The organism is Mesorhizobium sp. M0601, assembly GCF_040320845.1.
GTDB lineage: Bacteria > Pseudomonadota > Alphaproteobacteria > Rhizobiales > Rhizobiaceae > Mesorhizobium.
The window spans coordinates 56499-111092 of sequence record NZ_JAMYQK010000001.1 but is presented as its reverse complement, the minus strand read 5'-3'; the positions used below and the strand labels follow the sequence as shown (position 1 = coordinate 111092).

The following is a 54594-nucleotide window of genomic DNA, read 5'->3' as shown; positions in this document are numbered from 1 at the left end:
GCCGGTTCGCCGGCGTCGCGGCGGCCTTGCTGCTCGTCGAGCAAGATCGAGACCACCGAGACCATGTCGACATCGCCGCTCAGATGCTCGGATTCCATGAACGAGCCGTCCGGGTCCTTGCTGACGTTGCGCAGATGCACGAAGTTGATCTTGTGCGCAAAGCGCCTGACGATGGCGGGCACGTCATTGGCCGGGTTGGCGCCCAGCGACCCCGTGCACAAGGTAAGGCCGCTATTAGCCGATGGCACTGCGTCCAGGATAAAGGCGATGTCGTCCGCGTTCTTGACGATCCGGCACAGGCCGACGAGATCGCGCGGCGGATCGTCCGGGTGGATCGCCAACGTGACGCCCGCCTCTTCGGCCGCCGGCAGAACGTTTTCGAGAAAACGGACGACGTTCTCACGCAGTCGGTCGTGCGACAGGCTCGACTGCTCGGCCACCACTTCGCGCAATTCCGCTATGTCATAGCGCTTGAAGGCGCCTGGCAGGCCGGCCATGATGTTGGCAAGCAGACGCTCTTTTGACGCACCCGGCGTCGTCTCGAACCATTCGCTCGCCCGCTGGAGAACATCGGACGCATAGTCGCGCTCCGATCCCTTGCGCTGCAGCATGTAGCAATCGAACGCGGCAAGCTCGTGCATGTTCATGCGGAGCGCCCGTCCGCCGCCCGGCAGCGGCGCAGCCAGGTCGGTCCGGGTCCAGTCGAGGATCAGCATGAAGTTATAGCAGACCGTGCGCACACCGCAGGCGCCGAGATTCCGTAAGGTCTGCCTGAAATTGTCGTAGAGCCGGTCGAGATCGCCGCGGCCGAGCTTGATGTCTTCGTGCACGGGCACACTCTCGACGACGCTCCATTTCAGGCCCATCGCCGGATCCGCCTCGATAAGCGCCTGGCGCTGCCTGATGGCGTCAATCGGCCAGACTTCGCCGTAAGGGATGTCGTGCAGTGCCGTCACGATGCCGGTCGCGCCGGCCTGCCTGGCATGGGCAAGCGTTGCCGCGTCGCTCGGCCCAAACCATCGCCACGTCTGCTCCATTCGACCTCCAGCCATGGAATTTTCGATGAGACCCCGGTGTATTGGATGCTACCATGGCAGTCAATTGCCGCAGTCCAGTGCCTGTGTCCGCGTTCGGGCGGCCGCCCTATGAGAGATTACAACGATACGTGGCGTTCAGATTGAACGGCTATTCAAGGTCCGAGTTTCGGCTGGCCCAAATCGCGCCGCGTTCGAACATCGTGCGCATTTGCGGCACGGCGAACTCGTCGGCGGTGTGCCCGAGCGCGCTGTAGAAGACGCGGCCCTTGCCGTAGCGGCGCTTCCAGACAACCGGCATGACGACGCCGGCGATGAAATCGAGATGCTCGCCGGTGAAAGTAGTCGTCGCCAGCACCTCGTTGGTCGGATCGACATGCATGTAATACTGCTCTGAACGGTAGGCGAAGCCGTCGATGCCTTGCACGACCGGATCGTCTGGACTGGTGATGTCGACGTGATAGTCGATGATGTTGCCGGGATGGGCGATCCACTGGCCGCCGGTCATGAACTGATATTCCGGTTCGTTGCGGAAGCTGTCGCACATGGTGCCGTGAAAGCCCGCAAGGCCGGTGCCGGCCCTGACGGCGCTGGTCAGGTTTTGCAGCTCCGGCTTTTCGATTGTCGACATGGTGATCACCGGGACAATGAGATCGAGCTTGCCCAGCTGCGGATCGGCAAGTGCCGAAGTCCCCTGCTCCAGCTGCACGTCGAAGCCGTTGCCGGCCAGCATCTCCTTGACGATTTCGGCGCTTCGGGCCGGGGTGTGACCTTCCCAGCCGCCCCAGAAAATCAGTGCCGTCTTGCTCATCGCATTGTTCCCTATTCCAGAATTCCAAAAGGCAGATCGGCGCGCATCGGCGCCGGCCGGGCGCAGCCATATCTGAGATCGATACGCCGCCCTGTCTCAGATGAAGAGATGATCGATTCCATGATTTCCAGGACATGGAGGGAAAGGTCGAGACTGGCGCGGTGTTGTCTGCCCGAGACGATCGCCTGCGCCATGTCGGCAAGGCCGAGGCCCCGGTAATTGCCGTCGCCATAGGAATTGATCTGATCGGCCACCGTCCAGTCGCCCTTGCGCTGGCTGGTCCTGATGTCGCCCTGGAACTGGTTGGGATCGGAGACGATCATCGAGCCCGTGGTTCCGTAAAGTTCGATGTGATTGTGTTCATGCTTCCAGACGTCGAAGCTGGTGGTGATCGAGACCGCGGCGCCATTCTCGAATGCGAGCAGCCCGGAAATATGGGTCGGCACCTCGACCCGGATGGTTTCGCCCTGGCGCGGTCCAGAACCGATGGTGCGGGTGGCGTAGGAAGACTTCGCCTGCCCGGTCACGGATTTTACCGGACCCAGGAGATTGACCAGGCAGGTCAGATAGTACGGTCCCATGTCGAGCATTGGCCCACCGCCGGGCTGATAGTAGAAATCCGGATTGGGATGCCAGAGCTCGTGGCCGGGCACCTGCATGAAGGCAGAGCCGGCGACAATGGTCCCGACCGTATCCTTATCGACCAGGCGCCGCGCCGTCTGGTGGGAGCCGCCAAGAAAGGTGTCGGGTGCGCAGCCGACGCGCACGCCCTTTTCGCGCGCGGCCGCGACCAGCCGCTCGGCGTCGCTGAGCGTCGTTGCCAGCGGCTTCTCGGAATAGACGTGCTTGCCTTGCCCGACAGCCTGCAGGCCGACCGGCACATGATGCTGCGGCGTCGTCAGATTGAGCACGATCTCGACGCGCGGATCGGCCAACAGCGCGTCGACCGGCATGGCAGCCAGGCCGTGGGCCGCTGCTTTCGCCTCGGCTGCCGCCCGGTTGATGTCGGCGACGCCGACAATGTCGAGCACCGGGAATTGTGGCGATGCCTTCAGATAGGCATCCGAAATGTTGCCGCAGCCGATAATGCCGACGCCGATGCTGCGCATGGGCTTCTCCTCAAAAGGCGGCATTGATGAAACAGCAGAACTCGTTTGTCACCCCCCTTTCGGCCGGACGACGTTATCCCGTGACAAGTATATACCTAGAGAGCCTCAGAACCGCTGCCCGATCACAATCGCGCGCCTATGCGCGAGCCGCTTGCTTTCGAGGTCGAACGGCCGGTACTCAGCAACACTGCTTCATGTAGCTTGCTCGACATTTCTGATGCCGGCTTTGAGCACAGCACAGATTTTCACCCGTAGAAGGACGCACATGATCCGCCCACAAGGAACCGTCGCACCGATTCTGACGCCGTTCGAAAACGACGGCCGCATTGCCCGCGACCTCTGGATATCACACGCCAAATGGGTGCTGGATCAGGGAGCGCATTTCCTGTCGCCGTTCGGCACCACGGGCGAGGCGTTGTCCGTCTCGTTGCGCGAGCGCATGCAAGCGCTGGAGTGGCTGGTCGAGGCCGGCATTTCGCCAGGCCATCTGATGCCCGGCACCGGTGTCACAGCACTTGCCGAGACCGTCGAGCTGACGGCGCATGCCGTCGGGCTCGGCTGTGCCGGGGTGATGGTGCTGCCGTCGTTCTTCTATACGGCCGCCGGCGACAACGGACAGGCCCGCTACTATGGCGAGCTGATCGAACGGGTGGCGAACCCGGCGATGAGGATGATCCTCTACCACATCCCGCAGAATTCCGGCGTACCGGTGAGCCCGGCGTTGACCGCCCGCTTGAGCGAAGCGTTTCCGGATGTCGTGGTGGCTTACAAGGACAGCGCCGGCGATTGGAACAACACCGCGGCGGTCATTGCGGCAGCTCCAGGGGTCGCGGTGTTCCCTAGTTCGGAAGCACAGCTGACGAAAGGCCTCGCCAACGGTGCTGCGGGCTGCATCTCGGCGACGATCAATCTGAATGCCGCAGCGATCCGGGCCGTCTACGACGCTGCGCTGGCGGGAGAGGACATTACTGACGCGGATGCCGCCATCAAGGCGTTCCGCAAAATCATCCAGGACGCCGGCCTCATCTCCGCGATGAAGGCAGTGCTGGCGGTACGGTCCGGCGACAGACGCTGGCTGAACCTGCGCGCGCCGCATGAGAACGCGACGCAAGCCACCGGCGAAGCTTTGCTCGCCGCTCTCGGCCCGCTAGCCGACCATATCGGCCGGAGCTGACTATCGAGCCGTGTTCAGGGCGGCAGCAGCGCGTATCAGCGCCTTGAACGCATTCTCATCTATGTCTTCGCCCTCACGGATATCGATGGCGCGCCTGGTGTTGCCTTCGAGACTGGAGTTGAACAGGCCTGCAGGATCCGGCAGGGAGGCGCCCTTTGCGAAGGTCACCTTCACGACGTTCTTGTAGGTCTCGCCGGTGCAGATTATTCCGGCGTGCGACCACACCGGAACGCCTCGCCACTTCCACTCCTCGACCACTTCCGGGTCAGCCTGCTTGACGAGAGCGCGGACATGGGAAAGCGTCTTGCCTCGCCAATCGCCCAGCTCACTGATCCTCGCATCTATCAGCTGCGAGGGGGAGCTCTCTGCATTTCCTTCCATAGAGCCACTCTTCATCACCATTGTCGCTTTCCCCAGGGTTGTTGCCGCTCGCCCGTCACATGAATACCGCTAGTCGGCACCGGGTTTGCGGGAATGACTGGCATTCCACTCACATTCGCTCGCCAGGCAACTGGCTGGCTTGCTTTACCCAGTCGGTGAGTTGAGCTTCGTCGAGCTGGTCGTCCTCGCGGATGTCGAGGTAGCGCACGTCCTTGTGCTTGGACTCGCCTGGAGGGAAAGGATGCAGCGACGTGCCGCGGAAGAAAGCCAGCTTGATGTACTTTGTGAAGCAATGGAAGTTGAGGAACCAGCCTTGACCCTCTACGCCATAGAAGGGCGAGTTCCATTTGACGGCCTTGCGCAGGTTGGGAACGTTGCGCTCGATGAGTGCGTCGAGGCGGCGGCCGACGTCGCGTTTCCAGCCCGGCATGGCCGCGATGTAGGCCTGCACAGGAGCGTCACCATCACCCTTCGGGATCTGCGGGTTGCCGCCTGCGAGGAGGACCGGCTTGGCGGCTGCAGGCTTGGCGGCCGGCTTCTTCGCGACCGCCGCTGACTTGATGGACGTCTTGTTGGCCATGCGGTCACTCCAATGCGCCGGTGCCCCCTGCGTTGCGCCACTTGGGAGCGTAAGGCAGCACGAACATGTACAGTCCGGTAAGCAGGAGCAAGCAGAGTGGAAACAGCGGCAAGAGGTATACCCAGTAGGCGGGTTCCTTGCCTACTCCCAGGCTGATGAAGATGGCGGCGACGACCGCCGCAAAGATGATCGACAGCCAGCGGTGGATCTGCCGAACCCATTTGTTCCAATCCATTGAGACCTCCTCTGAAGACGAACCGAAGCGGATCGGGCAGCCCGTTTGGCGACTCCCGCCGGGCAGCCACGCCACTGAACGCATGCTTTACCAGCGCGCCAGTTGGGTGATTTGAACGAGATTGCCGCAGTTGTCGTTCAGCTGGGCGATGGTCGAGCCGGTTACTTCGGTCGGCGGCATCGTGAACTTGGCGCCGCGCGCTTTGATGCGCTCGTAGTCGCCCTTGACGTTATCGGTGAAGAACATGACCGCGGGCTGGCCCTGCTGGAAAATGGCTTGCTGGTAGGTCTTTGCAGCGGGGTTGTCATTGAGCGCGAGTTGCAGCTCGGCACTGTCCGGCTCGTCGCGTGATGCGACGGTCAGCCAGCGAAACGGCCCATTGCTGAAATCGGCCTTCTTGGTAAAGCCGAGCGTTTCGGTGTAAAAGCCCAGTGCCTTTTCCTGGTCGTCCACGTATACTTTGGCCAACTTGATCTTCATTGGCTTGCCTCCATTATCGCCTCGTGATGTCGCTCTGTAACAGAGCCCTTGCCTGGATAGCCCAGCGGATCTCAGTCCGTCCGCGCCAGAACCTGCTCCAGATCGTCAAAGAACCTCGGCCAGCCGACTTTGGCACCCCGGAAGTAAGGCTGCTGATCCGGCCGGAAGCCCGACTGTTCCATGCGCAAGCGGGCTCCGGTGCTCGTGGGGGTGAGGGTCCAGGAGACGACACTCTTGAGATCCTTGGTATCCCACGTGTAAGTCAGTGTTCTGTTCGGCTCGACCGTCTGCACCTGACATTCGACAGCGCCCCAGTCTGCGTGAAGATTGAAACGGTGGTCCGCGACAGGTTTGAAGTCATTTTTCATGAGCCACTCCTCGATCAAGTGTGGTTGCGTGAGCGCGCGCCAGATCTTCTCGGGCGGATAAGCGATTTCCCGTTCGACAACGACGGAGAGCGTTTCGGTCGCCATTTCGTTCACTGGTCCATCCTTTTGAGCAGGTCTTCGAGGTCGTCGAACCGGCTCTGCCAGAACCCGGTCATCTGGCTTGTCCAGTCAATCAGGGGGGCAAGCGCAGCAAGCTGCGCGCTATAATGGGTCTGTCGCCCTGCATGGCGGTCGCGCACGAGCCCGGCCTGCCTCAAAACGCCGAGATGTTTTGACACGGCCGGTTGCGAAATTCCGGCCTGAGCCGTCAGAGCCCCGACCGTCTGCTCTCCTTCGCGACACAGCCGCTCAAAAATAGCGCGCCGAGTCGGATCGGCAAGCGTTCTGAAGAGTACATCGTGAGCGTTTGGCATTGGGATCGATAACTCTTCGGCTATTGATCGATGTATAACCGCCGGGATATGTGTGAGTCAAGCGGGAAGCGGCATAATTCTCGTTGCAGGTCACCTGCTTCGCTCACGCAGCCAGTTGCTTATTCGCCGTGCTCTGCACTGGAATTGTCACGCGTTATGCGCTACATGACCATCTACATGGTCAGGAGCGTGACATGGATGCAGTCAATCTGGCGGACGCCAAGGCACATCTGAGTGAGCTCGTCGACCGGGTTGAAGCTGGAGACTCGATCGACATAACCCGGCGTGGCAAGCCGGTCGCCAGGCTCACGGCCGTGGCCCGCCCTCGCAAACGGATCGACGCCGTCCTGCTCCAATCCCTGACCGCAACCATGTCTCTGCAGGCTCAGGCTGCCGCCGATCTGGTGCGATCGATGCGAGATGGCGATCGCTATTGACGTCCTATCTCGATACTTCGCTGATCATCGCGGCGCTATCCAACGAAGCCGTGACCGCGCGCGTTCAGGGCTGGCTGGCGGAGCAGGACCCAGCGCAACTTGTGATCAGCGGCTGGACCATCACCGAGATGTCCTCCGCCATGGCGATCAAGCTTCGGACCGGACAGATCGACCTGGAGCAACGCGCGGCAGCGCTCGCGATGTTCAATAGGCTTGTCGCTGAGAGCTTCACCGTGCTGCCGGTGACGGGCGGGCATTTTCGGGTCGCCGCGAAATTCGCCGATCAGCATATGCTCGGGCTTCGTGCTGGCGACGCCCTGCACCTCGCGACGGCATCGGAGCATGGCGCCACGGTGTGGACCCTCGACCAGCGGCTCGCCGAGGCAGGACCGATTCTCGGCGTGCCGACGCAGTTGCTGGCATGATCGAGGCCCTCTCCTCCAAAATGAATAAACCGATTGAGGCTCGCCGAGCGGTACGGCCTTTCCACCTATGACGCGATGATCGTCTCCGCGGCGGTTCACGCTGGCTGCGATACACTCTGGTCAGAGGACATGCAGCACGGAATGGCGCTCGACGAAGGCTTGCGCATCGTTAATCCCTTTCGCGTTGCGAGCTGATCACGCTCATTGAAGGGAGCTGGCCGGGAGCGAACTGGCGGCTTTCGATGTTGCCGAGCGGCGCGTCGGGCACGGAGAGCGATGCTGTCAACCACAAGCGTCTGCGCGGGCGAGGAGAAAGGCCGCCTCGCGCACGTTGCGGGTGAGCTTGGCCGCAGCCTCGAATTCGGCGCGGGCCTCGGCCAGCCGGCCGGCCCGAAACAGAAAATCGCCCCTCGCCGCCGGCAATGGCGCATAATTGCGCAAGGCGGCGGCGTCGGCAATCTCGTCTACCAGCCGCAGGCCCGCTTCGGGCCCGAAGGCCATGCTGTGGGCGACCGCTCGATTGAGATCGACCACCGGCGAGGGCATCACTGCACGCAGCCGGTCGTAGAGCGCTGCGATGCGGGGCCAGTCGGTGTCGGCCGGACTGCGCGCCCGCGCGTGACAGGCTGCAAGCGCGGCCTGCAACACATAGGGGCCATCGCCCCCGAGGGCTTCGGCACGGGCCAGCGCGTCAAGGCCTCGGCGGATCAGCAGCTGGTCCCAGCGCGCGCGGTTTTGCTCGGTCAGGGTCAAGAGGGCGCCGTCCGGCCCGATGCGTGCCGGCAGGCGCGATGCCTGGATTTCCATCAGAGCCAGCAGGCCGAACACCTCGGCATCCTCGGCCATCAACCCCGCCAGCATGCGGCCGAGCCGTTGTGCCTCCAGGCACAGGCTCGGCCGGACAAGGTCGTCGCCTGCCGTGGCGGCATAGCCTTCATTGAAGATGAGATAGATGACCTCCAGCACCGAGGACAGACGCGCCGCACGCTCGGCGCCGCGCGGCACCTCGAAGCTGAGCCTGGCCTTTCCGATCGTCCGCTTTGCGCGGACGATGCGCTGGGCGATCGTCACCTCGCTCGACAGGAAAGCACGGGCGATCTCGTCCGTCGTCAGGCCGCCGATGACACGCAGCGTGAGGGCCGCGCGGGCGTCGGCCGAAAGTATGGGGTGGCAGGCTGTGAAGATGAGGCCCAGCAGTTCGTCGCCAAGATCGTTGTTCATGGCCATTTCGTTTCCCTCGGCCGTACCGTCGCACTCGCCGTCCAGCTCCCGCGCGATCTCCTCATGCTTGCGCTCGCGCATCTTGTCGCGACGGATCGCATCGATGGCGCGGTGTTTGGCGACTGTCATCAGCCAAGCGCCAGGATTGGCCGGAACGCCGGTCCTGGACCATTCGGATAGGGCTATGACGAGGGCGTCCTGCACCAGTTCCTCTGCAAGATCGACATTGCGCACGAGGCGGGCCAGGCCCGCGATGAGCCGGGCCCGTTCAATGCGAAAAATCGCCTCGATCGCCTGCTGCGTCTCGCCTGCCGTCATGCTGCCTTATCGGCCAAAGCCATAACGAAGGCAAAGCAGGTTGCGGCCGACAGGTTCAGTTGCCGCTGAGCTTCTCGCGCGTCCGGTCATGGATTTCCGTGACCTCCGGCGTCAGATTCCCATTGCCAATCAGCCATCTCGTACAGCGGCCGGATTTCAATCTCGCTCGGTCCCGGCATGGGATTGGGGCAGCGCTTCACCCAGGCGACCGCCTCGTCCATGTCCTTGACTTCCCAGAGCCAAAAGCCGGCGACCAGTTCGCGGGTCTCGGCGAAAGGCCCGTCGATGACCGTCCGGCGGGGGCCATCGAAGGCAACGCGCTTGCCCTGCGAGGAGGGCTTGAGGCCATCGGCGTCGAGCAAGATGCCGGCATTGCGCAGCTCGTCGTTAAACCTGCCCATCGCCTCCATCGCCTCCTTCGCCTCGGGCGTGGGGACAAAGCCCTTTTCGCTGTCCTCGGTAGCCTTCACGAGCACCATCACACGCATCGTCTGTCTCCTTGTTGAGCCGGACTCACCGGCCCGGCATCGAAACGACGAACGGAGTTTAGGAAATCGACATTGTCCTGCAAATTTTTTTCAAGGTTGAGGAGAAGCCGCCGATCGCGGCTCCCCTGGTCAGGAATCGCGATGGCGCGATATCGAGATTGGGCGCAACGCTGGTCGCCGATTGTAAGTAATTGAGTGGCCCGCCTAAACCATTTCGGGACGTTTTGAGGCCTCGCGGATCGCCTTGTGCACGCTGCGCTGCAAATCCATGAAGGCCGGGGTTTCCATGACCTCTTCCCGGCGCGGGCGCTCGATGTCGACATTGAAGGTCTGCATGATGCGTCCTGGGCCGATCCCCATCACGACGATGCGGTCCGACAGGTAGACGGCTTCTTCCACATCATGGGTGACGAAGAGCACGGTGAGCCTGTGCTCCTCCCAGATCTGCGTCAGGAGTTCCTGCATCTGATGCCTGGTCAAAGCATCGAGCGCGCCAAAGGGCTCGTCCATCAGAAGCATTTTGGGTCGATAGGAAAGAGCACGCGCTATGGCCACCCGTTGCTTCATGCCGCCCGAAAGCTCAGACGGATAACGATTGGCGCTGTGAGGGAGCTTGACCAGATCGAGATGCTCGCGTGCTATCCTGCGGCAGGTCGCGCGATCATGACCCGCGGCCTTGAGGGCGAACTCGATGTTCTGCTGCGCCGTCAGCCAGGGAAGCAGGGTGTAGGACTGGAAGACGACGCCGCGGTCGAGGCCCGGCTGCAGGATCGGCGCGCCATCGATGGCAAGATCTCCCGCGTCGAAATCCTGCAGTCCGGCAACGATCGACAGCAGCGTGCTCTTGCCGCAACCCGACGTGCCCACCAGCGAGACGAACTCGTTGTCGGCAAGATCGAGATTGATATCGCGCAGCACTTCCGTGCGCCGCGCGCCCGTGCCGAAGCTCTTGTGGAGACCCTCGATCCGCAATTTGGGCAAACTCATCGGCCCGGCCTCATTGCACGTGGCCCTCCTGCCGGAACAGCACTTTTCCCAGTGCCTTCATGACCTGGTCGGTGATGAGGCCAAGCACGCCCAGCAGCAAGATGTAGCCGATGATGGTGTTTGTCTGGAAATAACGCTGGGACACGGTGATGCGGTAGCCGAGCCCTGATGTCGCCGCGACAAGTTCCGCCAACACCAGCCAGGTCCATGCCCAGCCGAGACTGATGCGCAACGTATCCCAGATGCCTGGCAAGGCGCTGGGAACCACGATGCGCGTCAGGATCCTGCGATCCGGCAGGCCGAGCGTCCTGCCAAGGCCGATGAAATCAGCGGGAACCCGCTTCACATTGTCCATGATCATCAGCACCTGCTGGAAGAAGGTGCCGATGAAGATGATCAGGAACTTCTGGGCATCGCCGGTCCCCGACCACAGGATGGAGAGGGGCACGAAAGCGACCACCGGCATGTAGCGGATGAAATCCACAAGCGGCTCGATCGCCGCTTCCCAAGTCCTGAAGCTGCCGATCAGCACGCCAATCGGAATCGCCAATGCCGAGGCGATGAGGAAGCCAACAGAAATACGGTATATCGAGGTCCTGAGATCCAGCCACAGCGTGCCGTCACCCGAGAGCTTGCCGAGCTGGGTCACCACGCTCCCCGGCGAGGGCAGGAAAATCGGCTTTACCAGCCCCAACCCCGTTGCCGCCCACCAGGCGAGGCCGAGGCCGGCAAAAACCGCCACTGCTATCATCAGGAAGCGCGAGCGTGCGATGGGTGCGCCGATCCCGGAGGATCGGCGACGGCGCATCGGCTGTTTGATCACCTGCCCCGGCGCTGCGTGAGACGGGCTTGGCTTGGTCGCACGCTGCTCGGACATTTGCGTCACCACCGCGAGCCGGCCCTCGTCATTTCGCGGCCTTGACGAATGACGGGTCGATCATCTGCTCCGGCGTCACGTCCGCCTGAAGCAGCCCGGCGTTCTTGGCGGCTGCCTCGACATCGGCGAATGTCTTGGTGGAAAATTCGCCCGTCAGCGCATCCTTGTTTTCAGCGAGAGTATAGTAACGCACGCCATCAAAGGCGGTGTTGAGGTCTTCGACGCTCGAACCAACCGCCTTGGAGATGATCGCCCGGCCGTCGGGCGTGTCGGCATTGTAAGCCTTCAGGGCCGCATCCCAGGTTTTGATCATGGCAAGCACCTGGCCGGGACGCGACTTGATCACCTCATCGCGCACCACCAACACGTCACTGATCAGGCCGGGATCTTCGCCTGCGGTGAAGAGCAGCTTGACGTCCTTGTTCTGTGCCCTGGCCGCGGTGAGATAGGGCTCATAGGTAACCGCGACCGGGACCTGGCCGGCGATCAACGCACTGCCGGCATCCGCCGCCGGCATTGGAACCGGCTGGACATCGGCGATGGACATGCCGTTCTTGGCGAGCGCGTATTTGAGCAGGATGTCGCTCGTCGTGCCTTCCTCGAAAGCCACCTGTTTGCCCTTGAGGTCGGCGACGGAGGCGATGTCCTTGCCGGCGATCATGGCGTCCGCCGTCATGCTGACGTCGAGCAGAAGCACGATCTTCACCGGCAGGCCGGCCGCAACCATGCCCATAGCCGTGTGGGTCGCGATGTTGGCGGCATCGAGCTGGCCGCTCGCCAGGGCGGCGTTGATGTCCTTGTCCTCGGCGAAGTTCACGATCTGCACGTCGGACAGCCCGTTTGCCTTGAACAGACCCTTGGCTTCGGCGACGTGCCACTGGCCGTAGCCAAGCCATGGCTCGATGCCTATCTTGAATGTTCCTGCCTCAGGCGTCGCCGGAATTGTCGTGTCGGCCGCGTAGACCGCCGGGGCAAACCCGACGGCAGCAGCCATAACGAGTGCCCGAAATTGTCCTGCTAGGTTACGCATCATCTTGTTCCCCTTGATGATCAGGCCGCTTTTTTGAACCAAACATCCGGCCTGGTGAGAATGCGGGCTTCTGCTCTTGCGGCACCGTGCCTCGGCATCTTAGCTGTCCGTTCAACGAAAGTGCGACGACACTTCAACGTCAGCAACAGCGGATGTCAAGGCTAAATACATACATGCATATACAAGTTAGCCCCCCTCCTTCCGACTCTGATTCGCTTCACTGCGATCAGGTTTTTTTGGATGGAGAATATCGACTGCCAAGCGAGTAGCGGCTGCCAACGTAAGTCAGCTTGCTGATCGTGGCAACGACGGCGCCCGTCCATGTCCGGCGATGCAGAAACAGGCAGCAGCTGCCGACGTCGATGCCCAGATACCGCGCCGTCTCGGCATCGGCAGGGGTCGCCGAGATGATGTGCTCGACCTCCGTCACGGGGGTTTTCTGCATGAGGTAGTCGTAGGTCGCTGTCTTGGAAAAATCCTGCTTGTCATAGTCGGGTATCAGGCCCGGGTTGACGAAGCGCTCTTCCAGTTGCACAGGCAGGTCGTTCTCGAAGTTGACGACGATGGAATGATAGACCGACACGCGCTTTGCAAACTCAAACGAAAGCGCGAGCTCCTTTGTCGGCGTGATCTTTTCGAGGACGATAACCTCGGAGCGATGCCTGTTTCCCCGCGCGACAATTTCCGCCGCGATGTTGTTGATCTCGATCAGTGCGGATTGCGGTCGAGGCGGCGCGATGAATGTGCCGACGCCCTGGAGCCGGATCAGAAAACCCGCAGAGGTCAACTCCCGCAAGGCACGATGGACCGTCATCCGAGACACGCCGAGTGTCGCCACGAATTCATTTTCGGACGGCAGCTTGCGGTCCTTGCTCCATCGCCCCGTTCCGATATTCGTCAGGATGTAGTCCTTGACCTTCTCGTAAAGAGGGCTGGCGGTGTCGGGCAAAGTGATCATTACAAAAATCCTTTCCGGCAAGGTTCGGAAATCACACGCGCCCGGCAGACCGCATCCGGATGATTGTTTTCAAGCCATCGCCCTGTCCCGCCAACAACCGCTTATAGGCTGCGGGAACATCATCCAGGCCGATCTCCCGGTCGATCAGTTCGACCATGGGCTCGGTCAATTCGCCGAGCATCCGGATGGCGTCGGGAAGCTCATCGGCAAAGGCGTGGCATCCCAGCAATGCGATTTCGCGTTCAACCAGGATGTTGGGATCGATATCGAGGCGGCCGTGGAATATGCCGACCATCGCAACGGTGCCGCCGGCGTCGAGAACGCCGAGCAACTGGCCGAGTGCTGCGATGCTGCCGGTCGCTTCGACGGCAGCGAGCAAGGGGGCATCCGCGGTGGCGGCGGCGATGGCGTTCCGGCTCAAATCGACGATGCTGGCGCCGGTGACCCGCGCCACGCGGGCGCAGCGGCCCTGATTGCGGTCGGCGACGAGCACGGTACCTGCGAATGTCCGGGAAAGCAGCAGTGCGGCAAGCCCGCCAATGGTCCCGCAGCCGACGACAAGAACGGAACCGGCCGTTTTCGGCAGACGCCGCACTGCGTGCAACGCTACAGCCAGCGGCTCGGCCATCGCCGCGACCCGTTCGTCAAGCACGGCATCGACGATGTGCAGGAGGCGTGCGGGCAGGACCGCCTGTTCGGCAAATCCGCCGTCGCATATCTCGCCGACAAAGCCCAGCGACGTGCAAAGATGCCGCTTGCCTGCATGGCATTGCGCGCATTCTCCGCACCAGAAACGGGAATCGGCGACCACTCGGTCGCCAACACCGACGGTATCCACGCCCTCGCCGATGGCAATCACCGTGCCTGTCAGCTCATGGCCGGCCGTGGACGGCGATCGGCTTATCCATTGGCCCGTGCGGAAGTTGTGGAGATCGGAACCGCAAATGCCTGCGGCATCGACCCTCAGCTTCACCCAGCCTGGCTCGGGAGCGCCTGGCGCGGCGATATCCTCGACGCGCAGGTCGCCGGGTCCATGGAGCCGCGCCGCCCTCATCGTCATCGTTTCCGCTCAGCCGGCGAGATAGCGATCGCGGATCTCCGAAACCGCGTTCTCATGCGAGCTGAATCCTTCGTAGCGGGCGAGCCTGCGGGCATGCAGGGCGAGTTCCGGATAGGCCGCCGAGGTCACATAGCCGACCGACGATCTCTTGACGAAATCCGTCACGGAAAGCGGTCCAAAGGTTCGCGCCCACCGGCTGGTCGGCAGCACCGCATTGGGTCCCAGGACGAAGTTGGCGAGGGTCACCGGCGTATGCGGACCCATGAGGATCTCGGCAGCTTCCGTGATACGTCCGAGATGCGCAAATGGCTCCGCTGACAGAATCTCGAGGTGCTCCGGCGCATAGTCGTTGATGAACCGGTAGCTGTCCTCCAGCGACTCGGTCAGCACGATGCCGCCGCGCTTCCCAGTCAGCACCGCGCGTGAGAACTCCACACGCTGTTCGCTCATCCTGGACCAGTGTTCCGGTATCGCAATCAACGCGGCTTCGGCGACCTTGCGGCTGTGCGTCACTAGGTAGGCCGAGGAATCCGGCCCGTGCTCGGCCTCGATCAACAGGTCAAGAGCGGCCAAGCCGCCGTCGACGCTGTGATCGGCAAAAATGATCGCTTCGGAAGGACCGGCGGGGAGACCTGTGTTGATGATCGGGGACAACACGCTCTTTGCCGCCACCACCCAGGGGCTCCCCGGCCCGACGATCTTGACGGCAGGCTTCACGGTCTCGGTCCCATAGGCGACGGCGGCGACCGCATGGGCGCCGCCGCACTTGTACACGATCTCCACGCCGGCGATGCGGGCAGCAACCAGCGTCGCGGCGTCGACGGAACCATCCGAAGTCGCAGGCGTCACAATCGCGATCTGGGGAACCCCGGCAATCACCGCCGGAACCGAGGTCATCATCGTCACCGAGGGAAAGGCGCCTTTGCCGCGCGGCACATAAAGCGCAACGGAAGCAATCGGTGTGTATCGGTCACCCGCATAGGCGCCCGGCCGAACTTCCTTGAGCCACATCGTTTCCGGGCGCTGCTCCTCGTGGAAATGCCGGATGTTCTCAATGCCGAACCGGATACTCTCCACGACATCCTTTTCGACCTTGTCGAATGCCGCGTCGAACTCCGCTTCCGAAACTTTCAGTCCACCGTCGGCAACATCGGCTTTGTCGAGTTCGCGTGCAAACCGGAGCAGTGCCGCGTCACCTTCATCCTTGACGGCCTGAATGATTGGACGGACCTTTTCGATGAAGGAAGACAGATCTCCTTCGGCGCGTTTCAGTAAACTGGCCCGCTGATCGACGCTGAGGGATGACAGGCGGTGGAAGCTGACGTCAGACATGGCGGCTCCTTTTGTTAGAACGCAATTACGATTAGCGCTTGTCGATCACTTCTGGGACACGTCTCCGGCCCCTGAAGCCTTCAAATCGATGCGAGAAAGCCTCCATCCACGGGAATGGACTGGCCGGTTATGTAGGCTGCCGCATCCGAAGCGAGGAACACCGCGATTCCGTGCAGGTCCGAGAGATCACCAAAACGGCGCTGCGGAATCTTGGCGAGCATCGATTGCTGCCATGCCTCGTTGCTGTAGAACACGTCTGTCATCGCTGTTCTGAAATAGCCAGGCGCAATGGCGTTGACCCGGATTCCGAGATCGGCCCACTCTGCAGCAAGCGCCCGCGTCATGCCGAGGAGGCCTGATTTCGACGAGCCGTACGGCACCGCCGTGGGAACCCCAACCTCGGAGGTCAGCGAGCAGAGATTGATAATGACGCCGGGCCGTCCGGCGTCTCTCATCTGCCGCGCGGCGGCTTGGGCGCAGAAGAAGGCGCCTTTGAGATTCGTATCGACAATCCGGTCCCACAAGGCCTCGTCGACATCGAGTGAAGGCCGGACCTCTTCCACCCCCGCATTGTTGACGAGAATATCGAGACCTCCGAGCAGGCTGCCGGCCTCGGCTGTCGCCGCCCGGCAGCGGTCGACATCGGTGACATCCAGGGCGATGGCATGCGCGACCCCGCCGGCGGTGCGGATGGCGGCCATCGTCTTCTCGAGCGAGGCCACGCTGCGCGCTGTGACCGCGACGTCGGCGCCGGCCGCGCTGAGCGCCTCGGCGATGCTGCGCCCGATGCCACGGCTTGCGCCGGTTACAAGCGCCTTCCTGCCTGACAGATCGAAGAGAGATGCGTTGCGCATGTCATCGTCCTTGGTAATGTCGCGCTTGGACCGATCGCGTCGAGACTATCCGAATGCAGCTTATCTATACAAGCATGTACATCATGGCCGTAGTGCGCCATGCGGAACTCTGCTTGTCAGAGCGGCAGCGCATTGGCCGACATCGGACCGGTCTACGCGGTTCGCCCCAGCCCATCTGGAGTTCATCGGGAGGGATAGATGAAGCGCGCAGTAAACCACGACGCGATGAGCGTGGTCGGCTATACAACCCCCTGGAGTGCCAAAGCAGGCCAGCGGATCAACCTCAGCCTGTCATGCGACCGGCCGATAAAGGCCACACGAATTTGCCGGCTCGACAAGCCGGTTCCGGAATTTCTCGCCTGGCCCATCGAAACGGTAGGTGAAGCACGGCGTCGGCATTTCGACCAAGGGTCGTTCCTGTTCGTGCGAGCCGGCGAACTGGCCAAAGTACAAGCCGTCCACGACATACGTTTCGAGCTGTTCCTCACGCGCAACGAAGGTGCGCGCACGATCCTGGAAGCAGGCGCCCTCGGGCTACGCCTCCGCGACGGCGCATTTGTCGTGGAAATCGGCGGCGAAACCCTTGTCGAGAAGAAGGCGCCAACTGGTGTGTGGCTCACCGTCGAGTTGGATCTGCGGCAGGATCAATCGCGTCTGCGCATCAAATCCCATGACCGTCTCGCGCCTTACGAACTCCATGAAGGTTTTGGCGGCCCGGCGCGGAACCTCCAGGCGCAAGGCATCCATTTCGGCGCAAGCGCCACCAACCACGAACCTACCCTCAACGCGAAATGTTGCTGCGATCCGGCTCGACACCCCACAGGGGACTGTTGCCTGGGATTTCCCGACGCTGTTACCAACGCAGGCGATCCTGACGTCGGGCGGAGCAGATCCGTTGCTCCTCGACGTGATCAATCAGCCAGCCTTCTGCGTGACTTCGGCACGCTGGGACGGATCGAGCTTCGAGCCTCGCTTGGTGCCGTCGCACTACGACGCTATCCATTGCCACGACGACGACATCGGCCCGCTTGAGTGGCCGGTCTCGCACCGCGTGACGATCCCCGAAAACGCACACCCAGGCGTCTACGCGTTCCAGGCCGAATGGGAGGGTGGCTACGAACGCGTGGTGTTCTTCGTCACCTCTTCACAGGTTTCGTCGCCGCTGTTGTATCTCGTGCCGACGGCCACCTATCTCGCTTATGCGGACGAATATCTCCCGGATCATCTTTATGAATGGAAAGGCGACGACCGGGGACATCGCTTCGCGATCGCCAACAATCTGAAATCCCTTTACGACTACCATTCCGACCTTAGCGGTGTTTCCATCTGCTCCTACAAAAAGCCGAAAGTGACGCTCAGGGACGATTACGATTATCCGCTCTGCGGCTGCCCACACAATTTGCCGGTCGATCTGCATTTCCTCCGATTCTGCCACGACAATGGAATCGTGTTTGACGTCATGACCGATCACGATTTGCACGAATGCGGCATAGACGGTTTGCGTCGACATCAAGCCGTCGTCACCGGCAGTCATCCCGAATATATGTCGATCGAGATGGAGCAGGCGCTGCGGCAGTTTGTAGCCGAAGGCGGCAGCATCGCCTATCTCGGCGGAAACGGCTTTGCTGCCACTGTGGCTTTCAAGGACGACCTGATGGAGTTGCGGCGCTCGCCGCTGGAGGCCGGCCGCACCTGGGACGGCCCTGTCGCCGAACAGGCGCTGTCGATCACCAACGAACCAGGCGGCTATCTCCGCTGCCGCGGCCGAGGCGAATTCTCGCTGATCGGCGGTGCAATCTCATTGATGGGTTTCGATGGCGCACGCCCCTTCACGCGCACTGAGGAAAGCCATGAAGCAGGATGCGCATGGCTGTTCGAAGGCGTTGAAAATGCGACCTTCGGCACCGACGGCATGGTGCTGGGCGGTGCCGCGGGCTACGAAGTGGATGCGACGTATCCAGCCCTCGGCACTTCCGCTGACACCGTCGTGATCGCGCGGGCGACGGGATTTCCCGACAGCTTCTTCCAGGATCCGACGCGCTGGTATGAGGGCGGGGATAAGCAACGCATCGCCCGCCGCTGCGCCGAAATGACCCTGCGAAAGCTCGCAGCAGGCGGCTTGATCTTTTCCGCAAGCTCGGTTGCCTGGTGCGGCGCGCTGCCAGCCGCAGGCGCCATGAACGATGTCGGCAGGATCACGCTCAATCTGCTTACCCGCCTCGGTGCGACGAAAGGAGAACCAGGCCGAGAAAAATCGATAAGCTGATGGGCGCCGTTACGGAAAGACCCGTATCCGGTCTTGGGAAATCAAATCAGTCGGCGTGCACCGGCTGTTGCCTCAGCCGCAACCAGCCGGCGAAATTGCAGCCCGGTGGTGAAAGTTGGGCGGAGGCCTATGTGGCGAGCGGTGACTTGGCGGAGGAAGTCGCGAAGTTGAAAGCCCAAGAGGGCAAGCCGATCATCGCCCACGGCGGAGTGAGCTTCGCCCGCAGTCTCGTCGCCCAAGGACTGGTCGACCAGCTCGCCCTGATGGTGGCCCCGTGGCGCTGGGCAAAGGCCTGCCGCTGTTCTCCGAACTCGCCGCGCCGATGTCTCTCAAGCTGGTGAGCTCGAAAGCCTTTCCGGGGGGCGCGGTGGCGCAGATTTACCGGCCAACGTGAACAGGTCAGAGAATGTGTGCAGCCAACGAACCGACGAAGTAAGGGCGAGGTATAAATGAATGCGATCCCTTCGGATCGTCGTCGATCGATAGGAGCCTGTGCATGGCGAAGCTTGTGTTCGGAATGATGCAGTCGCTCGACGGCTATGTCGCTGGCGCCGAGGGCGGGCCCGGGCTGCCGATGCCGGGCGTGGCGCTCCATCGCCACTTCAACGCTGCGTCTCGTGGCCAGCGACCGGGTTGGCGAGGACGCGATCAGAGTGACGTACGTTCCCCGCCTGATCACAACCCACCCGACACCCTAACGTCCGTCGGACCGAATTTGAGCTCATTCCCACTCGATTGTTCTAAATCTAGTTAGGCCATTGATATAGCTAGGTTTTTTATTCGTTGCCGCGCAAGAAGCCGACCCATGGGCCGTCAAAACGTTACAGTCTTGATTTCAAATGGAAAAATAGCACGAAAATTTTTTGTGCGGTTTTGGCATCTATCGAAGTCGATCGCCTTTCCCGACCCACTTTGGGCAACTCAGGTGGGTTTCACAGCGAACCAAGAAAGTACCGTCACTAACTTTCATAGCACAGCGCGCCACAACGCGACCCGCCGCGGCAGCGTCATCCAAGCGCCATCCCTCTCCGTTTGTAGGTGAACTGGATACCGCTGGCAGTGCAAACTGGACACTCCCGGCAGCATAAACTGGACACCTCAAGACCCACCCGCTCCGAGAGTTGTGTGCGTCAAGTTCTGCAAAATGGCGTGGCATTGCGTTGACGTTGGCGTGTCCGCCGCGCAGCCCCCGTGTTTAGCGGAGCGGCGGACACATGACGGTGCTCAGGCGGCCAAGGCCCTCAGGGGAGAGGGGCCCCGCGTTCCGTGGCACCGGCCCGCAACCTTCAGAATATGATAGCCCGCGGCAACCGGAGAAGGGAATCTGTGCTCTCAAACCAGCATCGACTGCTGGGCGAAGATGCCCGCCATCGCGCCGTGCGATGATGCCGTGGTGACCGAGGCCATGAGGGGGTTGGCGAGGTCGCCGGCGGCGTAGATGCCGGGCATGCTGGTTTCGCGGCGCTCGTCGACCTTGAGGGCGATGCCGAGGGGCGTATCGACCGTGGCGAGGCCCAGTGATTCATGCAGGCTTGCGGACGGCTTGTTGCGCGGATGGGCGAACAGGATGTCGACCGCGACATTGCGGCCGGTATCGAGATTGACGGTGGCGATATGGCCCCCGTGATGGGCGATCTCGGTGATCCGGCCATCGACGACAGGTATGTTGCGGCGCGCCAGATCGGCCCGGATATCGGGTGGAATGTCGTGACCATCGGCGAAGAGCGTCAACGTGTCGGTCCAATCGTGGTACAGCCTGACATAATTGTGCGACTGCGGGCCGGACCAGACGAGGCCCCAATGCTGGCCGGCGGCCTCAAAGCCGTCGCAATAGGGGCAGGGTACGATGGACGTGCCCCAGCTTTCGGCAAAGCCCGGAACATCAGGCATCTGGTCGGCGACGCCATAGCTCAGGATCAGGCGCCGCGCCCCAAGGCTTTCGCCATCGCCAGTGAGGACGGAGAAATCGTCGATGGCGCCGGAGACGCTGTCGGCCCGGGCACTGACCAGCCTGATCGTGGGATAACGCGCCAGCTGCTGCCGCGCCTCGGCCAGGATGTCCAGCGGTGGCTTGTGATCGTGACCGAGCAGGCCATGCGAGTGGCCGGCGAAGCGATTGCGCGGCAGGCCGGTATCGAGAACTGTGACCTTGCGGCGGGCACGGCCGAGCTGCAGGGCGCCGGCGAGACCGGCAAAGCTGCCGCCGATGATGATGACGTCATCCATGGTGATGGGCTCCGTGTTGTTGATGGAGGGGAGTGGGCTGGGCCTGGCGCGAAATATCGTCCAGCGATACGCGCTCGAGACGGGCAGCGAGCAGGGCTTCGGCATCGGCGAGAAAGTCGCCCATCACTGTGTTGGCCGGCCGGACAATGCCGCATTCGATATCGCCGGGCGGCCCGGGGAAACTTGATTTGGAGGACAGGTTGAAATCCACCCGCTAGCTTGCACATTTCGGAAACTACATGGTATCGTAATTCAAGAATTAGGATACTGTCAAGGACTGGAATTGCCGTGACCGAAAACAGCCAGGGCCGGCGCGGCCGGCCCGCCAACGAGGCGCTTGGCCAAACGATACTCGACGCCGCTTGCGAACTCTTTGTGGAATTGGGTTTTCAAGCGACGACATTGGACAAGGTCGCCCAGCGGGCGAAGATATCCAAGCTCAGCATCTATCGGCACTTCGAGAACAAGGAGGCGCTGTACAGCGCGGCCATCGCGGCCGGCTGCCATCAGTTGTTTGCACCACAGGCCCTTCTTGAAGGCGTCGACGGTTCGGTCGACGATCAGCTCATGGCGGTGGGATCATCACTGCTTCGCACGCTGTTGAGATCAGACGTCCGCAGTGTCGAAGCCATGGTCATGGCCGACAAGACGAATCAAAAGTCGTTAAGCAAGCTCCATTACGAAGCCGGCCCCGCCCATGTCATCGCCCAAATCGAGGCCCTGTTGCGCCAGCTGCACGCGAAGGCGGTTCTGAACGTGCCCGATCCTCTCCGGTCCGCCCGCTTGTTTGCCGCGCTTTTCAAAGGATCCGATCTCCTGATTATCGCACGCTTCGATCAGGCGAGAGCAGAAGACGACAACGAAATCGAATCCTATTGCCGGTCGGCCGTCGCCATGTTCATCGCCGCGCACGGTGGCAACGACCACGCGGGCGGATAAGCATTTGATTGCTCCGGGCAGCTTGGCCGGGACCGTATCCAGGCGCTTCGTCATATTGGGCCGGCGCGCGGCCGAGCTTGCACAGATCGCGGCACCTCATCTTTCTCCCAACGATAAAAAGACGCTCGCATCTATCGCGGTCCAAGCTCCCGCCTGGATGCGGTCGACGCTTCTCTCCATCGCAGATCCGGCAGCAGTCGGGACAACATTTGATAGGTGATGCGACGGTGCCATCCGACCATATGCTATCGGGTCCGGAACATCGATCGGTACCGCAGCCAAAGCTGAAACTATGTATGTCGATAACTAAGTACCGTCAGCGCAGAAATGTCATGTTACGGGCAATTTTCGTTATATTTCAAAGCGTTGACGCACAGAAAAGTACCGTCAAATCCCAAAAACGAATGACGGTACTTTTTAGAATGCTCTGTCGGATACGAAAAGTACCGTCAAAAGTACCGTCAGAGTGATCTGCTACAAGCTGCGAGCCGCGCCAGGCGCTCCGATAAAACTTAACGATCGACTTGATAGGTTTGTCAATTCCATTGATAAGGTGCCCTGGCTAGCAGTCTGCCCTGCCCGCAAATCATTGTATTTTCTGCGAAATTCTACGCTAGAGCCGCCTATCATCGCCGTTTCCCTCACTCCCACTCGATTATGCCTGGCGGTTTGCTCGTCACGTCATAGACGACGCGGTTGATGCCGCGCACCTCGTTGATGATGCCGGTGGCGGCTGCGCCCAGGAATGCCATGTCGTGACGGTAGATATCCGCAGTGCTGCCATCTACCGATGGTGATGCGCGTACATACCGATAAGGGCAGCGGTCACGAGCCGCGCTGTCCCCACGGGCATTGCTCTACGTGCGCCCTTCAAGGAAAAGGAGCATTGTGACGGGGCTTAGCTATAGACGCTGTAGCATTGATCTAATGCGATTTATCGCAGCATCGACGCCTTGCCTAGGCAGACTTTCAACCTTGTAAAATGAAAGGAACGTAAGCGAGGCTTGAGGAGCACAGGTATTCAGAATAGCTGTCTTGAGAACACGCCGCATTGGCCGCCTGAGGATCAGCCAATCGACCCACCAAGGTGAGCCCAAAGTTGTTATTGCAACCACCTTCCTTAACTGGTGAAGTCGCGGTTGTATGGCACCAAGATCGGCTGCGTGATCGTATGCAATACCAGGCACCCATACCCTGTCGAACCAGCCCTTCAATATAGCTGGAGGTCCGAACCACCACGTGGGAAAAATCAAGACGATAGTCTCGGCCCAGAGAAGATCCTCAATCTCTTTAGCTACCTCTGTGGTCTCGAATCCGGAATAGTAGCTCGCACGCTCCGCCGGTGTAAGAGCCGGGAAGAAGCCAGATCGATACAGATCAACATGTCGGCACTGGTGCTTCGCATCCACCAGGGTGTCGATAGCTGCGTTCGAAAGCGTTTGGCAAAGGCTTGGATTGAGTGGATGAGCCGTGACAATCAGACATCGCATACTAATATTTTGAATCCTCCCCAATTTGGTTGCGCTGCGCGTCATCATTCGTGCGGCGCGGTGCTCGGGCAAAGCTTCTCATACCAATCATGGGATTTCGAAATAGCTGTACGCGCCACAGTCTTCAAAGAGCAATTGTTTTTCAACGCCGAGAATGGCCCTTCTCGTCGCCTTGAGGGACTAGGGCCACCATGCAAGGACAATCGCCTACATCTGCCGGGGTATTATCGCTTCCGCCACTCTGCTCTCGGCAGCTCGCTAAGACTCCCCCCCATTCCCACTCGATGGTTCATAGCTATGGTAACTCGCTGATTTGGCTATCGCAAATCCTTTGCGCATGACGAAGAACCCTCTTGCGATCCGTCAGAAATTTGCGCTCTTGATTTCAAACACCAATTTCGACGGTCCACGATTTGCTCGTTTTGGCGACTATCGGTATCAATCGGTCGATTTCTTTCTGACGGCCGCCGACCGCTCGAGACAGCGCCATCGGCGACCTGCCAGGCGTCAGTCGCGCGATATGGACAGCCCCGCGAGAAGCGGCGCGTACGCGGCGAGCCTGCGGGATACGAACTCCGTGAAGAGCCGTACGCGCTTCGTCTTGCGTGTCTCCCCCTGTGTGAGAAGCCAGAGCGTTCCGTACATGTGCAGGTCGGTGCCCGGCACCCTCGCCAGCAGGGGGTCGGCATCGCCGACGAAGCAGGGCAGTGTCGTGATCCCGAGCCCTTGCCGTACAGCAACGATCTGCGCCTCGGCGTCCGTGGTCCTGAAGGGAACCGCCGTGGTGCGAACCTCACCCTCGCTGGCCCATTCCGGAATTCCATGAATGCTTATGACGATCCACCGGATGGGATCAGGTGCGCCCGCACGCCACGCGGCTAGTCGATCGCAGGACATATAGACGCCGCCGAACAGCTCCGGTCCCTTCAGGCCGTGAAGATTGAGCGGCAGGGTTTTGCGGTCGTAGACGACGCGGATCGCGACGTCGGCCTCTCGGTTGGTCAGATTTGCCAGCTCGCCGGACGACAAGATTTCCATCTCGATGTCCGGATGCAGACGCTCGAAGTCGGCGAAGTCCGGCATGAGCAGGTGTGTCGCGAGGGGCGGTGCCAGCGTCACCCGCAGAAGCCCGCGCACGCTCTGGTCGCGCCCGAAGACGCGCGTCTCCAGCAGGTGCGACGACACTTCCATCTGGTCCGCGAACTCGAGGACCTCCTCGCCCGCAGTCGTCAGGCGGTAGCCCGAAGGCAGCTTTTCGAACATGTGCACCCCGAGGCGTTCCTCGAGCTGGGCGACACGTCGCAGCACGGTCGAGTGGTTCACGCCGAGGCGCTCGGCGGCGGCCCGCACCGAGCCTCCGCGCGCGACGGCAAGAAAGTAGCGAACGTCATCCCAGTCGATCATGGTGCAATCCGGCACCGCGCGGTGCGCCTTCCAAAGCCCGTATCTAACACATCGAACAGCAGTACGGGCGGTCATCATAGCCTATGTCGACGCGCGCGGCTCAATTCCGAACGGCGGACGCCGATCGTCGCGGCTGGCGTCAGTCGTCCAGCCGGATCGATTTCGCACCACCGATGTGCGCGCTTCCGCACTCAACAACTGACGCCGGCGGACCCATTTCGAGGTTCTCGGGGGTGTCCCCGCACAACCAAAGGCGAAGGCCTGGAAGGATAAGTCATGGGAAAGCTTGAAGGGAAGGTTGCAGTCATCACCGGCGGCGCTACCGGCATCGGCCGCGCCGCAGCAAAGCGCTTCATCGAGGAGGGCGCCTTCGTTTTCATCTTCGGCCGTCGGCAGGAAGCGCTCGACGCCGCTGTGGCCGACCTCGGGCCCAATGCCCGCGCGGTGAAGGGCTCGGTCTCCGATCTGACCGACCTCGACCGACTTTACGCTGCGGTGAAGGCCGAGCGTGGAACCCTCGACATCGTCTTTGCCAATGCCGGGGCGGGAAGCCAGCTTCGGCTCGGCGAGATCACCGCCGAGCACATTGACGAAACCTTCGACACCAATGTGAAGGGTACGATCTTCACGATCCAGAAGGCGCTGCCGCTGATGAGCGAGGGCGGTTCGATAATCCTGACCGGATCGAGCGCTGGCACCACGGGCGCCCCGGGGATGAGCGCCTACAGCGCGAGCAAGGCGGCAGTGCGCAACCTCGCGCGGACCTGGGCGGGGGACCTAAAGGGCACCGGCATCCGGGTAAACGTGCTGTCGCCCGGGGCCACTGCGACCGAGCTAGCGAAGGAAGCGCTAGGCGAGGAGGGCCAGAAGGTCTTCGCCTCGATGACTCCGCTCCAGCGCATGGCCGATCCGGCGGAGATCGGGGCGGCGGCGGCCTTTCTCGCGTCGTCGGACAGCAGCTTCATGACTGCCAGCGAGGTCGCCGTTGACGGCGGTCTTGCGCAACTCTGACGCGCTAACCCAGCGCCGTTGAAGGCCGGGGAAATCAATACCAACACGGATCGGAGAAGATCATGAGCTACGCAATTGTAGGATTCGGTAAGATAGGCCAGGCCCTCGCCCACGCCTTCGCCCGTAAAAACATCGACGTGGCCGTCGCGAGCCGCCGACCGCCCGAGGCGTTGGCGCCGCAGGCTCGGGCGATTGGACCCACGGTAGTCGCCAAGTCGCTGCGGGATGCACTCGAGGCCGACACAATCATCTTGGCAGTCCCGTTCGGGGAGCATCGCGAGGTTGCGAAGGCTCTGCCGAGCTGGGAAGGCAAGACAGTCATCGACGCGATGAACGCGTTTCCAGTGCCTGAAGAGCTGGACGGTCTCCCGTCCTCCGCCTTCGTCGCGAAGGCGTTCACCGGCGCCAAGCTCGTCAAAGGGTTCAATCATCTGGGTGCGGCCACTCTGGCTGCCGATCCGATCGTCCAGGGCGGGCACCGTGTCGTCTTTCTGTCGAGCGACGACGAGGACGCGACCGCTCCCGTGGCGGCCTTGGCCAAACAACTCGGGTTCGCACCCGTCAAGCTGGGAAAGCTCAACGAGGGTGGCGCGCTGGTGCACGCGCGCGGCCGCACTTGGGGCCAGCTCATCTTCCAGGATTTGTTCAAGAAGGAGCAGTAATCGATGTACGACCATGTGACTTGGCCCGAGCGATATGATCCGAAAACGTCGGCCATCTACGCACTCAACGACATTGACGTGAAGGCGCCGCCTGAAGCGGTCTGGAAGCTGCTCGTCGAAGCCGAGAATTGGTCGAGCTACTTTCCCGCCGAGGATCAGGTCAAGATTCTGACGGGGGAGCCGGAACTGGCGCTCGGAACGCGATACAGCCGTGTGACGGTTGGATTTCCGATGAGTCTGGTCGTGACGGAATGCGAGCCCCTTCGCAGGCTCGCATGGGCGACGACAGTTGATGGCGACGAGACCGGCTCAAGCGCATACCATGGCTGGGTCATCACGCCTACGGACCATGGCTGCCATGTGCTGACCGAGGAAACGCAGCAGGGCCCCTTCTTCCTCGATGAACTCGGGCGCAAACATCCCGGCGCACTCTATCGGTATCACCAAGACTGGGTCGAAAGCCTCGCCCACGCAGCGGAGGCGGAAACAGCGAAGACGACAGTGGATTGATTGCGCTTCCTGTTTAATTTTGGAGATGAATGAGATGAATATCGAACTCAAAGGCCGCAAGGCCATTGTTACCGGATCCACCGCCGGTATCGGCCGCGCGACGGCGGAGGGGTTGGCACGTGCCGGTGCATCGGTCGTCGTCAACGGCCGTGGAAACGCTCGGGTCGATGAGGCGGTGCGGCAGATGCGGCAGGCCTTCCCCGGCAGCGACATCTCGGGTATCGCCGCTGATCTTGCGACAGCGGAGGGGGCAAAGGCCTTGATCGCGCATGCGCCTGACGCCGATATCCTTGTGAACAACGTCGGTACAGCACACATCCGGAGCTACAACGGCGTCGAGGATATCGCAAATATCCCCGATGAGGACTGGCTTGACCTCTTCCAGTTGAACGTAATGAGTGGCGTGCGCGCGAGCCGTCATTACCTGCCGCGGATGGTGGCGAAAGGCTGGGGCCGCATCGTGTTCATAAGTAGCGAATCCGCAGTCAACATCCCTAAGGAAATGCTCGACTATGGCATGACCAAGACCGCTCAACTCGCGGTCTCACGCGGGCTTGCCGAGGCGGTCGCGGGCACGGGCGTCACCGTCAACGCCGTCCTGCCGGGACCTACCCGCTCTGAGATCCTGGGCAACTTCATGGCGAAACAGGCTGACGCAAATGGAATCACGCAGCACGAAGCCGAGTAGGGCTTCCTGCAGGCGATGCGTCCGACGAGCCTCATCCACCGCTTCGCGACCACCGATGAGGTGGCCAACATGATCATCTACACATGCTCGGAGCAGGCTTCGGCGACCACCGGCGCGGCTTTGCGGGTGGATGGTGGCGTGGTCCGCTTCGTCGCGTAGCAGGACGACCAAATTGTGCCGTTCGCCAACTCGGGTCCGCTGTCGGCCAAGCTGCTGAAGCATGGCACGCTTAAGCCTACAGGGATCTGGCGCACGGCATGCGCACGGTCCACGCATTGCGGGAGCACTCTGAAACTATGCGAGGCACGAGAACGTATTCAGCTACGGCGCCGTCCCCGCTGTGCTCGGCGGCTGTGTGCTCGTCTCGTTGGTCCCGCCCCGGGGCTTAGACCATGATACAAATCCACGGAACATAATGTCTATTGTCCGAGGAATTGATCGGCGCTCCGATCCCAATCCAAAGCATGTGCTGTGAACGGCGCGGTGGATCGATCCCTTTGAGCATCTCTACACATAATCGAAGGTCTATCGCCGACCTGCAAAACGGCTGCTTGTTCTTGCAGAATCGCCCGCGAACTATCGCCTCCTATCGTTGACCAACAATTTCCGAATATATCCCACAGTACTCCAACCTACTCTACCGCACGCCCCCTCACTCCCACTCGATTGTTCGGACGGACCATAAGCATCTGATTTCGCTCGAAATTTCTCAGTTTAGATGACAATAAGCCGACATGGGGGCTGTCAAAAATCTACGCTGTTGATTTTAAACAGATTTTTCACTGAATATTTTTCGCATGGTTTCGGCATCTATCGAGGTCGATTGCCTCTGAGAGCCGATTTTTAGCGGCTGGGAGCCGCTCCGCTAACAGCGGAAAAGTACCGTCATGTCTCTTATAGCAAGGTTTCGTCGCCCGGGCGAGGCTCGTCCAATCCGCGCCCCAGAGCAAGCCTACACGAGGGCCTGACGCACCGTGTCGCCGTGAAGTCAGGTGGCCGGCAAGCCTGGATCGATGCCGGTCATGGCGATGGAGACGTCCCAGAGCCGCTTCGCAAGCGCGGGATCTTCGGCATGCGGCGCGCGCTTTGCTTCGCCGGCTACACCGCGGATTCCGCCAAGGCCGGTGGGACCGTAATAGCCTCCGGGCTTCACCTTGCCGGTCGCAGCCAAAAGTGCCGGCCACGCGCCCTTGTCGGAGCTATTGAGCAGCAGGCCGACGATTGGGCCTGCGATCTGGACAATCCCCATGTGGCGGCCAAGACTTGTATTGGCGACGCCAGGGTGAACGCCGATGGCTGTGACGGGCGACTTCGGCGCGCGCAGGCGACGATCCAGTTCGAAGAAGAACAGCGCGTTCGCCAATTTGCTGCCGCCGTAGCGATCGGTCTTGATGTAGCTCTTGTCGGCGTTGAGGTCGTCCCAGTCGATCTTGGCCTTCAGATGCGCGATGCTCGAGGTCACGACCACCCGCGATCCCGGCGTCTCCGCCAGTTTGGGCAGGAGCAGCGAGGTGAGCGCGAACACGCCGAGATGATTGACGCCGAACTGCGATTCGAACCCCTGCTTCGTGCGCGTCAGCGGCGGATTCATGATCGCGGCATTGTTGATGAGCGCATCGATCCGTGGCTCCTTCGCCGCGATCTCGGCTGCGGTGCGAACGCTGTCCAGGTCACCGAGGTCGAGCGGCAACCAGACGAGATCGGCATTCGGCGTGATCCGCTTGATCCGCGCGATGGCGTCCTGCGCCCTGGTCTGCTCGCGGCAGCCAAGCAGGACGCGCGCGCCCCTGGCGGCAAGCACCCGCGCGATTTCGAACCCGACGCCGGCGTTGGCGCCTGTGACGATGAAGCTTTTTCCCGTCTGCTTGGGAACATTAGCTTCGGTGAAACCCTTGCAATTCGACATTTTCGATTCTTATCTATGAGTGACTACATACTCATTTATGGGGTAAAACTCAGGCGGCAGACCCCTTCCAGAACAGGTCGAACCCGGCCTGCCGGATGGCGTCACTTTCCTGAGGTTTGGCTGTGACCGCGTTGATGCTGATGTCGGCCAAGTCGAAGAGAATGGTATCGATGTAGAAGGCGATCCTGTCAGGCGCGGCATGGCCGGCGAGACACTCCTCCACCATCGTCCGCGCATCCCGCTGCATGGCGTGACACCGGTTCCGGCTTTCCGCTGTCACGCGATCCGACACCTTCAACTGACGAAGGGCCTTGCGCGCCGTGGCGTGAGCCAGTCCCCAGTCAATCAGACGGTTCCAGACCGCGAATAGTCGGTCTTTGGGGGAGGCGTCCGCCGGATATGGCGCCAGCATCATCTCTACCAAGTCGGCCTCGATCTCGAGAAAGAGCTGGTTGAGCAGATCGTCCTTGGTTGGAAAGTAAGTGAACAGCGTTCCCTCAGACACGCCAGCAGCCTTTGCGATCTTGGCCGTGGACGCGCCTGTGCCCAGGCTGGCGACGAACTTGGCCGCTGCATCGAGCAGTGCCTGTCGCTTTTCTTCACTGAGGGGACGCGCCATATTTCCGTCCAACGACATTGAGTGAGTACATACTCGATTATATAGAGAATGGCATGAGATTGGTCAAGGGATGCAGCCCCGCATCTTTCGCGGTCCATACCGACCAAGCTCGAATGAAGATTGTGTGGGCACACACTATGAGGCTGCGGCTGCCTTTTCAATAAGGGACGCAGTGGGGATCGAGATGTCTGTCGAAAGGGAAATGCATTGGATTCAGGGCCTTGATTGCAGTCCCGGGGCATCATCATGCCTACTTCGATGAGAGCAGGTGATGGCACGCCCAGCCCTGACCAATCCAAAAGCGTGAACGGCACCACAAGCGGACATTATTCGGTATCTATCGAGATGTGTGAGCCGCCTACACTACGACACAGTTTCCCGCAGTATCCGAAACTACGCTCCCGTCACTCCCACTCGATTGTTTTGAGCCATGGTAACGCGTTGACGCGGCAGCACAAACTTTTCTGCACGCCCTAAAGAACCGACCCTGCGATCCGTCAGAAATCTGCGCTCTTGATTTCAAAAGGGAATTTCGGCGATTCGGGATCGGCTCGGTTTCGGCGACTATCGACAACAATCGGTCGATTTTCGACAGCCGCGCCGCAACAAGCCGCGACCCACTGGGGACCAAAAAAAGGACCGTCAAACACGGCCGAGCGGTCCGCACGGTTGCGCCCGGCATTCGCTCGTCGCCGTGGCGTGCCTCACTTGCCGTATGACGCAAGGAACACCCGTACGCCGGCCGCGGCGTGCCGTCGAAGCTTCGCCGGTTTCGGAATCGACTCGTCACCCAACAGCATGGCCCTGTTCAATGGCTCGCCCATAATCAACCAATTGAACTGGGAAGCGGCGACGGCCGGATCATCGATCGCAAGCAGGCCGTGATCAGCCAAACGCTCGAACAACACTGCCATCGCCGCAATTGCGCGCCCGGGTCCGCCATCGAAGAGCGCCTTTGCCAGTTCCGGGAAGCGGCCGACCTCACCGATCACCAGACGGCGTAGCTGCATGACGCGCGGCGTGAGCACGGTGGTAAGCTGTCGGTACGCATAGCGCCGAAGATATTCGGCAATATCTTCGCCCTCGGCGAGTTCGGGCATTTTACTGTGGACCCTATCGCTGGCTCGATTGGTCAAGCTGCTCACGATCTCCACGAACAGCATCTCCTTGTTCGGAAAATTCTTGTAGACGGTCTGTTTCGACACCGCCGCAAGCGCCGCGATCTCGTCCATATTGGTGGCCAGATAGCCCTTTTGCAGAAACACTTCTGTCGCCGCCTCGAGGATGGCCCGGCGCTTTTTCGCCGACCGTCCGTGCGGTTCGAGTTCTTCTGTAGCACCTGCTGAACGCGTCGTGGTCATGCTCCTGGCGTGTCCGCTGCCGATTGACTCACGGGTACTGGACCGTCTAGTTTGATTTGGACCGAGATGCAATGGGGAGAGATCGACAATGCACATCCAGTTCGCGGAGCTTCCGGTGTTCGACCAGGAACGCGCCAAGGCGTTCTACAGCGATCACCTGAACTGCCGCGTCGTCGCCGATCAGCCAATGGGCAATGATGGGTGGCGATGGATCGAACTCGGATTTCCAGGTGCCGAAACCACCCTCCACTTCTTAAGGCGCAAGGACGAAACACCATCTGAGGGGCCCGTCCTCGTGCTGGTTGACAACGAAATCGAAGTCACCGTTCAGAGACTCAAATCGCGAGGCGCCGAGATCATAGCAGAACCGCGCCCCGCGCCATGGCAACCGGGGCGCACGATCGCGGAGTTTCGGGACAGCGAGGGCAATCGCATGATGATCACCAGCAGATGACGCACTCACCTATCATGACCGCAACTTGCTCTTGCGGTGGCGTCGAACTCAAAGCCTTTGGCAGGCCGATCGTGAGCAGTGCCTGCTACTGCGACGACTGCCGGAAGGGAGCTGATCAGATCGAAGCTTTGCCAGGTGCTGGCGCCATACGCGATCCCGATGGCGGCACCGCATACATCCTCTATCGAAAGGACCGCATCGAGTGCTCCAAGGGGGCCGAATTGCTGAGGGGTTACAAGCTTAAGGAAACTTCAGCCACGAATAGGGTCATCGCCATGTGCTGCAATTCAGCGATGTTAATGAACTTCGATAGAGGTCCACATTGGGTCTCGGCATACAGAGCGCGGTTTCACGGAGAACTCCCGCCACTGCAGCTGCGGATTTGCACGAAGTTCAAGTCGGACAGCGATGTCATTCCTGACGACGTGCCGAGCCACCGGGGTTATCCTCTAGGGTTCGTCGTTAAACTTTTGGCATCGCGCGTGGCGATGTTGCTAGGTCGATAAATCGGCCGCCAGCCTGCGCGATAAGACATTCAGATAGGTGCGCAAATCGGATACAGCCTTGCCGCTCAGGGCTCAGGCCTGAATGAATTTCTGTAGGCGATCCGCCACGATCAGCCCTGCCCGGCTGTTCAAGTGCACGCCGTCGGTGTGAAATAGCCAGCCATTTACGCGGGCGACATCATCCGGACGCTGCCGCAGCACCAGTACGCGAAAAGCATCGCGATAGAATGGAAGAAAGTTGAACGCCGTGTAGGCCCGGCCAGGCGAGGCGCAAACTTCCTCGGTGAGCGCCTCATGGAGCGGGACATAGCCGCAGCGTTCCTCGTGCGCGATGGCCGCCACGATCGCAGAATATTCCTTGATCCGCCGGTTGAGCTCGCTCTGGAACGGGTCGTCCGAATCCGGCGCTTCTCCTATCGGAGGGGGCGAGCAAAGGCCGATGTCCGCCGCCGTCTCGCGCTTCAGCCTGCGTGCTATCTCGGCCAGATTCTCGTGGAACCAATCGGGCGAAGGCGTGCGGGGCAGACGCTTCCAAAACGTAAAGAACCGCCGCACTTTGCGTGACACGAGCGTGAGAACATCATTCCCGCCGACCCAGACGATGACCTTGTCGGGACGGCAGGCGAGCACATCCGGCAACCGCTGCAGCGCATTGTAGGCCAAGTCGCCGCCGACGCCAAAATTCCGGAACTCAAATTGCCCGTTGCCCGGCCGCCGGCGGAGCTCCGCCATCCAATCGAATGCCTGGCGCTTGCCCGCCGTGCTGCTCGACCCGAGGCACGCCACGATTTTTCGTTGAGGACGCACCATCGTAACTCCGCCAGGCCAGAAGTGAGAAATCGTCGCCTTATGCTCTTCCCAAAACGGCCGGCCCAGTCATGAGTTTCAGGTCGGATTCCGCGGCGTTTTCCAACATCCATGGACAGGCATAATAATCTTCGATGCGATCGATGACGCGACCGGCGACATGGACACGAACCGGCCACGCGACCTGCCACCGGTCGCCTCGCTGGAAGAGCACGATCAGGACAGGCTCTCCGTCGATCGCCCCCAACTCCATGGTCCACGTCTCCGGGTTTCGCTCGTATTCGACGAAATAGGGAGAACTTCTGACCAGGCCGTCGAAGCAGTCGGCGACCCGCAACCGAGCATCGGCGCTGGTCAGGCTCCGCACGCCATCCCAGTCATGGCGGTTGAAGAGGTCAACATAGCGCTGCAAGAGCCGCGCGGTGTCGGGATCAAGCGGACGGTTCGGTTCACCGGCAGGTTCAGCGGGCAAGTCGGCGAGCTTCGCCCGTCCGCGGGAGAGCGCGGCTTTGACGCCCCCAACCGTCGATTCCACGAGTTCTGCGGTCTCTTCCAGCGAATAGTCGAACACGTCCTTCAAGAGGATGCAGGCGCGCTCCTTGGGCGGCAGGCGGCCAACCAGCCGTTCGATGGCGCGGCGTGCATCGGTCGCTGCCGGCTCTGCAGAGACAACGCCGATGTCGTCCGAATAGCCGTGCTCCGCGCGCTCGCGCACATCGCGTCGCCTCAGAAAGTCGATGCAGCGATTGTGAGCGATGCGAAACAACCAGGGTTTTAGCCGGCGGGGATCATCGAGGGTCTCAATCTTCGTGTAGGCCTCGAACAGCGTCTCCTGCACGAGATCCTCACCGTCGAGGCGTGAGCCCGTCATGCGGGCGCAGTAGCGATGCAGTTGGGCGCGGACGCCTGACACCGTCTCGAGGAAGGCGCGATATCGCGCATCGAACAGGCCGGTCGGTCGCTCGGGCATGTCCTTCAGCTGCCACATCTTGGTTTCAATTTGCCAGTCATGCGACCTCCTGACCTTCAGCGCGTGTTGCCGCGGTTGCGGCCAGACCAAGCTTGGGGCGAACCCATTGTGCCAACCGCGCGATCGCGTCGTCGGCTTCGGGAGCGCGGCCGGCCATCATCTGGAACGAGTGCAGCATCCCCGGAAATACGTCTAAGCGCACCTCGACGCCGGCGGCTTTCGCGCGGTCGGCGAGCGCTCGGCTGTCGTCGAGCAGGGTTTCGTCTCCACCCACTTGCAGATAGATCGGCGGCAGGCCCTTCAGATCGGCAAAGATCGGGCTGGCGAGTGGATGCCGGGGATCGGTCCCTGCAAGGACTTGCGATACCAGCATATCCACGACCGCCTTCTGGAAGAAGGCGTCCTTCTCGCGGTTGCTTTCGTAGGAGTGCCCGCTCGCCGACAGATCATACCAGCCAGAGATGCTGAGGATCGCGGCCGGCAGCGGCCGTCCCGCATCGCGGAGTTTCATCGCCGCCGCAACGATCAGGCCAGCACCAGCGGAATCGCCTGCAGCTATGGTGTGCTTCGGCGCGACACCCTGCTCGGCGAGCCATTCGAACGCGGTCACGGCCTGCTCGATTTGGCGCGGAAACTTGCTCTGGAAAACGTAGTCGTACGTAGCGAGCAGAGCGTAACAGCCGATCGCCTTAGCAAGGTGTCCGACCATCTTGCGATGGGTCCAGATCGATCCGCCGACATAGCCACCGCCGTGCAGGTAAAGCATGACCCGGTCTTTGGCCGCCGTTTTTGGCTGAACCCACAGCGCGGTCTTGTCGCCGACCTTCGTCTCGACGTAATCGACGCCGCCCGGTTCTGCCGTCAAAACGGACCACTCGGATGCTTCCTGTGGCGATTCTCGACCGCTGCGAAAAGCCTCCGCGAGCGTTTCGTAGTGTATCTTGTTCGCTAGGCTCTGCTTGCTGTTCATTTGTCACGCTCCAATTCGTCCAGGAGGGCGATGTCAAGGATGACCGTGCCCATGAACAGCTAAGACGGATGAGCCCAGCGAAAGGATACGTGGCCGGCAGATGCAACGCCTCGCCGGTGGCAGTTGCCGCGGACCCCGGGTGTCAAACCCAGCAAGGCTAGGCTGCTCCACCCTTCTCTGTGGGACGTTCGTTCCAGACATTCGCCGATCGGCCAGATGCTTCGTCTATGCCGTCGCCGGGTGGCCGGGGGCTGGGACTATTGACTATTATCGCCGAGCCAACATCGCCTTAAACGTGCTGCTCTATCCTCTTCTACTCCGCAGTACTCCTCGTCACTCCCACTCGATGGTGCCTGGCGGTTTGCTCGTCACGTCGTAGACGACGCGGTTGATGCCGCGTACCTCGTTGATGATGCGGGTGGCGGCTGCTCCCAGGAATGCCATGTCGTAATGGTAGAAGTCTGCCGTCATGCCGTCGACCGAGGTGACGGCGCGCAGCGCGCAGACGAACTCGTAGGTGCGGCCGTCGCCCATCACGCCGACGGTCTGCACGGGCAGCAGCACGGCGAAGGCCTGCCAGATGGCGTCGTAGAGTCCGGCCTTGCGGATCTCGTCGAGATAGATGGCGTCGGCCTCGCGCAGGATCTCCAGCTTTTCGCGGGTGATGCCGCCCGGACAGCGGATGGCGAGACCGGGACCGGGGAACGGATGCCGGCCAATGAAGCTGTCGGGCAGGCCGAGCTCCTTGCCGAGCGCCCTCACCTCGTCCTTGAACAATTCGCGCAGCGGCTCGACCAGCTGCATGTTCATGCGTTCGGGCAAGCCGCCGACATTGTGATGCGATTTGATCGTCACCGACGGGCCGCCGCTGAAAGAGACGCTTTCGATGACGTCGGGATAGAGGGTGCCTTGTGCCAGGAAATCGGCGCCGCCGAGCTTCTCGGCCTCCTCCTCGAACACTTCGATGAACAGCCGCCCGATGGTCTTGCGCTTCTTCTCGGGGTCCGACTCGCCCTCGAGCGCGCCGATGAAACGGTCAGAAGCGTCGACCAGGATCAGCGGCAGATTGTAATGCTGGCGAAACATCTCCACCACGCCTGATGCCTCGTCCTTGCGCATCAGACCGTGGTCGACAAGGATGCAGGTGAGCTGGTCGCCGACCGCCTCATGGATCAGCAAGGCCGCGACCGAGGAATCGACGCCGCCCGACAGCGCGCAGATCACCTTGCCCTTGCCGACCTGTTTGCGGATCGTCTCGACCGCGTGCTCGCGGTAGGCGCGCATCGTCCAGTCGCCTTCGATACCGGCGATGTTGTGGACGAAGTTGCGGAGCAGCCTGGCGCCGTCCGGCGTATGCACCACTTCGGGGTGGAACATGAGGCCGTACATTTTGCGCTCGACATTGCCGAAGATGGCGAAGGGCGAGCCCTCCGATTTTCCGAGCACCTCGAACCCCTTGGGCAGGGAGATGACGCGATCGCCATGGCTCATCCACACCTGGTGGCGCTGGCCGGGCGCCCACAGGCCCTCGAACAACGGGCTGTCCTTGGCGATCTCGACGAAGGCGCGGCCGAATTCGCGGTGGTCGGAGCTTTCGGCGACGCCGCCCATCTGCACGCACATCGCCATCTGGCCATAGCAGATGCCGAGCACCGGCACGCCGGCATCGAAGACGATCTGCGGCGCGCGCGGGCTGCCGATGTCGCCGGTCGAGGCCGGACCGCCGGACAGGATCACCGCCTTCGGATCGATGCGCTTGAACGCCGCCTCGGCCGACTGGAAGGGCACGATCTCGGAAAAGACGCCGGCCTCGCGGATGCGGCGGGCAATCAGCTGGGTGAACTGGCTGCCGAAATCGACAATCAGGACGGTGTCGGGATGATTGGCTGTTTTCATGGCGAGCGTTTAGAGAAAGAAACGAGTCGGCGCAATGGGTTGTGAGGTCGCGCTTTCACTTCGATTCCGGTGTATCGTCCTGAACGCCAGAGGCTTTGTCCAATGCATCAGTTTGCGTTGTATCGAGTGACCGCAAGGCGCCCATCAGCGCCGCGAAACGCTCGTGACCAAGGCGGGCAACATAGCTCCGTTCGATCTGCAGCTTGATGCGGTCGCCATCGCGCAGGGCGTCCAGGCCCTTGCGGGTGTAGCGCACAAGCTTGCCGCGACCGTCTTGCGGATCGGGCAGACGGTGCAACACACCTTCCGTCTCCAGGCCATCGAGCAATTGCTGAATCGCCTGCTTTGAGATCGCCGAGCGCTCGATCAGCGCCGACTGGCGCATGCCGCCGCGCGGGATATGTCCAAGCAGGCCGGCACGCGCTTCGGTGAACCAGTGATGGCCGGCAGCGCGCATCGCAGCGGCGAACTCGGTCTGCCAGGCGCGGCTCGCCTGCCACAGCCGCCAACCTATGTGATCCGGCAGCGCTTCAGGTTTTTCGTCAAGGCCCTTGACCAAATTCTTCTCGCCCGATACATAGTCAAGCATCTTGACTACTAGTTCACTCTAAGTGGCGATGCCGGTCAAGGCAATCGGCGACTTCAATTCAGGAGGAAATCATGGCAGCACTTCAGAAGGAAGCCCTTGCAATGCTCATTCCGGGCATGACCCATGTGTTGGAACGAAACGGCAAGGAGGCTTACGTCTATTTTGAAAGCGAGGGTGCCGCGCACATGCTGCTCGACGATGGCGAGGCGCGACGCGGGCGCTGGCGGATGCTCGATGACGGTTATGTCGCCGACTGGGACACCGGCGCGACCGGACGCTGGACCCTCGATCACGAGCCCGGGTCAGTCACTTACATCAATCGCGACAACGCCGTTCGCTTCAGGATGATCGGCGTGCTGTTCGGCAACGCTAAGAACCTGCCGCCCCAACAAGCTTGAAGTCGATCGCGCCTGAGGCGATCGCCTGTTGCAGCAGTTGCACCGCCGCGGCCAGCTTCTCGTCGATGACGTGCAGATATTCGGTCCAGTCGCCAACGTGTCTCAGATCGGCCGCGCCGTCGGAAATGCCGCGCAGGCCGATAAGCGGAACGTCGAACAGCTGGCAGGCGCGCAGGCAGGCGAAGGTCTCCATATCGACCATGTCGGCGGCGATCGCGTCGTAGGCGGCGCCGGTGACGATTGCCGCCCCGGTCGACAGCGTCGCCTGTCTGACGCCTGGTATCCTGAACGGCAGCGGCACGCTGACAGGCAGGTCGAGGAACGGGGTGGCGCCCTTCTCGAACCCCAGGGGCGAGGCGTCCATGTCGCGGTAGCCAACCGAAACGGCCTGGTAGATTTCCGTCTGCTCCAGCGTCCGGCTGCCCGCCGACCCGAGCGACACGATGAGATCCGGCAGCGCCATCCCGGCATGCAGCCGGGATAGTTCGGCGCTGAGTCCGACGCCGGCCTCGACCGGTCCGACGCCGGTCATCAGCGGTGTGAACAGCCGTTGCAGGTGTGGACCGTATTCGGCCTCGGCCGCCATGACGAAGAGAACGGACTTGCCGGAGATCGGGGTGAGCTCACCAGGTGCCTTGCCGGCCATGATCGTCCATCCTCCCCTGCCCGCTCCTCAGCCCTCGATGCCGTCGCGGCCGAGCACTGTCATCATCGTTCCGGTCATCGTGGCGATCAGCTTGGCCTCGCCATCGACGGCGAACGCATAGGCTTGTCCATCGGCGACGATGATGGTGCGGCCGGGCTTGGTCACCGAGCCGCGGAACAGGAAGCGCTCGCCCCTGCCGGGCGCCAGCAGATTGACCTTGAACTCGATGGTCAGCACGCCGGAATTTTCCGGCATCAGCGAGAATGCCGCATAGCCGCAGGCCGAGTCGAGAGCCGTCGAAATGACGCCGGCATGGAGAAAGCCGTGCTGCTGCGTCAGCGCCGCAGAATAGGGCATTTCGATCTCGATGATGCCGGGCGTCACCAGCGTCAGCTCGGCGCCAATCGTCATCATCGCGTTCTGGCGCGCGAAGGACGTCCTGACGCGGTCCTCATAATCGGGAGCAGGAACGATCTTTGCTGCCATGGCCGTCGCCCTTCGTTTCTCGGCAAATCTTATTGCAAAGGCATTTATCGCAGAGGGGTGGGCGGCAGGCAATCGCAAATGCTGCACTGCAGCATTCGGCTTAGCCCTGTATCGATAGCAACGATTCAGCCGGCCCGCCGCAGCGCGCAGAAGTAAAAGCCGTCGGTGCCGCTCAGCAATGGCGACAGCGAAATGCCGCCCGCGGCGCCAATGCGCATTGCCGCTTCGTGGCCCGCAAAACGGCTGTCCCAAAGCTGGCGGTGATCGACCGGGACAAAATCGGGATGGCGGTCCCGGAACGCCGAAACTTGGTCGCCATTCTCCTCGTCGAACACCGAACAGGTGATGTAGACCAGCAGGCCGCCGGGTTTGACGAAGTCCCTGGCGGCATCGAGGATCGTCTCCTGCTCGCCCTTGCGGGCGTCGAGCTGTCTCTGCGTCAATCGCCATTTAGCATCCGGCCGGCGCCGCCAGGTGCCGCTGCCGGTGCAGGGCGCATCGATCAAGACGATATCCATGTGCTTGCCGAGCGGCGCCAGCTCGGCCGGCCTGGTGACGACCTGCACATTGCGGTTTTCCGAACGGCGGATGCGGTCGAAGATCGGCGCCAGCCGTGCCTTCTCGGCATCGTGGGCGAAGATCTGGCCGCGATTGTCCATCGCCGCGGACAGCGCCAGCGTCTTGCCGCCGGCGCCGGCGCAGAAGTCGAGCACCTGCATCCCAGGCTCGGCGCCGGCCAGTTCGGCCGCAATCTGGGAACCCTCGTCCTGAACCTCGAACCAGCCTTTCTGGAAGGCCGGTTCGGCCTGCACGTTCGGGTGCCTGCCGTCGCCCTCGATCGGCGGGATGCGGATGCCGTGCGGCGCGATCCGGGCAGGCTTGGCGCCCGTCTCCGCCAGTTCCGCCAGCACCTTGCCGCGATCGGCCTTCAGCGTGTTGACCCTGAGATCGAGCGGCGGGCGCGTCGCCAGCGCGGCACCCTCTTCCACCCAGGCCGTGCCGAACGCCCGTTCGAACAGCGGCATGCACCAGTCGGGGATGTCTGCCCTGACGGCCGGCGGCGCATCGGCAAGCCGGCGACCGCCGAGCGTTTTCAATTCGTCGGCGGTAAGCAGCGGCGGCGCGAACTTGTCGCCCTCGAGCGCCTCGTTCAGCGACTGCGCCGTCTGGCCCCATTCGAGCAGCAGCGCGCCGAAGCCGATGGCGCGCGGTGTATCTTCGCCCAACAGCCAGCCGGCCGAGCGCTTGCGGCGCAGCGCGTCGTAGACGATGTTGCCGATCGCGGCGCGGTCGCCGCCGCCGGCGAAGCGGTGCGACAGGCCCCAGTCCTTCAGCGCATCGGCCACCGGCCGGTGGCGACGGCCAATTTCGTCAAGCACTTCAATGGCTGCCGCCAGCCGCCCGCCCAGTCTCATTGTCGTCTTCCATTACTCAGTAAATTAATTCCGGCCCTGCTCTTAGAGCTTTTCGTGCCCTGATTGAAACAGTTCTGTTTCGCCGACGGCGAGACGATCCATGCCGAGGGGTGACGAATGTGGGTTGGTGCATCGCGAGCCGCGGCCACTAGGCGGGCGCCGGCATGCGGAACGAACAATTCGATCAATATATTATAAGTCTCTAATGTGCGTGTCCGGCGCTCACAAGCATAGCGGCTTGCGAAACTGCTCTGCTTTGCAAGTTTTCCGGTTGTGAATACTCTTTGCGCGGTGATTCGCGTCGCAGAAAAAGCGGAGCCGCGGGTCGATACGAGGAGAGGGCAATGAAAACTTATCTGGCGGAAGTTCTAGGCACGTTTCTATTGGTGTTCATCGGCACGGCTTCGGTGGTGACGGGCGGCTTCGGCGGCGCGCTGCCGCTCGGCCAGGAAGGTATCGGTCTGGCGTTCGGCATCGGCCTGATAGCGGCCGCTTACGCGATCGGCCCGATTTCCGGCGCGCACCTCAATCCGGCGGTGACGCTCGGTGTGTTCCTCGCCGGGCGGATGCCGGCTAGGGACGTCATTCCCTATTGGATCGCGCAGGTCATCGGCGCCATCATCGCGTCGCTGGCGCTGTGGATCATCGTCTCCGGACAGGTCGGCGGCCACACCGGCGGCTTCGGCGCCAATGGCTGGGACGTGACGAAATGGGGCGTCAGCTCGGCCTTCCTGTGGGAACTGATCGGCACCTTCACCTTCGTCACGGTGATCCTCGGCGTCACCAACGCCAAGCACACGACGGCCTTCGCCGGCCTGGTCATCGGCCTGACGCTGGCCGGACTGCACTTCGCCATCATTCCGGTGACCGGCACATCGCTCAACCCGGCCCGTTCGATCGGACCGGCGCTGTTTTCGGGAACTGCGGCGATCGGCCAGCTCTGGCTGTTCATCGTCGCGCCGCTGATCGGCGGCGCCATCGCCGGCGTGGTCGCCAAGGCCGGTATCTTCGAGAAAGACTGACTTTTCGAAGGCTTCATGAAAAAGGCGCGGGTCGAGGCCCGCGCCTTTTTCGTTGCGTCGAGAAATTCGTATGCCCGGATCAGGCCGCGAGGTCGAAACGGTCGGCGTTCATCACCTTGGTCCAGGCCGCGACGAAATCCCTGACGAACTTCCGCCCGGCGTCCGCCGAGCCGTAGACCTCGGCCAGCGCCCGCAATTGCGCGTGCGAGCCGAAGATCAGGTCGGCGCGGGTGCCGGTCCACTTGACTGCCCTGGTCTTGCGGTCGCGCGCTTCGTAGACCTCATCTGAGCCGGCGGCCGGATCCCAGATCGTGTTCATGGAGAGCAGGTTGACGAAGAAATCGTTGGTCAACGCGCCCGGCCTGTCGGTGAACACCCCGTGCTTCGACTGACCGGTGTTGGCGCCGAGCACCCGCAACCCGCCGACGAGCACCGTCATCTCTGGCGCCGTCAAGGTCAGCAGCTGCGCCCGGTCGACCAGCATCGCCTCGACCGACATCGGCGGCTTGCCCCTGACATAATTGCGGAAGCCATCGACTTTCGGCTCGAGCGCGGCGAAGGACTGGACATCGGTCTGTTCCTGCGAGGCGTCCATGCGGCCCGGCGTGAACGGCACCCCCACGTCATGGCCGCCGTCCTTGGCCGCCTTCTCGATCGCGGCGACGCTGCCAAGCACGATCAGGTCGGCAAGCGAGACCTTCTTGCCGCCGGACTGCGAGTTATTGAAGCCCTTCTGGATGCCTTCGAGTGTCTCGAGCACCTTGGCCAGTTGCGCCGGCTGGTTGACCGCCCAATCCTTCTGCGGCGCCAGGCGGATGCGGGCGCCGTTGGCGCCGCCGCGCTTGTCGGAGCCGCGGAAAGTCGAGGCCGAGGCCCAGGCGGTCGAGACCAGTTCTGAGACGGACAGGCCGGAGGCCAGGATCTTCGCCTTCAGCGAGGCGATGTCCTGCTCGCTGACCAGCTCGTGGTCGATTGCCGGTATCGGGTCCTGCCAGATCAGCTCTTCTTTCGGCACGAGCGGGCCGAGATAGCGGACGGCCGGACCCATGTCGCGATGCGTCAGCTTGAACCAGGCGCGGGCGAAGGCATCGGCGAACTGATCAGGATTCTGATGGAAGCGCCGTGAGATCTTCTCGTAGGCCGGGTCGACGCGTAGCGCGAGGTCGGTGGTCAGCATCGCCGGCGCGCGGCGCTTCGAGGGATCGTGCGCGTCCGGCACGGTGCCTGCACCGGCGCCGCCCTTCGGCGTCCACTGATGGGCGCCGGCCGGGCTCTTGGTCAGCTCCCATTCGTAGTTGAACAGATTGTCGAAGAAGTTGTTGCTCCATTTGGTCGGCGTCGTGGTCCAGGTCACCTCGAGGCCCGAGGTGATGGCGTCGCCGGCAATGCCGGTGGCGTGCTTGCTCGACCAGCCGAGGCCCTGCGCCTCGATGCCGGCGCCTTCCGGCTCCGGGCCGACGAGCGATGCATCGCCGGCGCCATGGGTCTTGCCGAAGGTATGGCCGCCGGCGATGAGCGCCACGGTTTCCTCATCGTTCATGGCCATGCGGGCGAAGGTTTCGCGGATATCGCGCGCCGCGGCCAATGGATCGGGCGTGCCGTTCGGCCCTTCCGGGTTGACGTAGATCAGCCCCATCTGCACGGCGCCGAGATGCCCCTGAAGTTCGCGGTCGCCGGAATAGCGCTCGTCGGCGAGCCACTTGGTTTCCGATCCCCAGTCGACGTCCTGCTCCGGCTCCCAGACATCGGCGCGGCCGCCGGCGAAGCCGAAGGTCTTGAAGCCCATCGATTCCAGCGCGACGTTGCCGGTGAGGATCAACAGGTCGGCCCAGGAGATTTTCCTGCCGTATTTCTGCTTGACCGGCCACAGCAGCCGGCGCGCCTTGTCGAGATTGGCGTTGTCCGGCCAGCTGTTGAGCGGCGCGAAACGCTGCTGGCCGGCGCCGGCGCCGCCACGGCCGTCGCCGATGCGATAGGTACCGGCGCTGTGCCAGGCCATGCGGATGAAGAGCGGGCCGTAATGGCCGAAATCGGCCGGCCACCAATCCTGCGAATCGGTCATCACCTGGTGCAGATCCCTGATCACCGCATCGAGATCGAGGCTCCTGAATTCCTTGGCGTAGTCGAAGTCCTCGTCCATCGGGTCCGACAGGCTGGACTGCTGATGGAGGACGCCAAGGTCAAGCTGGTTCGGCCACCAGTCACGGTTGCTCCTCCTGGCCGATCCATGTGGGACCGGGCATTTGCCGGCGCTGTTGTCGTCGGTTTTCGCGTCCATCTTTGCCTCCGATTTGTTGATTTTCCGGGATTTTGTTGATTTTCCGGGCAGGGCCGGCGGCCGCGCCATCCTGGAATGGTTCCAGACTAGCCCGCCGAGCCGATAAAGACAAATTGCCTTTGCTGTTTATTCTGATAGGTTTTCCTTATGATCGGTTTGACTGTCCGGCAGATGCATTATTTCGAGGCGCTGGCGCAGACGCTGCATTTCGGCCGTGCCGCAAAACTCGCCGGCGTCAGCCAGCCGGCGCTGTCTTCGCAGATCGCCGAGATGGAGCTGCGGCTGAATTGCCGTCTGTTCGAGCGCGGCGGAAAGGTGGTGCGGATGACCGACGAGGCCGTGGCCCTGCTGCCGCGCATCGAACGCATCCTTGCCGACGTCCGCGACGTCGAGGCGACGGCCCGGCGCGGCCGCCCGGCGCTGGAAGGCCGCTTCCGGCTCGGCATCATCCCGACGGTGGCGCCCTATCTCTTGCCGCATGTGCTGCCGGAGCTGAAACGGCATTTCCCGGCCTTGCAGCTGGAACTGCGCGAAGCGGTGACCGCCTCGCTGGTCGAGGACACCAGTTCGGGAAAGCTCGACGCCTTCGTCGCGGCACTGCCTCTCGATTACCCAGGCCTGGTCACCGAGGAACTTTTCTCCGACCGGTTCTTCCTGGCCGTGCCGGCCGGCGATCCCGCCTTCGCCTCGCCGCCGGTGCCACCGGAGAGCCCGGCACTGGAGCGGCTGATGCTGCTGGAGGAAGGCCATTGCCTGCGCGAACAGGCGCTCGCCGTCTGCGGCAACGTGCGGCCGGTGGCGATGGCAAGCTACGGCGCGACCAGCCTGACGACGCTCTTACAGATGGTGGCGCACGGGCTCGGCGTCACGCTCATCCCGGAAATGGCGGCAGGGCCGGCCAGCACTATCCCCGATTTGAAGATCGTGCCGTTCCAGGAACCGATGCCGCAGCGCACGATCTGCCTCGCGTGGCGGCGCAACAAGGTCCGGCACGACGAATGCGTCGAATTGGCGAAGATCATCCGCGGGCTGGACGCGGCGGTGCTGGCGGCTTGAGCGGCGGGTCAAGGATCCGGTTTTAGCCCCGAAGCCAACCTGCAAGAAAACGACTTCAATCCTTTTCCCAGGCTGCGAGCAACGGGCCGTTGCTTCCATAGACAGGGTCCTTGCGCGGACGGCCGACCCTGGGGATCGTGACGACCGCCTTGGCATGGTCGGCGGCGGTCGTACACAGGTCATAGGTGCCGGATGGAGGATAGGCGCCGACAACCAGAAAATCGTCGGATGCGGAAAGACGCTGGTGCCCGGTGCCGGCCGGAAGCACCGCGACGTCGCCGGCTTTCAGCGACAGCGTTCGCCCCTTGCTGCCGCCAAAGCGGACCTTGGCCGTGCCGCGCGCAACGCCCAGCACCTCGTGTATCCGCGAATGGTAGTGGACGTAACCGTAGATGCCATTGCGCCAGCTATCACCCCAGCCATTTGCTTCGAAAAGCGCCTCCGTGACCGCCGCCGGATCGAAGTCTTCGGGCAGCGTCACGGCACCGCGATAGACGAGAAGCGGCCAGGATGGATGGTTGGGCACCAGGCCATCATCGCTGAAACGAAACTCGTTCGGTTTGCGCGGCCTCAGGAGGTCGGCGACCTCTCGCCGGCCCGGCCTGGCGACACCGGTGACCTGCTCGACGGCTTTCTTCGTGGTTTGCAGAATGCTCATGATGTGGCCTTGCGCTGGTCGGAAGTTTCATGCGGGTTAACTGGCTGCATGGCGGGTCGGTTCCGCTGAGGGCAGAGTTCCGCGATCTGTACGGTCGGCATTTGACGTCCGGGCACATCGAAGCCGCCCAAGTTTCAAGACTTGAACACCGCAAGCATGTGAAGATCCAATCGGTCCCGCCGCTGTGTCGTCCCATGGCACGGATGAGACGATTACATTGTTTTGCCACAGCGCTCGCGACAGCTCGCGAAACGGGCGACCCGCAGAGGCTTTTTTCGTGTTATGATGCACTTGCAACGCGCGTAATCTCGACCTCGGCAATATGGCAAAGGTCGAACGCAATTTTTGCCCTGGCGTCGCCCAGCATGGACTCAACTCCGGATGGCTGGGTGTGCTTATCCGGGGCGAGGAGGTTGTCCATGTCCACGACTAATGTCGAACGCCCGCTGCAGCCGGGCGACCGGGCGCCGAATGTTATTCTCGATGCGATCTCCCGCGAAGGCAAGATCGCGCTCGATGATTTTCGAGGCCGTAGCCCGTTGTTGATCGGTTTGTTCCGAGGCCTGCACTGTCCGTTCTGCCGGCGCCATGTCGCGGCGATGGCGCAACTTAAGCCGGCCCTGCGTGAGAAAGGCGTCGAATGCCTGGCGGTGGTCAATACGCCAGTCGAGCGGGCGCGGCTCTATTTCCGTTACCACCCGGCACCCGATCTTCTCGCCGCGTCCGACCCGGAGCGGGCCTCGCACCGTGCTTTCGGCTTGCGCGAGGTCGGGATGGACACGGTCATGGCGATCCGCATCGATCTCCCTGGCGAGTTACCCGAGCCTATGGACGTCATGGCAATGTACGAGTTTCTCAACAAGAAGGAAGGATATGAGATTACGGGAGCCGATCAGCAGGCGATGGCTTCCGGCCAGGGGCAGCTTGTCGGTCAGTTCCTAATCGACCGGGCGGGCATCGTACGCTGGAACTTCACTGAAGTTCTGGAGGATGGCCTCAATACCTTCAAGGCGCCGAATCCGGAGGAATTGATGTCAGCGGCTTCCCAAGTTGCACATTGATGGGCTGCGGAAATAGGCGGCTGACAACTCGCTCGACGACCGCGCCCTTCCCGCTCGAAAAGCGCCTCCATGATCGCCGCCGGATCGAAGTCTTTGGGCAGCGTAACGGCGCCGCGATAGACGACCAGCGGCCAGAACGGATGATTGGGCACCAGGCCATCATCGCTGATTCGAAATTCATTCGATTTGCGCGGCCTCAGGAGGTCGGCGACCTCTCACCAGCCCGGCCTGGCGACGCCGGTGACCTGCTCAACGGCTTTCTTCGTGGTTTGCAGAATGCTCATGGTGCGGCCTTGGATTGGTGGTGGCTTCATGCCGATTAACCGGCTGCATGGCGGGTCGGTTCCGCTGAGGGTAGAGATCTGCGATCCATGCGGCCGGCGGGGGTGGCCGCTGCCGCTGATGGTGACGTACGGGCTCACGCTCATCCCGGAAATGGCCGCCGGGCCGACCAGCACTATCTCCGACCTGACGATCGTGCCGTTCCAAGAGCCGATGCCGCAACGCACGATCTGCCTTGCATGGCGGCGCAACAAGGTGAGGCACGACGAATGTGTTGAGCTGGCGAAGATTATAAAGGGGGCTGGATGGGGAGGTGCTGGCGGCTCGAGATAGGGCACGACCTCACAGGAAGTCTGCTGTTACCCGAAAGCTACTTGCGATCAACAAGCTTAGGGAGCTTACCTGTCATAGCACGCGCCACCATGCAGGGCGACATCGTTGTCATACACCTACCGGCTCGTCCGAATAGTACAGGTCCGACAACTTGTATTCGGTACGGATGAAGTGACGAGCGAGGGCGTGGATCACCTCGGCTGCTGAATAGAGACGTTGAAGCTCGGGCGACGCATCGGCGTCGGATGGAAATGATTCCGACGCATGCGCCGTCGCCACCCGGCAATTGTCGACAACGTACTTTTCAACATTCTTACCCTCGCGATCAGCATCGAAGCGCTCAAGGACTTCTTGGCGGAGCGAGGCAGAGACCGTCGCGAACACATCTTTGATCCAGAGCTTTGTAGAATTCTGCTCGCCGGGCTTCGATCTCGATCTTCTTTCGAAGACCTTGAAGAAGCTCAGCACCTCGAAGGTGACAAGTCCCACTTGGCGGGCGTTGAGCCCCTCCCTGTAATATGCCAGGCGCTGAAGCAGTTCCGGATCTTCGGGGATGGATCGGCTGAACGCCCAATGTGGCGTCGTCGAGAACGCGCCCTCAGAGCGTCGGACAGGGACCGGCACCGGGTTGCCCGACCAGCCATGCTCCAACACCGCGTATCTGTCGTCGCACCAGCTTAGCAAGCTCAGGAAACGGCTGAGAAGCGTTCTTGCTTCTTGTGAAGAAAGGCGCTCGTTTGCCAGGTCGATGCTGATCGAATGCAAATTTTCCTTTGTCCTAGGAAACATCACGAAATGGTGGCCCGCGAATTGTACGGGAGTTGGCTCCTTCGGCCATGTGACCTGCGTGTCGATACCGAGATTCAGGAAGCGTGAATTTCGGCGTGCGCCTAGGCGGCGATGAAAGTCATCACGCTCCTCTTCCGTTTTATATTCCCGCCAATCGGTCTTCAGTGGCAGATCGAGTTGCCGCGAAATAATGACCTCTCTGCGGAGTCGGGTGAAGAACTCGCGCCCCAATACGAGCTGCCGTGCGGATGGAGCGTGAACCTGATCGTGGTCGTAACCCTTTTCCGCCCCCTCGCGGAGCAGAGTGACGGCCATTTCGGAGACATAGGAAACGGTCCTTCGCTCTCTGCCATCTTGGATGACAGCCTTCGCATGGTACTCATCATCGTTCTGTTTACGTTCGATCGAGAATGAAAAGGTGACGACAGACCCACACGCTTCATCGCTGGATATCACTGCCGCGATAGAATCCAACAAGGTTTTGGTTTCCCTGAAAGACGTGGCCGTTCCGCCGACGGCACATAGGCCGCCAAGGACGAGCGACACGTGTCCAGCCCATCCGGGCAATATTGGAACGAATCCCAATACCGCACTCGCGATCTGTTTATCCGAGAGGCGGATGCCTGCGTTTTCTCGTCCGCGTGGCAGCAGAGCATAACCACGCAATGTCTCAAAGCGCTTGAGTGTGTCGTCAAACGCACTGGGTTCGGCAAGCGCATGGTGTAGGATGTCGGAAAGATGACGGGCATACATCTCTGAATTGGTATGGCTTGGATGCGGTTGAGGCCAGAGGAGTTTAACGCAAGCGCTACAAGCACCTATGGATATTTGACGATTTCGATAGCTGCTCTGAAATTCAGCTTTTTTTGGCAGCCTACCGTGGATGCCATTTGCACGTTGGCGCCACCCGCAACGCGAAATCGTGATTATTTCAGACCTTCGCAAGCGTGGGCAGGTGAGCACATTCCAAGCAAGTGCTGTTGAATGGGGCTTTCTAACTCTGTAGGCTATAGTCTTTGAGACATTTATGGATACAGTCAGCATCGACATAGTCTATCGTCCCCTCCGCATCGCTTTCGCGATTAGGTCAGACGATCTTGCTAATTTTCAACATGCTGCGCGACTGTGTTTCGCTTTCTGGGGAGGCCGATTCAATCCAATCCTTTTGGTTGATCGTCCCGAAGCCAAGCAGCAAATCGAGGTGTTTCGACCTGACATCGTCGTCCCGCTTGGCAATCATGCGGATGTAGCCGCCTTTGTGGCGGCTTATCCCCATTGGAAATCGCCGTTTTTCCCCGAAACGCTTTTTGTCGGCGAATCGCCGCACGAGGTTCGCTCGCAAGTTCTCGATATCCAGAACCTGCTGCACCACTGGCGCGACAACCCGATCTGGAAAGATGTCCTACAAAATGGAATCCGAATCGCGCATTGGCAGCCGAATGATCCGCTGGCGGATGCGTTACTATGCCAGTTTGGTGCCTATCCAGACCCTGCCGTCTTGGGGATCAACTACGAAACCATTCTAACCCAAGCAGCGAACCCCACCGTCATCGACATTCCGGCCGGCGGCGCGGTGCCGGTAGAGCTTCTCGATCATCCGAATATTTCTTCGCTGTCGCGTTTCGCTCTCGAGCCGCATCACTCCTCCCCATCAGGCAACTGGCAGTATCCCGGAATTTATGCGGGTGACGGGTCTGATGTCGATGATCTCACCAATTTCTGGAACCTGCGCGCGTGCGGGATCCAACTTATGTTTTTCGACATACGCTTTCCCGACCGCTTCATGGCGTATCGGCAAAGCTATGAAGAAATGCTGCGTGCCGATCTCGCCGCTCTTGACGAGTGGCGTCGCAGGCCTGCCATCTGGTCGAAAGACATTGTCCACGATCAAGCGAGTGAGCTGTTTGGAAATGACTACACCTACTGCCGGATAGGAGACGGCCTTTGGAACGGTCTGAACGTACGGCCCTCGACCATGCACTTCAAAGAGGAATCGTCCCTCGGCGTTCTGGTCGAAGGAACCGAGGCACCACGCGTCAGTTTCGCCTTACGCGAAAAGCCTTTCTCAACGGACAGTTGGTTTTACTCACAGCACGCCGTCGCCTCGATCGGCTTTAGAGTCTATCGAGGGCAGTGGGATCAATTCGTCTTCATTCCGCCCTATCTGCCGGAGCTCAACGAGTTTGCAGGCAGGGCAATCAGATTCAGTCATCGAGATGTCAGGCTTGAGCCAGAGCACTTGGGCCTCATTATTGGAGTCACGGACAACAATCTCGATCTTACGGCCATCCCCGCGACAGCACTGATCAATAAGATGTTCTCGCTTGCCGGTATTTCCGCAAAGCCCAGCGGCAGCGGCCTTATCACCCGGCAACTAATGGCCCGCATGGGCGGACCTGATGGCACGCGAGCTTTCAAAATTCCTGGTGTTCGCCGCTTGCTGAAAACATACGGGCCGACGGAATCTTTTTCACGCTCTGGCGCACTCCAACTTATCGGCCAGAGAGACCCGGCTTCAGGCGCAAGTTTTAAGGATCACGAGTATTTATTTATCGAACCGCGCCCAACGAAGACTGTTCTTACGGCGTCGATGGTTTTCAGCCATCTCGTTGAGAAAGGGCTGTTCCGGATAGGCGCTGATTTGAAATGCCCGACTTGTTCCCTCACAAGCTGGACCGCCTTAGATCAGTTGCAGCAACAGCTAACTTGCTCGCTATGCGGAGCGCAGTTCGACGCGACAAGACAATTGGTCGAAACGCAGCACACCTACCGTCGAAGTGGCGTGCTCGGGCTGGAGAAGAACACGCAAGGGGCAGTCCCGGTCGCACTCGTGCTCCAACAACTCGCCGTCAACATATCCGGCCTGCGCGCAGATAGCATTTACGCGCCGTCTTTCGATCTTGAGCCCATCGCATCAGGCTCGCTGCCGGTATGCGAAACAGACCTTGTCGTCATCACGAAGCAAACTCGATCCGAAAAACCCTGCATCATAATCGGAGAGTGCAAAGACCGGGGCGGCGCGATCTCGGAGGATGATGTCAACAACCTGCGCCAAGTTGCCGATGCGTTCCCGCGCAACCGCGTTGACGTCTATATTTTGTTGGCAAAACTCGGTCCGTTCGATGAGCGCGAAATCGAATTGGCAAAATCCCTGAATGCCAGGTTTGAACGCCGGGTCATCATGCTCACCGATCGTGAACTTGAGCCGTATCATATCTACGAGCGCACGAACAAAGAACTCAATCTGAACCTCCACGGTGTCAGCGCGAAAGAGCTCGCGAGCGCGACACACCATGTGTATTTCCAACAGCATCAGCTGCAGGCAGAGCAAGTCGCAGAGGCCGCACCTACAACGAAACAAGTCGCTGAAACTGTGGCGAAGCACGTTCTAGAAACCGCCCCCTCCGCAGATAATCCGCCGACGGAGCCCGCGTAATGAACGATCTGGAACAGCTTCGGAGCGTGTTCGCTCTTATGGGCAAGCAGAGAGAGAATGCCGATGCGAACGCGATCGAACGCCTAAAGGAACAGTGGACGACACATGGCGAGATTATTGACAAGCCCACATTGAGGCTCGCCGCTTTTCGAGACCAAAAATCGCTTCAGCGAGTCCTCTCTGCCCACCCTGCAAGGCAGGTCGTCATCGGACTTGAAGGGGTTCAGCGTTCCTTCGATATTTTGGAACAGTCGCGCCAACATTCATCGAGATTGTCGGACGGTTTCACGGTCAAGTCCTGCATGGCGACAACACCGGGCGTACCCTCGATGGCGTTCTGAAGCAGGCGACGAAAGAGGCTTATACCTATTCAGTCGCCGCTGTCTCTCTCGTCCAATCATATCGCCACCTCGTTTCGGGCTGCCCCGAAATCAAAGAAAAGTACGACCAACTAAGAGTCGAGATTTTTGGCGATGACGGAATCGTCAAATTTTTCTCGGCACTACGAAATGCCAATAACCACCATCGCATCATCGTGGCTAACCCACACTACAAGATCTCGTATGGCCAGACGAAAGAGGTCGTGAGCGGAATCTCATTCGATCGCAACGAAATCATCGGCAATGGTAATTGGCCACTGCCGGCCCAAGATTTCATCCGCAGCATCGACGAATTGCAAGTCGTCGATTTGATCAATGAACATTTCAAGCTTGCGAAGAATTTTTTTGGCCTTCTTCCTCATCGCACCGGCATCGCGACGAGCACGGCTTATCGCGATTACAACAAAATATGTCTCGCCAATAAGATATGCAGCCACATCATGTCGCTAGGTCTCATATTACAGTTTGCCATTCCGAAGATGCTCGACCCTTACGAGTACCTTGACGGGCATTTTTCCAAGTTAGAACTTGACAATATATACAGCTTCAAGAACAATTCAAAAGTACAAGTCGATTACATTATATCTCTACGCGATCCGATCGGCTTGCTCGATCAACATACGAAAGAACAGCTGTATAAGCTGTTTAGCGTGTCAATCTATTAAGTGAAGCTCTCTTATGTTTTCCCGATACGTCGCTTAGTGCAAGCAACGCTGAATGTCATTTATTGCGCCCTCACGGCACAAATATCAAAAACACCCAAGTAAAAAACACCACCAGATGCACCAGCCCGGTCAAGAACGTCGTTCTCTCCGTACTAAAGCTCACATTGCAGATGAAAAGCGCCAGGACCAAAAGCACCGTGTCGGTCGCCGGCAGCCCCAGGGTCAGGCCTCTTCCGGTCAGCAGGCTGGCGGCGGCTATGCCCGGTATTGTCAGGCCGATTGTGGCACAGGCCGAACCCATGGCGACGTTCAGGCCGCGTTGCAGCTCGTTGCTGAGTGCGGCGCGAACCGCCGAGATGGCCTCCGGCATCAGAACCAACCCGGCGATCATTGCGCCGACAATGGCGTCGGCCTGCGGCACCTGGTAGGCGACGAGCGCATCCTCGACGCTGGCCGCGACCTGTTCGGCCAGCATGACGATGCCGATCAGCCCGATCAGCAGGAGAACAGCGCCGGCGGCGACGCTTTCGTGGGCGTCGGCTCGCGCTGCAACGCCATGCGCTTGTCCATCGATGAAATCGTCGCGGTGGCGGACAGTCTGCGCGAACAGAAAACCGGCATAAAGCAGCACCGAAAGCACGCTGACGAAGCCAAGTTGCGCCGCCGAAAACGTGCCGGGATCGGTGGTTCGCGTGTAGGTCGGCAGAATGAGCGTCATGACGCTCAGCGCGACCAGCACCGCCAGATAGGCGCTGGTCCCTTGGCGGACGATTGCCTGCTTGCGATGGCGCCAGCCGCCAAACGTCAGGCACATGCCGACGACGCCGGTGGAGGTGATCATCACCGTCGAGAACACGGATTCGCGGGCAAGCGTCGGGTTGTTGGCGCCGTGCAGCATGATGGAAACGATGATCGACACTTCGATTGCCGTCACGGCGATGGTCAGCACCAACGTGCCGTACGGCTCGCCCACCCGCCGGGCCACCGCCTCGGCGTGGTCGAGCACCACGAAAATGGTGATGAACATGATCGCGCTCGACAGCGCGCCGATAAACATCCTGGTGCCCAGCGACCCTTCGTCGACCGACACCCCGCTGGCCCTGACCGCGACAGCCATCGCCAGCGCGGCCAACGGCATGCCGTAAGAAATCGCCGATCTTGCGAAACCACTCATTGTCACCTTCTTGCCTTCCCGCAAATCCCGTGGAAGGGCGATGTGCAACCACTGTTGCGCACCGCGACCATCCAGAGAAATCGCATATGACAGGTCATGACGCCATCGCAGCGTACCCCAGCCCTAGCCCCTCCCCACAAGGGCAGCGCAATCGCGTACGCATTCTTGCGAAGAGGACCCCCACCCTAACCCTCCCCGCAAGGGGGAGGGAACGCTGCCGCGCGCCCTTGCTTTCCCTTTGGCGCCGAAAGGCAGGCAATTTGCCGAGGTCGGCGCCACCGAAAGTCCCCCTCCCCCTTGTGGGGAGGGGTTAGGGGTGGGGGTCCTCTTCGCAAGAATCCGCCGCGATTGCGCTGCCTCCTGCCCCCGCACACCCCGAAACATCATGTCACCCGCAGGAAGCTCGCGCGCTAGCCGGGCGTGTTGGCCTTGACGACCTTCTTGCATTCGGGCGTCAGCTCGCTCATGTGACCGGCCAGGCATTTGACGACGCGGCCACCGCCCGGCAACACGCCCTTGCACAATCTCTGGTAATCTGCTTGGCAGGCCTCACGCTCGGCCGCCGTCTGCGCCAGCACTGCGGTGGCTGCCAGCTGAGTTGCCAGGAAAAGCACGCCTAACCCAATCCGCATGGAACACCCCTCAAAT

The 54594-nt window shown here is 61.2% G+C and carries 58 protein-coding genes and 3 pseudogenes (1 of these 61 cut by a window edge); 22 read left to right on the top strand and 39 right to left on the bottom strand.

Annotated features, from left to right (window positions below; genetic code table 11):
• The 3 genes from uxuA to NKI41_RS00550 form a co-directional block, all read right to left on the bottom strand.
• Nucleotides 1-1037: the 5' portion of a mannonate dehydratase gene (gene uxuA / locus NKI41_RS00560; protein ID WP_352680926.1), read on the bottom strand. It extends 163 nt beyond the left edge of the window; the window shows 1037 of its 1200 coding nt (coding positions 1-1037); it begins with the start codon at nucleotides 1035-1037; its stop codon lies off the left edge, out of view.
• Nucleotides 1038-1185: 148 nt separating this feature from the next.
• Nucleotides 1186-1845 (bottom strand): ThuA domain-containing protein, encoded by a 660-nt coding sequence (locus NKI41_RS00555; protein ID WP_352680924.1) that lies wholly within the window; start codon nucleotides 1843-1845, stop codon nucleotides 1186-1188.
• Nucleotides 1846-1856: 11 nt separating this feature from the next.
• Nucleotides 1857-2954, bottom strand: coding sequence for a Gfo/Idh/MocA family protein (locus NKI41_RS00550; protein WP_352680922.1), 1098 nt, complete (start codon nucleotides 2952-2954; stop codon nucleotides 1857-1859).
• A 265-nt stretch (nucleotides 2955-3219) separates the two neighbouring features.
• Between NKI41_RS00550 and NKI41_RS00545 the strand changes: the two genes are divergently transcribed.
• The gene (locus tag NKI41_RS00545) at nucleotides 3220-4128 is read left to right on the top strand and encodes a dihydrodipicolinate synthase family protein (protein ID WP_352680921.1); all 909 of its coding nucleotides are present in this window, start codon (nucleotides 3220-3222) and stop codon (nucleotides 4126-4128) included.
• Here NKI41_RS00545 and NKI41_RS00540 read toward each other — a convergent pair whose 3' ends face one another.
• The 6 genes from NKI41_RS00540 to NKI41_RS00515 all read right to left on the bottom strand — a co-directional run bounded on the left by NKI41_RS00540 (nucleotide 4129) and on the right by NKI41_RS00515 (nucleotide 6606).
• Nucleotides 4129-4545 (bottom strand): DUF1801 domain-containing protein, encoded by a 417-nt coding sequence (locus NKI41_RS00540; protein WP_352681207.1) that lies wholly within the window; start codon nucleotides 4543-4545, stop codon nucleotides 4129-4131.
• A 73-nt stretch (nucleotides 4546-4618) separates the two neighbouring features.
• On the bottom strand, nucleotides 4619-5089 hold the full coding sequence (locus NKI41_RS00535) for a DUF1801 domain-containing protein (RefSeq protein ID WP_352569221.1): 471 nt from the start codon (nucleotides 5087-5089) through the stop codon (nucleotides 4619-4621).
• Between the two features lie 4 nt (nucleotides 5090-5093).
• Nucleotides 5094-5324 carry a hypothetical protein gene (locus NKI41_RS00530; protein WP_352612050.1) on the bottom strand — a complete coding sequence of 77 codons (231 nt, stop codon included), beginning with the start codon at nucleotides 5322-5324 and terminating at the stop codon, nucleotides 5094-5096.
• Between the two features lie 87 nt (nucleotides 5325-5411).
• Nucleotides 5412-5804 carry a VOC family protein gene (locus NKI41_RS00525; protein WP_352680919.1) on the bottom strand — a complete coding sequence of 131 codons (393 nt, stop codon included), beginning with the start codon at nucleotides 5802-5804 and terminating at the stop codon, nucleotides 5412-5414.
• A gap of 71 nt (nucleotides 5805-5875) precedes the next feature.
• The gene (locus tag NKI41_RS00520; RefSeq protein WP_352451011.1) at nucleotides 5876-6286 is read right to left on the bottom strand and encodes an SRPBCC family protein; all 411 of its coding nucleotides are present in this window, start codon (nucleotides 6284-6286) and stop codon (nucleotides 5876-5878) included.
• Nucleotides 6283-6606 (bottom strand): ArsR/SmtB family transcription factor, encoded by a 324-nt coding sequence (locus NKI41_RS00515; protein WP_023716560.1) that lies wholly within the window; start codon nucleotides 6604-6606, stop codon nucleotides 6283-6285. The genes NKI41_RS00520 and NKI41_RS00515 overlap by 4 nt, the downstream gene beginning before the upstream one ends.
• A 194-nt stretch (nucleotides 6607-6800) precedes the next feature.
• On the opposite strand from NKI41_RS00515, the gene NKI41_RS00510 reads away from it, so the two are divergent.
• Together NKI41_RS00510 and NKI41_RS00505 are read left to right on the top strand one after the other, a co-directional pair.
• The gene (locus tag NKI41_RS00510; protein WP_352680916.1) at nucleotides 6801-7043 is read left to right on the top strand and encodes a type II toxin-antitoxin system Phd/YefM family antitoxin; all 243 of its coding nucleotides are present in this window, start codon (nucleotides 6801-6803) and stop codon (nucleotides 7041-7043) included.
• Complete coding sequence (locus NKI41_RS00505; RefSeq protein WP_352680914.1) at nucleotides 7040-7468, top strand: type II toxin-antitoxin system VapC family toxin; 429 nt, start codon at nucleotides 7040-7042, stop codon at nucleotides 7466-7468. Before NKI41_RS00510 ends, NKI41_RS00505 begins: the two co-directional genes overlap by 4 nt.
• Nucleotides 7469-7750: 282 nt before the next feature.
• On the opposite strand, the gene NKI41_RS00495 is transcribed toward NKI41_RS00505, so the two are convergent.
• The 9 genes from NKI41_RS00495 to NKI41_RS00455 form a co-directional block, all read right to left on the bottom strand.
• Nucleotides 7751-9007, bottom strand: a complete 1257-nt coding sequence (locus NKI41_RS00495; protein ID WP_352473445.1) for an RNA polymerase sigma factor — start codon at nucleotides 9005-9007, stop codon at nucleotides 7751-7753.
• 86 nt (nucleotides 9008-9093) lie between these two features.
• Nucleotides 9094-9495 carry a YciI family protein gene (locus tag NKI41_RS00490; RefSeq protein ID WP_051406115.1) on the bottom strand — a complete coding sequence of 134 codons (402 nt, stop codon included), beginning with the start codon at nucleotides 9493-9495 and terminating at the stop codon, nucleotides 9094-9096.
• A 204-nt stretch (nucleotides 9496-9699) separates the two neighbouring features.
• Nucleotides 9700-10482, bottom strand: a complete 783-nt coding sequence (locus NKI41_RS00485) for an ABC transporter ATP-binding protein (RefSeq protein ID WP_352451005.1) — start codon at nucleotides 10480-10482, stop codon at nucleotides 9700-9702.
• Between the two features lie 10 nt (nucleotides 10483-10492).
• On the bottom strand, nucleotides 10493-11290 hold the full coding sequence (locus tag NKI41_RS00480; RefSeq protein ID WP_352569437.1) for an ABC transporter permease: 798 nt from the start codon (nucleotides 11288-11290) through the stop codon (nucleotides 10493-10495).
• 97 nt (nucleotides 11291-11387) lie between these two features.
• On the bottom strand, nucleotides 11388-12389 hold the full coding sequence (locus NKI41_RS00475) for an ABC transporter substrate-binding protein (RefSeq protein WP_502893732.1): 1002 nt from the start codon (nucleotides 12387-12389) through the stop codon (nucleotides 11388-11390).
• Nucleotides 12390-12615: 226 nt separating this feature from the next.
• Nucleotides 12616-13347, bottom strand: coding sequence for a histidine utilization transcriptional repressor HutC (hutC, locus tag NKI41_RS00470; RefSeq protein WP_352502138.1), 732 nt, complete (start codon nucleotides 13345-13347; stop codon nucleotides 12616-12618).
• Nucleotides 13348-13378: 31 nt separating this feature from the next.
• Nucleotides 13379-14401 (bottom strand): zinc-dependent alcohol dehydrogenase, encoded by a 1023-nt coding sequence (locus NKI41_RS00465; protein ID WP_352681204.1) that lies wholly within the window; start codon nucleotides 14399-14401, stop codon nucleotides 13379-13381.
• 15 nt (nucleotides 14402-14416) lie between these two features.
• The gene (gene hisD, locus NKI41_RS00460; RefSeq protein WP_352680911.1) at nucleotides 14417-15739 is read right to left on the bottom strand and encodes a histidinol dehydrogenase; all 1323 of its coding nucleotides are present in this window, start codon (nucleotides 15737-15739) and stop codon (nucleotides 14417-14419) included.
• An 80-nt stretch (nucleotides 15740-15819) separates the two neighbouring features.
• Nucleotides 15820-16593, bottom strand: a complete 774-nt coding sequence (locus tag NKI41_RS00455) for an SDR family NAD(P)-dependent oxidoreductase (RefSeq protein WP_352451001.1) — start codon at nucleotides 16591-16593, stop codon at nucleotides 15820-15822.
• A gap of 198 nt (nucleotides 16594-16791) precedes the next feature.
• Between NKI41_RS00455 and NKI41_RS00450 the strand changes: the two genes are divergently transcribed.
• The 3 genes from NKI41_RS00450 to NKI41_RS00440 are packed head-to-tail and all read left to right on the top strand — an operon-like array spanning nucleotide 16792 to nucleotide 19200.
• Complete coding sequence (locus NKI41_RS00450) at nucleotides 16792-17625, top strand: hypothetical protein (RefSeq protein WP_352680909.1); 834 nt, start codon at nucleotides 16792-16794, stop codon at nucleotides 17623-17625.
• Nucleotides 17570-18859: a N,N-dimethylformamidase beta subunit family domain-containing protein gene (locus tag NKI41_RS00445; RefSeq protein ID WP_352680906.1), complete on the top strand. Its 1290-nt coding sequence runs from the start codon at nucleotides 17570-17572 to the stop codon at nucleotides 18857-18859. Before NKI41_RS00450 ends, NKI41_RS00445 begins: the two co-directional genes overlap by 56 nt.
• On the top strand, nucleotides 18859-19200 hold the full coding sequence (locus NKI41_RS00440) for a dihydrofolate reductase family protein (protein WP_352680904.1): 342 nt from the start codon (nucleotides 18859-18861) through the stop codon (nucleotides 19198-19200). Before NKI41_RS00445 ends, NKI41_RS00440 begins: the two co-directional genes overlap by 1 nt.
• Nucleotides 19201-20191: 991 nt before the next feature.
• On the opposite strand, the gene NKI41_RS00435 is transcribed toward NKI41_RS00440, so the two are convergent.
• Nucleotides 20192-21085 (bottom strand): NAD(P)/FAD-dependent oxidoreductase, encoded by an 894-nt coding sequence (locus tag NKI41_RS00435; RefSeq protein WP_352680903.1) that lies wholly within the window; start codon nucleotides 21083-21085, stop codon nucleotides 20192-20194.
• Here NKI41_RS00435 and NKI41_RS00430 point away from each other — a divergent pair.
• Nucleotides 21084-21272: a hypothetical protein gene (locus NKI41_RS00430; RefSeq protein WP_352542047.1), complete on the top strand. Its 189-nt coding sequence runs from the start codon at nucleotides 21084-21086 to the stop codon at nucleotides 21270-21272. The genes NKI41_RS00435 and NKI41_RS00430 overlap by 2 nt on opposite strands.
• Before the next feature lie 101 nt (nucleotides 21273-21373).
• Entirely contained in the window at nucleotides 21374-22024 is a 651-nt protein-coding gene (locus tag NKI41_RS00425; protein ID WP_352680901.1) for a TetR/AcrR family transcriptional regulator, read from the top strand.
• A gap of 641 nt (nucleotides 22025-22665) precedes the next feature.
• Here NKI41_RS00425 and NKI41_RS33265 read toward each other — a convergent pair.
• From NKI41_RS33265 to NKI41_RS00410, 3 genes and pseudogenes are all read right to left on the bottom strand, one after another.
• Nucleotides 22666-22830 (bottom strand): annotated as a pseudogene (locus NKI41_RS33265) (GMP synthase (glutamine-hydrolyzing)); the annotation flags it as partial.
• Nucleotides 22831-22926: 96 nt separating this feature from the next.
• Complete coding sequence (locus NKI41_RS00415) at nucleotides 22927-23514, bottom strand: NAD(P)H-dependent oxidoreductase (RefSeq protein ID WP_352502216.1); 588 nt, start codon at nucleotides 23512-23514, stop codon at nucleotides 22927-22929.
• A 507-nt stretch (nucleotides 23515-24021) separates the two neighbouring features.
• Nucleotides 24022-24918, bottom strand: a complete 897-nt coding sequence (locus NKI41_RS00410) for a LysR family transcriptional regulator (RefSeq protein WP_352680899.1) — start codon at nucleotides 24916-24918, stop codon at nucleotides 24022-24024.
• Nucleotides 24919-25194: 276 nt separating this feature from the next.
• Here NKI41_RS00410 and NKI41_RS00405 point away from each other — a divergent pair, with 276 nt between their 5' ends.
• From NKI41_RS00405 to NKI41_RS00385, 5 genes and pseudogenes are all read left to right on the top strand, one after another.
• Nucleotides 25195-25929, top strand: a complete 735-nt coding sequence (locus NKI41_RS00405; protein ID WP_352680897.1) for an SDR family NAD(P)-dependent oxidoreductase — start codon at nucleotides 25195-25197, stop codon at nucleotides 25927-25929.
• Between the two features lie 62 nt (nucleotides 25930-25991).
• Nucleotides 25992-26591 carry an NADPH-dependent F420 reductase gene (locus NKI41_RS00400; protein WP_352502129.1) on the top strand — a complete coding sequence of 200 codons (600 nt, stop codon included), beginning with the start codon at nucleotides 25992-25994 and terminating at the stop codon, nucleotides 26589-26591.
• Nucleotides 26592-26594: 3 nt separating this feature from the next.
• Nucleotides 26595-27101 (top strand): SRPBCC domain-containing protein, encoded by a 507-nt coding sequence (locus NKI41_RS00395; RefSeq protein WP_352450990.1) that lies wholly within the window; start codon nucleotides 26595-26597, stop codon nucleotides 27099-27101.
• Between the two features lie 34 nt (nucleotides 27102-27135).
• Nucleotides 27136-27948, top strand: a pseudogene (locus tag NKI41_RS00390) (SDR family NAD(P)-dependent oxidoreductase).
• Nucleotides 27949-27951: 3 nt separating this feature from the next.
• A pseudogene (locus NKI41_RS00385) lies at nucleotides 27952-28064 on the top strand (alpha/beta fold hydrolase); the annotation flags it as partial.
• Nucleotides 28065-28777: 713 nt separating this feature from the next.
• On the opposite strand, the gene NKI41_RS00380 reads toward NKI41_RS00385, so the two are convergent.
• From NKI41_RS00380 to NKI41_RS00370, 3 genes are all read right to left on the bottom strand, one after another.
• Entirely contained in the window at nucleotides 28778-29695 is a 918-nt protein-coding gene (locus NKI41_RS00380; RefSeq protein WP_352502127.1) for an oxidoreductase, read from the bottom strand.
• A gap of 49 nt (nucleotides 29696-29744) precedes the next feature.
• Nucleotides 29745-30314 carry a TetR/AcrR family transcriptional regulator gene (locus NKI41_RS00375; RefSeq protein WP_352680894.1) on the bottom strand — a complete coding sequence of 190 codons (570 nt, stop codon included), beginning with the start codon at nucleotides 30312-30314 and terminating at the stop codon, nucleotides 29745-29747.
• A gap of 704 nt (nucleotides 30315-31018) precedes the next feature.
• Nucleotides 31019-31675, bottom strand: coding sequence for a TetR/AcrR family transcriptional regulator (locus NKI41_RS00370; protein ID WP_352680892.1), 657 nt, complete (start codon nucleotides 31673-31675; stop codon nucleotides 31019-31021).
• Between the two features lie 88 nt (nucleotides 31676-31763).
• Between NKI41_RS00370 and NKI41_RS00365 the strand changes: the two genes are divergently transcribed.
• Together NKI41_RS00365 and NKI41_RS33260 are read left to right on the top strand one after the other, a co-directional pair.
• Nucleotides 31764-32129, top strand: a complete 366-nt coding sequence (locus tag NKI41_RS00365) for a VOC family protein (protein WP_352680890.1) — start codon at nucleotides 31764-31766, stop codon at nucleotides 32127-32129.
• Complete coding sequence (locus NKI41_RS33260; RefSeq protein WP_502893840.1) at nucleotides 32057-32635, top strand: GFA family protein; 579 nt, start codon at nucleotides 32057-32059, stop codon at nucleotides 32633-32635. Before NKI41_RS00365 ends, NKI41_RS33260 begins: the two co-directional genes overlap by 73 nt.
• 72 nt (nucleotides 32636-32707) lie before the next feature.
• Here the strand turns inward: NKI41_RS33260 and NKI41_RS00360 are convergent, their stop codons facing one another.
• The 5 genes from NKI41_RS00360 to NKI41_RS00340 all read right to left on the bottom strand — a co-directional run bounded on the left by NKI41_RS00360 (nucleotide 32708) and on the right by NKI41_RS00340 (nucleotide 37867).
• Nucleotides 32708-33445: an SGNH/GDSL hydrolase family protein gene (locus NKI41_RS00360; RefSeq protein WP_352680888.1), complete on the bottom strand. Its 738-nt coding sequence runs from the start codon at nucleotides 33443-33445 to the stop codon at nucleotides 32708-32710.
• Between the two features lie 37 nt (nucleotides 33446-33482).
• Complete coding sequence (locus tag NKI41_RS00355) at nucleotides 33483-34412, bottom strand: RNA polymerase sigma factor (protein ID WP_352681202.1); 930 nt, start codon at nucleotides 34410-34412, stop codon at nucleotides 33483-33485.
• A 37-nt stretch (nucleotides 34413-34449) separates the two neighbouring features.
• Complete coding sequence (locus NKI41_RS00350; protein WP_352680886.1) at nucleotides 34450-35382, bottom strand: alpha/beta hydrolase; 933 nt, start codon at nucleotides 35380-35382, stop codon at nucleotides 34450-34452.
• A 333-nt stretch (nucleotides 35383-35715) separates the two neighbouring features.
• Complete coding sequence (gene guaA, locus NKI41_RS00345) at nucleotides 35716-37278, bottom strand: glutamine-hydrolyzing GMP synthase (RefSeq protein WP_352473470.1); 1563 nt, start codon at nucleotides 37276-37278, stop codon at nucleotides 35716-35718.
• A 55-nt stretch (nucleotides 37279-37333) separates the two neighbouring features.
• Nucleotides 37334-37867 (bottom strand): MarR family winged helix-turn-helix transcriptional regulator, encoded by a 534-nt coding sequence (locus NKI41_RS00340; protein WP_352680884.1) that lies wholly within the window; start codon nucleotides 37865-37867, stop codon nucleotides 37334-37336.
• 71 nt (nucleotides 37868-37938) lie between these two features.
• On the opposite strand from NKI41_RS00340, the gene NKI41_RS00335 reads away from it, so the two are divergent.
• Nucleotides 37939-38265: a hypothetical protein gene (locus tag NKI41_RS00335; RefSeq protein ID WP_352680882.1), complete on the top strand. Its 327-nt coding sequence runs from the start codon at nucleotides 37939-37941 to the stop codon at nucleotides 38263-38265.
• On the opposite strand, the gene NKI41_RS00330 is transcribed toward NKI41_RS00335, so the two are convergent.
• From NKI41_RS00330 to NKI41_RS00320, 3 genes are all read right to left on the bottom strand, one after another.
• The gene (locus NKI41_RS00330; protein ID WP_352680879.1) at nucleotides 38237-38911 is read right to left on the bottom strand and encodes a 5'-methylthioadenosine/S-adenosylhomocysteine nucleosidase; all 675 of its coding nucleotides are present in this window, start codon (nucleotides 38909-38911) and stop codon (nucleotides 38237-38239) included. The two genes, NKI41_RS00335 and NKI41_RS00330, sit on opposite strands and share 29 nt — an antisense overlap.
• 27 nt (nucleotides 38912-38938) lie before the next feature.
• Nucleotides 38939-39397 carry a PaaI family thioesterase gene (locus tag NKI41_RS00325; protein ID WP_023677140.1) on the bottom strand — a complete coding sequence of 153 codons (459 nt, stop codon included), beginning with the start codon at nucleotides 39395-39397 and terminating at the stop codon, nucleotides 38939-38941.
• A 125-nt stretch (nucleotides 39398-39522) separates the two neighbouring features.
• Nucleotides 39523-40812 (bottom strand): RsmB/NOP family class I SAM-dependent RNA methyltransferase, encoded by a 1290-nt coding sequence (locus tag NKI41_RS00320; protein ID WP_352680877.1) that lies wholly within the window; start codon nucleotides 40810-40812, stop codon nucleotides 39523-39525.
• 344 nt (nucleotides 40813-41156) lie between these two features.
• On the opposite strand from NKI41_RS00320, the gene NKI41_RS00315 reads away from it, so the two are divergent.
• A complete protein-coding gene (locus tag NKI41_RS00315) occupies nucleotides 41157-41834 on the top strand; it encodes an MIP/aquaporin family protein (RefSeq protein WP_023677138.1) in 678 nt (225 codons plus the stop codon).
• A 79-nt stretch (nucleotides 41835-41913) separates the two neighbouring features.
• On the opposite strand, the gene katG is transcribed toward NKI41_RS00315, so the two are convergent.
• Nucleotides 41914-44112, bottom strand: a complete 2199-nt coding sequence (gene katG / locus NKI41_RS00310) for a catalase/peroxidase HPI (protein ID WP_352680875.1) — start codon at nucleotides 44110-44112, stop codon at nucleotides 41914-41916.
• A 147-nt stretch (nucleotides 44113-44259) separates the two neighbouring features.
• Here katG and NKI41_RS00305 point away from each other — a divergent pair, with 147 nt between their 5' ends.
• Nucleotides 44260-45168 (top strand): hydrogen peroxide-inducible genes activator, encoded by a 909-nt coding sequence (locus tag NKI41_RS00305; RefSeq protein WP_352680873.1) that lies wholly within the window; start codon nucleotides 44260-44262, stop codon nucleotides 45166-45168.
• 55 nt (nucleotides 45169-45223) lie between these two features.
• On the opposite strand, the gene NKI41_RS00300 is transcribed toward NKI41_RS00305, so the two are convergent.
• Nucleotides 45224-45826 (bottom strand): cupin domain-containing protein, encoded by a 603-nt coding sequence (locus tag NKI41_RS00300; protein ID WP_352680871.1) that lies wholly within the window; start codon nucleotides 45824-45826, stop codon nucleotides 45224-45226.
• A gap of 419 nt (nucleotides 45827-46245) precedes the next feature.
• On the opposite strand from NKI41_RS00300, the gene NKI41_RS00295 reads away from it, so the two are divergent.
• Nucleotides 46246-46887 carry a peroxiredoxin-like family protein gene (locus NKI41_RS00295; RefSeq protein WP_352681200.1) on the top strand — a complete coding sequence of 214 codons (642 nt, stop codon included), beginning with the start codon at nucleotides 46246-46248 and terminating at the stop codon, nucleotides 46885-46887.
• A gap of 215 nt (nucleotides 46888-47102) precedes the next feature.
• Here the strand turns inward: NKI41_RS00295 and NKI41_RS00290 are convergent, their stop codons facing one another.
• On the bottom strand, nucleotides 47103-47507 hold the full coding sequence (locus NKI41_RS00290) for a hypothetical protein (RefSeq protein WP_352680868.1): 405 nt from the start codon (nucleotides 47505-47507) through the stop codon (nucleotides 47103-47105).
• 103 nt (nucleotides 47508-47610) lie between these two features.
• Entirely contained in the window at nucleotides 47611-49044 is a 1434-nt protein-coding gene (gene mauJ / locus NKI41_RS00285) for a methylamine utilization protein MauJ (protein ID WP_352680865.1), read from the bottom strand.
• Nucleotides 49045-49318: 274 nt separating this feature from the next.
• Between mauJ and NKI41_RS00280 the strand changes: the two genes are divergently transcribed.
• The 3 genes from NKI41_RS00280 (at nucleotide 49319) to NKI41_RS00270 (ending at nucleotide 52772) form a co-directional block, all read left to right on the top strand.
• A complete protein-coding gene (locus tag NKI41_RS00280; protein ID WP_352680862.1) occupies nucleotides 49319-51727 on the top strand; it encodes a hypothetical protein in 2409 nt (802 codons plus the stop codon).
• Nucleotides 51727-52068: a hypothetical protein gene (locus NKI41_RS00275; RefSeq protein WP_352680860.1), complete on the top strand. Its 342-nt coding sequence runs from the start codon at nucleotides 51727-51729 to the stop codon at nucleotides 52066-52068. The genes NKI41_RS00280 and NKI41_RS00275 overlap by 1 nt, the downstream gene beginning before the upstream one ends.
• 242 nt (nucleotides 52069-52310) lie before the next feature.
• Nucleotides 52311-52772, top strand: a complete 462-nt coding sequence (locus tag NKI41_RS00270) for a hypothetical protein (protein WP_352680858.1) — start codon at nucleotides 52311-52313, stop codon at nucleotides 52770-52772.
• A gap of 70 nt (nucleotides 52773-52842) precedes the next feature.
• Here NKI41_RS00270 and NKI41_RS00265 read toward each other — a convergent pair whose 3' ends face one another.
• The gene (locus NKI41_RS00265) at nucleotides 52843-53946 is read right to left on the bottom strand and encodes a calcium:cation antiporter (RefSeq protein ID WP_352680857.1); all 1104 of its coding nucleotides are present in this window, start codon (nucleotides 53944-53946) and stop codon (nucleotides 52843-52845) included.
• A gap of 410 nt (nucleotides 53947-54356) precedes the next feature.
• Nucleotides 54357-54578 carry a cysteine rich repeat-containing protein gene (locus NKI41_RS00260; protein ID WP_352450969.1) on the bottom strand — a complete coding sequence of 74 codons (222 nt, stop codon included), beginning with the start codon at nucleotides 54576-54578 and terminating at the stop codon, nucleotides 54357-54359.
• Between the last annotated feature and the right edge of the window lie 16 nt (nucleotides 54579-54594).

Excerpts from the sequence above, each read along its gene's own strand:
- NKI41_RS00350 (WP_352680886.1), bottom strand. The coding sequence starts at position 35,382 with ATGAACAGCAAGCAGAGCCTAGCGAACAAGATACACTACGAAACGCTC.
- hutC (WP_352502138.1), bottom strand. The coding sequence starts at position 13,347 with ATGATCACTTTGCCCGACACCGCCAGCCCTCTTTACGAGAAGGTCAAG.
- NKI41_RS00375 (WP_352680894.1), bottom strand. The coding sequence starts at position 30,314 with ATGGCGCGTCCCCTCAGTGAAGAAAAGCGACAGGCACTGCTCGATGCA.
- NKI41_RS00340 (WP_352680884.1), bottom strand. The coding sequence starts at position 37,867 with ATGCTTGACTATGTATCGGGCGAGAAGAATTTGGTCAAGGGCCTTGAC.
- NKI41_RS00455 (WP_352451001.1), bottom strand. The coding sequence starts at position 16,593 with ATGCGCAACGCATCTCTCTTCGATCTGTCAGGCAGGAAGGCGCTTGTA.
- NKI41_RS00475 (WP_502893732.1), bottom strand. The coding sequence starts at position 12,389 with ATGCGTAACCTAGCAGGACAATTTCGGGCACTCGTTATGGCTGCTGCC.
- NKI41_RS00275 (WP_352680860.1), top strand. The coding sequence starts at position 51,727 with ATGAACGATCTGGAACAGCTTCGGAGCGTGTTCGCTCTTATGGGCAAG.
- NKI41_RS00495 (WP_352473445.1), bottom strand. The coding sequence starts at position 9,007 with ATGACGGCAGGCGAGACGCAGCAGGCGATCGAGGCGATTTTTCGCATT.
- NKI41_RS00300 (WP_352680871.1), bottom strand. The coding sequence starts at position 45,826 with ATGAGCATTCTGCAAACCACGAAGAAAGCCGTCGAGCAGGTCACCGGT.
- NKI41_RS00365 (WP_352680890.1), top strand. The coding sequence starts at position 31,764 with ATGCACATCCAGTTCGCGGAGCTTCCGGTGTTCGACCAGGAACGCGCC.
- hisD (WP_352680911.1), bottom strand. The coding sequence starts at position 15,739 with ATGTCTGACGTCAGCTTCCACCGCCTGTCATCCCTCAGCGTCGATCAG.
- NKI41_RS00545 (WP_352680921.1), top strand. The coding sequence starts at position 3,220 with ATGATCCGCCCACAAGGAACCGTCGCACCGATTCTGACGCCGTTCGAA.
- NKI41_RS00440 (WP_352680904.1), top strand. The coding sequence starts at position 18,859 with ATGGGCGCCGTTACGGAAAGACCCGTATCCGGTCTTGGGAAATCAAAT.
- NKI41_RS00415 (WP_352502216.1), bottom strand. The coding sequence starts at position 23,514 with ATGCGATGTCTGATTGTCACGGCTCATCCACTCAATCCAAGCCTTTGC.
- NKI41_RS00515 (WP_023716560.1), bottom strand. The coding sequence starts at position 6,606 with ATGCCAAACGCTCACGATGTACTCTTCAGAACGCTTGCCGATCCGACT.
- NKI41_RS00450 (WP_352680909.1), top strand. The coding sequence starts at position 16,792 with ATGAAGCGCGCAGTAAACCACGACGCGATGAGCGTGGTCGGCTATACA.
- NKI41_RS33260 (WP_502893840.1), top strand. The coding sequence starts at position 32,057 with ATGGCAACCGGGGCGCACGATCGCGGAGTTTCGGGACAGCGAGGGCAA.
- NKI41_RS00550 (WP_352680922.1), bottom strand. The coding sequence starts at position 2,954 with ATGCGCAGCATCGGCGTCGGCATTATCGGCTGCGGCAACATTTCGGAT.
- NKI41_RS00400 (WP_352502129.1), top strand. The coding sequence starts at position 25,992 with ATGAGCTACGCAATTGTAGGATTCGGTAAGATAGGCCAGGCCCTCGCC.
- NKI41_RS00330 (WP_352680879.1), bottom strand. The coding sequence starts at position 38,911 with ATGGCCGGCAAGGCACCTGGTGAGCTCACCCCGATCTCCGGCAAGTCC.
- katG (WP_352680875.1), bottom strand. The coding sequence starts at position 44,112 with ATGGACGCGAAAACCGACGACAACAGCGCCGGCAAATGCCCGGTCCCA.
- NKI41_RS00430 (WP_352542047.1), top strand. The coding sequence starts at position 21,084 with ATGGTGATGGGCTCCGTGTTGTTGATGGAGGGGAGTGGGCTGGGCCTG.
- mauJ (WP_352680865.1), bottom strand. The coding sequence starts at position 49,044 with ATGTATGCCCGTCATCTTTCCGACATCCTACACCATGCGCTTGCCGAA.
- NKI41_RS00380 (WP_352502127.1), bottom strand. The coding sequence starts at position 29,695 with ATGTCGAATTGCAAGGGTTTCACCGAAGCTAATGTTCCCAAGCAGACG.
- NKI41_RS00295 (WP_352681200.1), top strand. The coding sequence starts at position 46,246 with ATGTCCACGACTAATGTCGAACGCCCGCTGCAGCCGGGCGACCGGGCG.
- NKI41_RS00435 (WP_352680903.1), bottom strand. The coding sequence starts at position 21,085 with ATGGATGACGTCATCATCATCGGCGGCAGCTTTGCCGGTCTCGCCGGC.
- NKI41_RS00265 (WP_352680857.1), bottom strand. The coding sequence starts at position 53,946 with ATGAGTGGTTTCGCAAGATCGGCGATTTCTTACGGCATGCCGTTGGCC.
- NKI41_RS00480 (WP_352569437.1), bottom strand. The coding sequence starts at position 11,290 with ATGCGCCGTCGCCGATCCTCCGGGATCGGCGCACCCATCGCACGCTCG.
- guaA (WP_352473470.1), bottom strand. The coding sequence starts at position 37,278 with ATGAAAACAGCCAATCATCCCGACACCGTCCTGATTGTCGATTTCGGC.
- NKI41_RS00535 (WP_352569221.1), bottom strand. The coding sequence starts at position 5,089 with ATGGCCAACAAGACGTCCATCAAGTCAGCGGCGGTCGCGAAGAAGCCG.
- NKI41_RS00260 (WP_352450969.1), bottom strand. The coding sequence starts at position 54,578 with ATGCGGATTGGGTTAGGCGTGCTTTTCCTGGCAACTCAGCTGGCAGCC.
- NKI41_RS00510 (WP_352680916.1), top strand. The coding sequence starts at position 6,801 with ATGGATGCAGTCAATCTGGCGGACGCCAAGGCACATCTGAGTGAGCTC.
- NKI41_RS00530 (WP_352612050.1), bottom strand. The coding sequence starts at position 5,324 with ATGGATTGGAACAAATGGGTTCGGCAGATCCACCGCTGGCTGTCGATC.
- NKI41_RS00325 (WP_023677140.1), bottom strand. The coding sequence starts at position 39,397 with ATGGCAGCAAAGATCGTTCCTGCTCCCGATTATGAGGACCGCGTCAGG.
- NKI41_RS00370 (WP_352680892.1), bottom strand. The coding sequence starts at position 31,675 with ATGACCACGACGCGTTCAGCAGGTGCTACAGAAGAACTCGAACCGCAC.
- NKI41_RS00465 (WP_352681204.1), bottom strand. The coding sequence starts at position 14,401 with ATGAGGGCGGCGCGGCTCCATGGACCCGGCGACCTGCGCGTCGAGGAT.
- NKI41_RS00335 (WP_352680882.1), top strand. The coding sequence starts at position 37,939 with ATGGCAGCACTTCAGAAGGAAGCCCTTGCAATGCTCATTCCGGGCATG.
- NKI41_RS00360 (WP_352680888.1), bottom strand. The coding sequence starts at position 33,445 with ATGGTGCGTCCTCAACGAAAAATCGTGGCGTGCCTCGGGTCGAGCAGC.
- NKI41_RS00315 (WP_023677138.1), top strand. The coding sequence starts at position 41,157 with ATGAAAACTTATCTGGCGGAAGTTCTAGGCACGTTTCTATTGGTGTTC.
- NKI41_RS00320 (WP_352680877.1), bottom strand. The coding sequence starts at position 40,812 with ATGAGACTGGGCGGGCGGCTGGCGGCAGCCATTGAAGTGCTTGACGAA.
- NKI41_RS00555 (WP_352680924.1), bottom strand. The coding sequence starts at position 1,845 with ATGAGCAAGACGGCACTGATTTTCTGGGGCGGCTGGGAAGGTCACACC.
- NKI41_RS00525 (WP_352680919.1), bottom strand. The coding sequence starts at position 5,804 with ATGAAGATCAAGTTGGCCAAAGTATACGTGGACGACCAGGAAAAGGCA.
- NKI41_RS00410 (WP_352680899.1), bottom strand. The coding sequence starts at position 24,918 with ATGATCGACTGGGATGACGTTCGCTACTTTCTTGCCGTCGCGCGCGGA.
- NKI41_RS00305 (WP_352680873.1), top strand. The coding sequence starts at position 44,260 with ATGATCGGTTTGACTGTCCGGCAGATGCATTATTTCGAGGCGCTGGCG.
- NKI41_RS00485 (WP_352451005.1), bottom strand. The coding sequence starts at position 10,482 with ATGAGTTTGCCCAAATTGCGGATCGAGGGTCTCCACAAGAGCTTCGGC.
- NKI41_RS00395 (WP_352450990.1), top strand. The coding sequence starts at position 26,595 with ATGTACGACCATGTGACTTGGCCCGAGCGATATGATCCGAAAACGTCG.
- NKI41_RS00280 (WP_352680862.1), top strand. The coding sequence starts at position 49,319 with ATGGATACAGTCAGCATCGACATAGTCTATCGTCCCCTCCGCATCGCT.
- NKI41_RS00490 (WP_051406115.1), bottom strand. The coding sequence starts at position 9,495 with ATGCGTGTGATGGTGCTCGTGAAGGCTACCGAGGACAGCGAAAAGGGC.
- NKI41_RS00405 (WP_352680897.1), top strand. The coding sequence starts at position 25,195 with ATGGGAAAGCTTGAAGGGAAGGTTGCAGTCATCACCGGCGGCGCTACC.
- NKI41_RS00355 (WP_352681202.1), bottom strand. The coding sequence starts at position 34,412 with ATGCCCGAGCGACCGACCGGCCTGTTCGATGCGCGATATCGCGCCTTC.